The sequence below is a fragment of the Pseudomonas sp. PMCC200344 genome (genome assembly GCF_030053095.1).
Taxonomy (GTDB): domain Bacteria; phylum Pseudomonadota; class Gammaproteobacteria; order Pseudomonadales; family Pseudomonadaceae; genus Aquipseudomonas; species Aquipseudomonas svalbardensis.
Genome location: NZ_CP125618.1, coordinates 3,157,230 through 3,213,963 on the forward strand (window position 1 = coordinate 3,157,230; position 56,734 = coordinate 3,213,963).

General features: G+C 59.0%; 54 protein-coding genes and 2 pseudogenes (2 of these 56 only partly in view). 32 read left to right on the plus strand and 24 right to left on the minus strand.

Features of this window, described 5'->3' with window-relative positions:
• Both gloB and QFW87_RS14230 read left to right on the plus strand, forming a co-directional pair.
• On the plus strand, positions 1–42 hold the final stretch of the coding sequence (gloB, locus tag QFW87_RS14225) for a hydroxyacylglutathione hydrolase (protein WP_283184324.1). The gene continues 726 nt to the left of window position 1, outside the view; only the last 42 of its 768 coding nucleotides appear in the window; the start codon falls outside the window, past its left edge; the stop codon is at positions 40–42.
• A gap of 99 nt (positions 43–141) precedes the next feature.
• Positions 142–1,584, plus strand: coding sequence for a transglycosylase SLT domain-containing protein (locus tag QFW87_RS14230; RefSeq protein WP_283190824.1), 1,443 nt, complete (start codon positions 142–144; stop codon positions 1,582–1,584).
• Positions 1,585–2,022: 438 nt separating this feature from the next.
• On the opposite strand, the gene QFW87_RS14235 is transcribed toward QFW87_RS14230, so the two are convergent.
• Positions 2,023–3,081: an IS110 family transposase gene (locus QFW87_RS14235; protein ID WP_283190887.1), complete on the minus strand. Its 1,059-nt coding sequence runs from the start codon at positions 3,079–3,081 to the stop codon at positions 2,023–2,025.
• Positions 3,082–3,320: 239 nt separating this feature from the next.
• On the opposite strand from QFW87_RS14235, the gene QFW87_RS14240 reads away from it, so the two are divergent.
• From QFW87_RS14240 to fabI, 6 genes are read left to right on the plus strand one after another with little or no spacing between them, the layout of a single operon-like run.
• On the plus strand, positions 3,321–5,153 hold the full coding sequence (locus QFW87_RS14240) for an extracellular solute-binding protein (protein ID WP_283190825.1): 1,833 nt from the start codon (positions 3,321–3,323) through the stop codon (positions 5,151–5,153).
• Positions 5,150–6,991 carry an extracellular solute-binding protein gene (locus tag QFW87_RS14245; protein WP_283184321.1) on the plus strand — a complete coding sequence of 614 codons (1,842 nt, stop codon included), beginning with the start codon at positions 5,150–5,152 and terminating at the stop codon, positions 6,989–6,991. Before QFW87_RS14240 ends, QFW87_RS14245 begins: the two co-directional genes overlap by 4 nt.
• A gap of 4 nt (positions 6,992–6,995) precedes the next feature.
• A complete protein-coding gene (locus tag QFW87_RS14250) occupies positions 6,996–8,069 on the plus strand; it encodes a microcin C ABC transporter permease YejB (protein ID WP_074876283.1) in 1,074 nt (357 codons plus the stop codon).
• Between the two features lies 1 nt (position 8,070).
• Entirely contained in the window at positions 8,071–9,090 is a 1,020-nt protein-coding gene (locus QFW87_RS14255; protein ID WP_123364351.1) for an ABC transporter permease, read from the plus strand.
• A 1-nt stretch (position 9,091) separates the two neighbouring features.
• The gene (locus QFW87_RS14260) at positions 9,092–10,702 is read left to right on the plus strand and encodes an ABC transporter ATP-binding protein (protein ID WP_283190826.1); all 1,611 of its coding nucleotides are present in this window, start codon (positions 9,092–9,094) and stop codon (positions 10,700–10,702) included.
• Positions 10,703–10,723: 21 nt separating this feature from the next.
• Positions 10,724–11,518 carry an enoyl-ACP reductase FabI gene (gene fabI / locus QFW87_RS14265; RefSeq protein WP_008152082.1) on the plus strand — a complete coding sequence of 265 codons (795 nt, stop codon included), beginning with the start codon at positions 10,724–10,726 and terminating at the stop codon, positions 11,516–11,518.
• A gap of 181 nt (positions 11,519–11,699) precedes the next feature.
• Here fabI and QFW87_RS14270 read toward each other — a convergent pair whose 3' ends face one another.
• Entirely contained in the window at positions 11,700–12,566 is an 867-nt protein-coding gene (locus tag QFW87_RS14270; RefSeq protein ID WP_283190827.1) for a LysR family transcriptional regulator, read from the minus strand.
• A gap of 111 nt (positions 12,567–12,677) precedes the next feature.
• On the opposite strand from QFW87_RS14270, the gene QFW87_RS14275 reads away from it, so the two are divergent.
• On the plus strand, positions 12,678–13,103 hold the full coding sequence (locus QFW87_RS14275; protein ID WP_283184318.1) for a VOC family protein: 426 nt from the start codon (positions 12,678–12,680) through the stop codon (positions 13,101–13,103).
• Complete coding sequence (locus QFW87_RS14280; RefSeq protein ID WP_283190828.1) at positions 13,100–14,377, plus strand: amidase; 1,278 nt, start codon at positions 13,100–13,102, stop codon at positions 14,375–14,377. Before QFW87_RS14275 ends, QFW87_RS14280 begins: the two co-directional genes overlap by 4 nt.
• Here the strand turns inward: QFW87_RS14280 and QFW87_RS14285 are convergent.
• The 6 genes from QFW87_RS14285 to QFW87_RS14310 form a co-directional block, all read right to left on the minus strand.
• Positions 14,324–14,923, minus strand: a complete 600-nt coding sequence (locus tag QFW87_RS14285; RefSeq protein WP_283190829.1) for a GGDEF domain-containing protein — start codon at positions 14,921–14,923, stop codon at positions 14,324–14,326. The genes QFW87_RS14280 and QFW87_RS14285 overlap by 54 nt on opposite strands.
• Positions 14,924–14,997: 74 nt before the next feature.
• Entirely contained in the window at positions 14,998–15,576 is a 579-nt protein-coding gene (locus QFW87_RS14290) for a hypothetical protein (protein WP_283190830.1), read from the minus strand.
• Position 15,577: 1 nt separating this feature from the next.
• Positions 15,578–17,746 carry a xanthine dehydrogenase family protein molybdopterin-binding subunit gene (locus QFW87_RS14295; protein ID WP_283190831.1) on the minus strand — a complete coding sequence of 723 codons (2,169 nt, stop codon included), beginning with the start codon at positions 17,744–17,746 and terminating at the stop codon, positions 15,578–15,580.
• A 25-nt stretch (positions 17,747–17,771) separates the two neighbouring features.
• A complete protein-coding gene (locus tag QFW87_RS14300) occupies positions 17,772–18,227 on the minus strand; it encodes a (2Fe-2S)-binding protein (RefSeq protein ID WP_054615082.1) in 456 nt (151 codons plus the stop codon).
• Between the two features lie 496 nt (positions 18,228–18,723).
• Positions 18,724–18,972: a transmembrane sensor/regulator PpyR gene (locus QFW87_RS14305; RefSeq protein WP_283184313.1), complete on the minus strand. Its 249-nt coding sequence runs from the start codon at positions 18,970–18,972 to the stop codon at positions 18,724–18,726.
• Positions 18,973–19,132: 160 nt separating this feature from the next.
• Positions 19,133–20,491, minus strand: coding sequence for an FG-GAP repeat protein (locus tag QFW87_RS14310; RefSeq protein ID WP_283190832.1), 1,359 nt, complete (start codon positions 20,489–20,491; stop codon positions 19,133–19,135).
• 182 nt (positions 20,492–20,673) lie between these two features.
• On the opposite strand from QFW87_RS14310, the gene QFW87_RS14315 reads away from it, so the two are divergent.
• Both QFW87_RS14315 and QFW87_RS14320 read left to right on the plus strand, forming a co-directional pair.
• Entirely contained in the window at positions 20,674–21,177 is a 504-nt protein-coding gene (locus tag QFW87_RS14315; protein ID WP_283184311.1) for a VOC family protein, read from the plus strand.
• A 33-nt stretch (positions 21,178–21,210) separates the two neighbouring features.
• Positions 21,211–22,044 carry an AraC family transcriptional regulator gene (locus tag QFW87_RS14320; protein WP_283190833.1) on the plus strand — a complete coding sequence of 278 codons (834 nt, stop codon included), beginning with the start codon at positions 21,211–21,213 and terminating at the stop codon, positions 22,042–22,044.
• On the opposite strand, the gene QFW87_RS14325 is transcribed toward QFW87_RS14320, so the two are convergent.
• Positions 22,041–22,625 carry a LysE family translocator gene (locus tag QFW87_RS14325; RefSeq protein ID WP_283190834.1) on the minus strand — a complete coding sequence of 195 codons (585 nt, stop codon included), beginning with the start codon at positions 22,623–22,625 and terminating at the stop codon, positions 22,041–22,043. The two genes, QFW87_RS14320 and QFW87_RS14325, sit on opposite strands and share 4 nt — an antisense overlap.
• A 170-nt stretch (positions 22,626–22,795) precedes the next feature.
• On the opposite strand from QFW87_RS14325, the pseudogene QFW87_RS14330 reads away from it, so the two are divergent.
• Positions 22,796–23,164: pseudogene (locus tag QFW87_RS14330) on the plus strand (LysE family translocator); the annotation flags it as partial.
• 266 nt (positions 23,165–23,430) lie between these two features.
• Here the strand turns inward: QFW87_RS14330 and QFW87_RS29845 are convergent.
• A complete protein-coding gene (locus tag QFW87_RS29845; RefSeq protein ID WP_349294117.1) occupies positions 23,431–23,808 on the minus strand; it encodes a hypothetical protein in 378 nt (125 codons plus the stop codon).
• Between the two features lie 258 nt (positions 23,809–24,066).
• Between QFW87_RS29845 and QFW87_RS14340 the strand changes: the two genes are divergently transcribed.
• Positions 24,067–24,618 carry a chalcone isomerase family protein gene (locus tag QFW87_RS14340; protein ID WP_283184308.1) on the plus strand — a complete coding sequence of 184 codons (552 nt, stop codon included), beginning with the start codon at positions 24,067–24,069 and terminating at the stop codon, positions 24,616–24,618.
• Between the two features lie 19 nt (positions 24,619–24,637).
• The gene (locus tag QFW87_RS14345) at positions 24,638–25,162 is read left to right on the plus strand and encodes a DUF3833 domain-containing protein (protein ID WP_283184307.1); all 525 of its coding nucleotides are present in this window, start codon (positions 24,638–24,640) and stop codon (positions 25,160–25,162) included.
• Between the two features lie 94 nt (positions 25,163–25,256).
• Here QFW87_RS14345 and QFW87_RS14350 read toward each other — a convergent pair whose 3' ends face one another.
• On the minus strand, positions 25,257–26,183 hold the full coding sequence (locus tag QFW87_RS14350; protein ID WP_283184306.1) for a LysR family transcriptional regulator: 927 nt from the start codon (positions 26,181–26,183) through the stop codon (positions 25,257–25,259).
• 155 nt (positions 26,184–26,338) lie between these two features.
• On the opposite strand from QFW87_RS14350, the gene QFW87_RS14355 reads away from it, so the two are divergent.
• The 5 genes and pseudogenes from QFW87_RS14355 (at position 26,339) to QFW87_RS14375 (ending at position 30,467) form a co-directional block, all read left to right on the plus strand.
• Positions 26,339–27,544 carry an MFS transporter gene (locus QFW87_RS14355; protein WP_283190835.1) on the plus strand — a complete coding sequence of 402 codons (1,206 nt, stop codon included), beginning with the start codon at positions 26,339–26,341 and terminating at the stop codon, positions 27,542–27,544.
• Between the two features lie 107 nt (positions 27,545–27,651).
• Positions 27,652–27,777 (plus strand): annotated as a pseudogene (locus QFW87_RS14360) (LysE family translocator); the annotation flags it as partial.
• A gap of 106 nt (positions 27,778–27,883) precedes the next feature.
• Entirely contained in the window at positions 27,884–28,966 is a 1,083-nt protein-coding gene (locus QFW87_RS14365; protein WP_283190836.1) for a trifunctional transcriptional activator/DNA repair protein Ada/methylated-DNA--[protein]-cysteine S-methyltransferase, read from the plus strand.
• Between the two features lie 42 nt (positions 28,967–29,008).
• Entirely contained in the window at positions 29,009–29,812 is an 804-nt protein-coding gene (locus tag QFW87_RS14370) for an isocitrate lyase/phosphoenolpyruvate mutase family protein (RefSeq protein ID WP_283190837.1), read from the plus strand.
• A gap of 4 nt (positions 29,813–29,816) precedes the next feature.
• Entirely contained in the window at positions 29,817–30,467 is a 651-nt protein-coding gene (locus tag QFW87_RS14375) for a DNA-3-methyladenine glycosylase (RefSeq protein ID WP_283190838.1), read from the plus strand.
• Here the strand turns inward: QFW87_RS14375 and QFW87_RS14380 are convergent.
• The 3 genes from QFW87_RS14380 to QFW87_RS14390 all read right to left on the minus strand — a co-directional run bounded on the left by QFW87_RS14380 (position 30,442) and on the right by QFW87_RS14390 (position 33,651).
• Positions 30,442–31,539 carry an extracellular solute-binding protein gene (locus QFW87_RS14380; RefSeq protein ID WP_283190839.1) on the minus strand — a complete coding sequence of 366 codons (1,098 nt, stop codon included), beginning with the start codon at positions 31,537–31,539 and terminating at the stop codon, positions 30,442–30,444. The genes QFW87_RS14375 and QFW87_RS14380 overlap by 26 nt on opposite strands.
• Before the next feature lie 2 nt (positions 31,540–31,541).
• A complete protein-coding gene (gene aguA / locus QFW87_RS14385) occupies positions 31,542–32,666 on the minus strand; it encodes an agmatine deiminase (RefSeq protein ID WP_283190840.1) in 1,125 nt (374 codons plus the stop codon).
• Between the two features lie 100 nt (positions 32,667–32,766).
• Positions 32,767–33,651: a LysR substrate-binding domain-containing protein gene (locus tag QFW87_RS14390; RefSeq protein ID WP_033054579.1), complete on the minus strand. Its 885-nt coding sequence runs from the start codon at positions 33,649–33,651 to the stop codon at positions 32,767–32,769.
• Positions 33,652–33,838: 187 nt separating this feature from the next.
• Between QFW87_RS14390 and QFW87_RS14395 the strand changes: the two genes are divergently transcribed.
• Complete coding sequence (locus QFW87_RS14395; RefSeq protein ID WP_283190841.1) at positions 33,839–34,243, plus strand: PaaI family thioesterase; 405 nt, start codon at positions 33,839–33,841, stop codon at positions 34,241–34,243.
• A 46-nt stretch (positions 34,244–34,289) separates the two neighbouring features.
• Positions 34,290–34,778, plus strand: a complete 489-nt coding sequence (locus tag QFW87_RS14400) for a GFA family protein (protein WP_283184300.1) — start codon at positions 34,290–34,292, stop codon at positions 34,776–34,778.
• A 143-nt stretch (positions 34,779–34,921) separates the two neighbouring features.
• On the opposite strand, the gene miaE is transcribed toward QFW87_RS14400, so the two are convergent.
• Entirely contained in the window at positions 34,922–35,530 is a 609-nt protein-coding gene (miaE, locus tag QFW87_RS14405) for a tRNA isopentenyl-2-thiomethyl-A-37 hydroxylase MiaE (protein WP_046032069.1), read from the minus strand.
• A gap of 204 nt (positions 35,531–35,734) precedes the next feature.
• Between miaE and QFW87_RS14410 the strand changes: the two genes are divergently transcribed.
• Entirely contained in the window at positions 35,735–36,598 is an 864-nt protein-coding gene (locus QFW87_RS14410; RefSeq protein WP_056741759.1) for a universal stress protein, read from the plus strand.
• A gap of 120 nt (positions 36,599–36,718) precedes the next feature.
• On the opposite strand, the gene QFW87_RS14415 is transcribed toward QFW87_RS14410, so the two are convergent.
• Entirely contained in the window at positions 36,719–37,189 is a 471-nt protein-coding gene (locus QFW87_RS14415) for a DUF1289 domain-containing protein (RefSeq protein ID WP_033054572.1), read from the minus strand.
• Between the two features lie 408 nt (positions 37,190–37,597).
• On the opposite strand from QFW87_RS14415, the gene acnB reads away from it, so the two are divergent.
• A complete protein-coding gene (acnB, locus tag QFW87_RS14420; RefSeq protein ID WP_283184564.1) occupies positions 37,598–40,207 on the plus strand; it encodes a bifunctional aconitate hydratase 2/2-methylisocitrate dehydratase in 2,610 nt (869 codons plus the stop codon).
• 187 nt (positions 40,208–40,394) lie between these two features.
• On the opposite strand, the gene QFW87_RS14425 is transcribed toward acnB, so the two are convergent.
• On the minus strand, positions 40,395–41,675 hold the full coding sequence (locus QFW87_RS14425; RefSeq protein ID WP_283184298.1) for a serine/threonine transporter: 1,281 nt from the start codon (positions 41,673–41,675) through the stop codon (positions 40,395–40,397).
• Between the two features lie 269 nt (positions 41,676–41,944).
• Here QFW87_RS14425 and QFW87_RS14430 point away from each other — a divergent pair, with 269 nt between their 5' ends.
• The 6 genes from QFW87_RS14430 (at position 41,945) to QFW87_RS14455 (ending at position 46,792) form a co-directional block, all read left to right on the plus strand.
• The gene (locus tag QFW87_RS14430; RefSeq protein ID WP_008149859.1) at positions 41,945–42,328 is read left to right on the plus strand and encodes a tautomerase family protein; all 384 of its coding nucleotides are present in this window, start codon (positions 41,945–41,947) and stop codon (positions 42,326–42,328) included.
• Between the two features lie 31 nt (positions 42,329–42,359).
• On the plus strand, positions 42,360–42,977 hold the full coding sequence (locus tag QFW87_RS14435; protein WP_283190842.1) for a TetR/AcrR family transcriptional regulator: 618 nt from the start codon (positions 42,360–42,362) through the stop codon (positions 42,975–42,977).
• A gap of 188 nt (positions 42,978–43,165) precedes the next feature.
• A complete protein-coding gene (locus tag QFW87_RS14440; RefSeq protein WP_283190843.1) occupies positions 43,166–43,684 on the plus strand; it encodes a cysteine hydrolase family protein in 519 nt (172 codons plus the stop codon).
• A 134-nt stretch (positions 43,685–43,818) separates the two neighbouring features.
• Positions 43,819–44,778, plus strand: coding sequence for a 2-hydroxyacid dehydrogenase (locus QFW87_RS14445; protein ID WP_283190844.1), 960 nt, complete (start codon positions 43,819–43,821; stop codon positions 44,776–44,778).
• A gap of 144 nt (positions 44,779–44,922) precedes the next feature.
• Positions 44,923–45,990 carry a phosphotransferase family protein gene (locus QFW87_RS14450; protein ID WP_283184295.1) on the plus strand — a complete coding sequence of 356 codons (1,068 nt, stop codon included), beginning with the start codon at positions 44,923–44,925 and terminating at the stop codon, positions 45,988–45,990.
• Positions 45,991–46,024: 34 nt separating this feature from the next.
• Positions 46,025–46,792 (plus strand): SDR family oxidoreductase, encoded by a 768-nt coding sequence (locus tag QFW87_RS14455; RefSeq protein WP_150630518.1) that lies wholly within the window; start codon positions 46,025–46,027, stop codon positions 46,790–46,792.
• A gap of 387 nt (positions 46,793–47,179) precedes the next feature.
• Here the strand turns inward: QFW87_RS14455 and QFW87_RS14460 are convergent, their stop codons facing one another.
• The gene (locus tag QFW87_RS14460; protein WP_283184294.1) at positions 47,180–47,527 is read right to left on the minus strand and encodes a hypothetical protein; all 348 of its coding nucleotides are present in this window, start codon (positions 47,525–47,527) and stop codon (positions 47,180–47,182) included.
• A 118-nt stretch (positions 47,528–47,645) separates the two neighbouring features.
• Here QFW87_RS14460 and QFW87_RS14465 point away from each other — a divergent pair, with 118 nt between their 5' ends.
• Entirely contained in the window at positions 47,646–48,761 is a 1,116-nt protein-coding gene (locus QFW87_RS14465) for a Gfo/Idh/MocA family oxidoreductase (protein ID WP_283190845.1), read from the plus strand.
• A gap of 415 nt (positions 48,762–49,176) precedes the next feature.
• On the opposite strand, the gene QFW87_RS14470 is transcribed toward QFW87_RS14465, so the two are convergent.
• From QFW87_RS14470 to QFW87_RS14495, 6 genes are all read right to left on the minus strand, one after another.
• Entirely contained in the window at positions 49,177–49,425 is a 249-nt protein-coding gene (locus QFW87_RS14470; RefSeq protein ID WP_283184292.1) for a DUF1652 domain-containing protein, read from the minus strand.
• A 129-nt stretch (positions 49,426–49,554) separates the two neighbouring features.
• The gene (locus QFW87_RS14475) at positions 49,555–51,051 is read right to left on the minus strand and encodes a helix-turn-helix transcriptional regulator (RefSeq protein ID WP_283190846.1); all 1,497 of its coding nucleotides are present in this window, start codon (positions 51,049–51,051) and stop codon (positions 49,555–49,557) included.
• An 83-nt stretch (positions 51,052–51,134) separates the two neighbouring features.
• A complete protein-coding gene (gene sigJ, locus QFW87_RS14480) occupies positions 51,135–52,028 on the minus strand; it encodes an RNA polymerase sigma factor SigJ (protein ID WP_283190847.1) in 894 nt (297 codons plus the stop codon).
• A gap of 3 nt (positions 52,029–52,031) precedes the next feature.
• Positions 52,032–52,466, minus strand: a complete 435-nt coding sequence (locus QFW87_RS14485) for a carboxymuconolactone decarboxylase family protein (RefSeq protein WP_283190848.1) — start codon at positions 52,464–52,466, stop codon at positions 52,032–52,034.
• Between the two features lie 95 nt (positions 52,467–52,561).
• Entirely contained in the window at positions 52,562–53,845 is a 1,284-nt protein-coding gene (locus tag QFW87_RS14490; RefSeq protein ID WP_283190849.1) for a Zn-dependent hydrolase, read from the minus strand.
• A 156-nt stretch (positions 53,846–54,001) separates the two neighbouring features.
• Positions 54,002–55,486, minus strand: coding sequence for an NCS1 family nucleobase:cation symporter-1 (locus tag QFW87_RS14495; RefSeq protein ID WP_283190850.1), 1,485 nt, complete (start codon positions 55,484–55,486; stop codon positions 54,002–54,004).
• 551 nt (positions 55,487–56,037) lie between these two features.
• Here QFW87_RS14495 and hydA point away from each other — a divergent pair.
• A protein-coding gene (gene hydA / locus QFW87_RS14500; RefSeq protein ID WP_283190851.1) for a dihydropyrimidinase crosses the window boundary here: on the plus strand, positions 56,038–56,734 show its 5' portion. 743 nt of this gene lie beyond the right edge of the window; 697 of the gene's 1,440 nt are visible here — the first part of the coding sequence; it begins with the start codon at positions 56,038–56,040; the stop codon falls past the right edge of the window.

Here is a 56,734-nt window from a genome sequence, read left to right on the forward strand (position 1 = left end):
GCGGTTTTTGCTGCTCTGCGTGCTTGGAAAGATAAGTTCTAAGTAGCTTGCCTGATGGTACAAAAATTCTGAATGGTTGACCGCAGGGGGTACGCTTTCTAGAATCGCCCGACATTTTTGCCCGGAACTTACTTCCAGCCAATGTCGTCATCTATTCGTAAAGCCATCAATTCAGACGCATTGACCCGCCTGGCTCAAGCCATTGCGGTGGCTGTGTCCGCCACATTGGCGGGCTGCTCAAGCCATGTGCCGCAGACCGAAGCGACACACACTCCGAATATCGCCGCCCGAGCCAAGCAGAAGCCTATCTGGCTCAGCGAAAAACCGACTCCACAAGTTCCACAAGATGTCTGGGAGCGCATGCGCCAGGGCTTCCAGTTGCAGGACAGCCTGGGCGTCAACCCGCGCATCGAGCAACAGCGCCTGTGGTTCGCCAGCAACCCGTCCTTCCTCGAAAACGCCGGCGAACGCGGCAGCCTCTACATTCATTACATCGTCGAACGCCTTGAAGAGCGCAACATGCCGCTGGAACTGGCGCTGTTGCCGGTGATTGAAAGCGCCTACAACCCGATGGCCTATTCCCGGGCCAACGCGGTTGGCTTGTGGCAATTCATCCCTTCCACCGGGCGTTACTTCAACCTGCGTCAAACCCGTTTCTATGATGGCCGGCGCGATATCACCGCCTCGACCACCGCGGCCATGGATTACCTGACCCGCCTGCACGACATGTTCAACGGCGACTGGCTGCTGGCCCTGGCGGCGTACAACGCCGGCGAAGGCACGGTCAGCCGGGCCATCGAGCGCAACGAAAAGCTCGGCTTGCCGACCGATTACTGGAACCTGCCGCTGCCGGCCGAAACCCAGGCCTACGTGCCAAAGCTGCTGGCCCTGTCGCAAGTGGTGCTGGCACCTGAAGCCTACGGCGTAAACCTGAACCCGATCGCCAACGAACCGTACTTCCAGGTCGTCGAAATCAACCAGCGCATGGACCTGTCCAAGGTCGCCGCGGTGGCTAACATCGACGAAGACGAACTGTTCCAGCTCAACCCGGCCTTCAAGCAGCGCACCACCATCGATGGCCCCCAGCATTTGCTGGTGCCAACGTCCAAGGCGCAACTGCTGACCGCCAGCCTGTCGACCATGCGTCCTGAAGAGTTGATCAGCAAGAAGCCGCTCAAGCCGGTGTTCGAAGGCTCAGACGACTCCGAACTCGCCAGTCTCAAACGCGCTTACCGCGTTAAACGCGGCGACAACCTCGGTACCATCGCCAAGGCCAACAAGGTCGACATCAAGGACCTGCAGCGCTGGAACAAGCTGACCGGCAAAAACCTCAAGGTTGGCCAGACACTGGTCATGCAGGACACCACCAAGCGCTCTTCCGGACGCGTCAACACTGTCGTAGCCGCGAACAGCAAAGCTGACAAACAGAAGCCGCAGACCCAATACAAGGTCAAGCAAGGCGATTCGCTGTACATGGTAGCCAAGCGTTTCAACGTTGAAATGCAGCACCTCAAGCGCTGGAACCCACGTGTTGGCCAGGCGCTGAAGCCTGGCCAGATGCTGACGGTGGCTTCCCCACGCTAAAATGAGCCCCTGATTTCAGGGGCTTTTTTTTGGCCAAGGGTTTACCCAACCCCTTGTAGCAGCTGGCGAAGCCTGCGTTCGGCTGCGAAGCAGTCGTTAAATCAGACGGTGCGGTGTTTCAGGAAGAATGCGAGCGCAGGTTTTGCGACTGCTTCGCAGTCGAACGCAGGCTTCGCCAGCTGCTATGTATGGACTCGCCCCCACTGTCTACCCGCTTTTGAAAAACCGCCGCCCCGTTGCATCTATGTATTAGGCCTATTCGAGGAAGCCGTCTTCGGCTTCTGGCCAAAATTGGAAGAGCTCGTGGTATGCCGATTACAGTCAGGCCTCGAAGGCCAGTAGCAGCTAAGGCATCAATCCACGCCGGTCTTACCTGGGGTCAATTTTTTTTCAGCAAAGGGCCGGACAGTTAGTACCTCGGTGGCAGAACTCTGTCGCTCAGTGGCTCATCGTCGCTTGCCGGCCATCACCAGCCTGGCGACGATAAGTCTGGTCATTCTGTAGAAGCACCCAGACGATTCGCAGGTTGCGGTTGGCTAACCTGACCGCAGCCTCCTTACGGCCCAGTCGGCTCATCCAGCGCAACAAGCGGCGGTCATCGGGTTGCTGGGAATCAGGTCGTAGTTGTTGCAGTACCGCATGGGCTCCCTGGATCATCAGGCTGCGTAAATAAACATCGCCTCGCTTGGTCATGTCCCCCAGCCGGACCGTCTGCCCGCTGCTGTGCTGGTCAGGCACCATGCCAAAGTACGCGGCAAACTTGCGGGCATTGGGAAATCGCTCAGGCTTGGTTTCCTTGGCCACCAGTGCCGTGGCAGTGACTGGGCCGATGCCGCGCACAGTCATCAGTCGCTTCGCCGTCATGTCGGCGTTGGCGGCCACTTCGAGGCGCCCCGTCAGCACGCTGATGCGTTCGCCCAAATGGCGCCACTCGGCCAACAGTTCGTCGATCAGTTCACGCAGCAGACCCGGCACCGGCTGGGTGGCATCTTCCAGTACCCGCGGAATTTTCTGGCTGATCGCAACATCGCCCTGCGCCAAGGCCACGCCATGCTCGAGCAGCAGGCCGCGCATCTGATTACTCACGGCGGTGCGGCGACGCACGTAACCTTGACGAGCGCGATGCAGTGCCTGCATGGCCAGCGCCGCAACGCTTTTGACCGGCACTGCGCAGATCTTTTCATCGCGACCAGCCCGCAGGATCGCCAGCGCATCGTTGCGATCATTTTTAGGCCCGCTGCGATGTGTGGCCACCAAGCCGGCTGGAAGAATCCGCGCCAGATTGCCTTGGTCTTGCAGCTGCCGGGCCCAGGCTTGAGCACCCGGGCCGGTCTCCATCAGAACCACGACATGAGGCGGCAACTGGCGTAGAAACTCATAAAACGCCTCGCGCGACTTGATCCGTTGCTCGTAGTGCACCTGGCCGAGGACGTCTTCACCGGCGACCTGAAAGACCTGCTTGGCCAGATCGACCGCCACGGTTGTGCAGGCCGACAAATCGGAAGAAGACAGGAATTGATCAATCGAAGTATGCTTTTTCATGGACTCGCCCTCGCTGTCGTTGGCTGTTTAGACTGCCACCGTGGCGCATTGACGCCTCGGCTTGGGCGAGTCCATCCAATTACAGGGGTGTGCTTGCGCAATTAACGCCGCATTAAGCCCCGTCTTTTTCCTGTCGATACAAGCTGTTACTGTACGGGCCACAAAGCCCAAGCCGCCTGGATCGGATCCCTGACTTGAAGCGTCCCCTCCTCCTGCTCCTGATCAGCCTGGCCTTGAGCTCTCCCGCAAGCGCGACGATCAGCGAAAGCCATGGTTATGCGCAGTTCGGCACGCTCAAGTACCCGGCCAGATTTACCCATTTCGACTGGGTCAACCCGCAAGCGCCCAAGGGCGGTACGTTGCGGGTGATGGCGTTTGGCACCTTCGATACGCTCAACCCCTACACATTCAAGGGTTCAAGTCCGGTTTCCACGCCGAATTTCCTGCAATACGGCATCAACGAGCTCAATGAACCGCTGATGGTCGGCACCGGCCAGTACGCGCCGTCCGGCGATGAGCCAACCTCCAGCTATGGCCTGATCGCACAATCGGTGGAATACAGCGAAGACCGCAGCTGGGTGGTGTTCAATCTGCGCCCCGAAGCGCGTTTCCACGATGGCACACCGATTACCGCCTATGACGTGGCGTTCTCCTACCGCTTACTGCTCAAGGAAGGCCACCCGCAATACCGCACCAACCTTCAGGAAGTGTCGCGGGTCGACATCCTCAATCCGCAGCGCATTCGTTTCGTCTTCAAGCGCGCCGGCAATCCGTTGCTGATCCTGCGCCTGGGCGAGTTGCCGGTGCTGCCCCAGCATTACTGGAAAGGTCGTGACTTCAAGGCCACCACCTTCGAACCGCCACTGGGCAGCGGACCGTATCGCATCACGTCGGTAGAGCCTGGGCGGCAGATCGTTTTCGAACGGGTCAAGGATTACTGGGGCAAAGACCTGCCGGTCAATCGCGGCAAATACAACTTCGACCGCATGGAAGTCGAGTTCTACCGCGACAGCGACGTCGCGTTCGAAGCCTTCAAGGCCGGCGAATTCGACATCTATATCGAGCATCAGGCGAAGAACTGGGAAAACGGCTACAGCTTCCCGGCAGTGCGACGCGGCGACGTCATCAAGGCGCAAATCCCGCATCAGATCCCGACCCAGAGCCAGGGTCTGTTCATGAACTCCCGACGCCCGACCTTCTCCGAGACCAAGGTCCGTGAAGCGCTGGGACTGATGTTCGACTTCGAGTGGACCAACCGCACGCTGTTCAGCGGCGCCTATAAACGCGCCATGAGCTACTACCCCAACAGCGAGTTCTCCGCGACGGGCCTTCCGGTCGGCCACGAATGGCTGATGCTCACGCCGTATCGCGAGCACTTGCCCGCCAAGCTCTTCACCGAGCCGTTCAGCCTGCCGCAGACCCAAGGGCGCGGCATCCCCCGGGAAACCATGCGCAAGGCCCTGGGCCTGCTTGCCGAGGCCGGCTGGAAGCTCAACGGTCAACGGCTACAGAACACCATCGGCCAACCGTTGCGTTTGGAGATCCTGCTGGTCAACCCGAACCTGGAACGCATCCTTCAGCCTTACGTCGAGAACCTCGCCAGCATCGGCATCGATGCGCGGCTGCGCACAGTCGATCGCGCCCAGTACAAGCAACGCCTCGATCAGTTCGATTTCGACATGATCCTGATGACCCTCAACCAGACGCTCAGTCCGGGGCTGGAACAATGGCAGTACTTCCATTCCAGCCAGGTCGGGGTCAAGGGCAGCAAAAACTACGCCGGCATCGCCAATCCGGTGGTCGACCATTTACTCGAACAATTGCTCGCCGCCCAAACCCGCGATGAACAGGTCGCCGCCGGCAAGGCCCTGGACCGGGTGCTGCTGTGGCAGCACTACATCATTCCCAACTGGTATCTCAATTATCACCGCCTGGCCTACCGCAACCGGTTCGCCTTCGTCACCACGCCGCCCTACACCCTGGGTCTGAGCGCGTGGTGGCTGAAATCTTCGGAGAAAGATCGATGAAACCTGTACGTGCCCTGCTCTTGCAGGCCAGCGGTCTGTTGTTCGCCGGGCTGGCCTATGCCGCCCCGCAACATGCCCTGACCCTGTACAACGAGCCGCCGAAATACCCGGCCGATTTCAAACATTTCGATTACGTGAACCCCGACGCGCCCAAGGGCGGGATCTTCCGCCAGGCCGGGTTCGGTGGCTTTGACAGCCTCAACCCCTTCATCAACAAGGGTGTCGCGGCCGACGACATCAGCATGATCTACGACACCCTGGCCAAACAGGGCCTGGATGAACCGTTCACCGAGTACGGCCTGGTCGCCGGCAAGATCGAAAAAGCCCCGGACAACAGTTGGGTGCGTTTCTACCTGCGCCCCGAAGCGCGCTTCCACGACGGGCATCCGATGCGCGCCGAGGACGTGGTGTTCAGCTTCCAGACCCTGATCAAGGACGGCGCGCCGCTGTTCCGCGGTTACTACAGCGATGTCGAGGAAGTGGTCGCTGAAGGTCCGCTGACGGTGCTGTTCAAGTTCAAACACAACAACAACCGTGAACTGCCACTGATCCTCGGCCAGTTGCCGGTGTTGCCCAAGCATTGGTGGGCGACTCGCGATTTCAACAAGGGCAACCTGGAAATACCGTTGGGCAGCGGTCCGTACAAGGTCAGCGAAGTCAAGGCCGGGCGCTCGGTGCGTTATGAGCGGGTCAAGGATTACTGGGCCAAGGACCTGCCGGCCAACCGCGGGTTCTACAACTTCGACGTGATGACCACCGACTACTACCGCGACAACACCGTGGCCTTGGAAGCACTCAAGGCCGGGCAGTTCGATTACTGGCTCGAAATGGCAGCCAAGAACTGGGCCAACGCCTACAACATTCCGGCCGTCACCGAGGGCCGGTTGATCAAGGAGCAGATCCCGAACGGCAACCCCACTGGCATGCAAGGCTTTGTATTCAACCTGCGCCGCCCGGTGTTCCAGGATGTGCGCGTGCGCCAGGCCTTGACCCTGTTGCTGGATTTCGAATGGACCAACAAGCAACTGTTCAACGGCGCCTACGTGCGCACCCGCAGTTACTTCGAGAACTCGGAAATGGCTGCCAGCGGCCTGCCGGACGCCGATCAACTGGCGATCCTCGACCCGTTCCGCGGCAAGATTCCCGAGCAGGTGTTCAGCGAGGCGTTCCAGAACCCGGTGACCGACGCCAGCGGGATGATCCGCACCCAGCAGCGCAAAGCCTATCAACTGCTGCAAGAGGCGGGCTGGCGGATCGTCGATGACAAGATGGTCGACGCCAATGGCAAACCGGTGACCATCGAGTTTCTATTGGCCCAGACCGAATTCGAGCGGGTGCTGCTGCCGTTCAAGCGCAACATGAGCGACTTGGGGATTGACCTGGTGATCCGCCGGGTCGACGTCTCGCAGTACATCAACCGCGTGCGTTCACGGGACTTCGACATGATTGTCGGCAGCTTCCCGCAGTCCAATTCACCGGGCAATGAACAGCGTGAGTTCTGGATGTCTGACGCCGCCGACAAACCCGGCAGCCGCAATTCCATGGGCCTGAAAGACCCGGTGGTGGATCAATTGGTCGAGCAACTGATCAACGCCGATTCACGCAAAAGCCTGGTGGCCCATGCACGCGCGCTGGACCGCGTGCTGCAATGGGGTTATTACGTGATCCCCAACTGGCACATCAAAACCTGGCGCGTGGCGTACTGGAACCACATCGGTCATCCGAAAATCTCCCCCAAGTACGACATCGGCATTAACACCTGGTGGGTCAAGCCCGATGCCAAACCTGCGGTAGAAGTCGAAACCAAACTGCAAGCCGACCCTGCGGGCACGGAGTAATTAGATGCTGGCGTATATTTTTCGGCGACTGCTGCTGATCATCCCGACCTTGCTCGGCATTTTGCTGATCAACTTTGTGATCATCCAGGCCGCCCCCGGCGGGCCGGTGGAGCAGATGATCGCCAAGCTCGAAGGCTTCGAAGGCGCCACCAGCCGCATCGCCGGCGGCGGTGCCGAAGTCTCGGTGGCGGGTTCCGCTTATCGCGGCGCCCAGGGCCTGGACCCGGCGCTGGTCAAGGAAATCGAGCACATGTACGGCTTCGACAAATCGGCGCCGGAACGTTTGTGGATCATGATCAAGAACTACGCCACCCTGGATTTCGGCGACAGCTTCTTCCGCGACGCCAAGGTCATCGACCTGATCAAGGAAAAGTTGCCGGTGTCGATCTCCCTCGGGCTGTGGAGCACGCTGATCATGTACCTGGTGTCGATCCCGCTGGGGATCGCCAAGGCCACGCGACACGGCAGCCACTTCGACGTCTGGACCAGTTCGGCAATCATCGTCGGCTATGCGATCCCGGCGTTCCTGTTCGCCATCCTGCTGATCGTGGTGTTCGCCGGCGGCAGCTATTTCGACTGGTTCCCGCTCAGAGGACTGACCTCCAACAACTTCGACGAGTTGAGCATGGGCGGCAAAGTTCTCGATTACTTCTGGCACCTGGCATTGCCGGTTACGGCGCTGGTGATCGGCAACTTCGCGACCATGACCCTGCTGACCAAAAACAGCTTCCTCGACGAAATCAACAAGCAGTACGTGGTCACCGCCAAAGCCAAGGGCCTGACCAATCACCGCGTGCTCTACGGCCATGTATTCCGCAACGCCATGCTGCTGGTGATCGCCGGGTTCCCGTCAGCATTTATCGGGATCTTCTTCACCGGTTCGTTGCTGGTGGAAGTGATCTTCTCCCTCGACGGCCTCGGGCTGATGAGTTTTGAGGCGGCGATCAACCGCGATTACCCGGTGGTCTTTGGCACGCTGTTTATCTTCACCCTGCTGGGATTGGTGGTGAAACTCATCGGCGACCTCACGTATACCTTTGTCGATCCGCGTATCGACTTCGAAAGCCGGGAGCATTGAGATGAACCTGTCCCCTCTCAATCGCCGACGTTTCGAACTGTTCAAGGCCAACAAGCGTGGCTGGTGGTCGCTGTGGCTGTTTCTGCTGCTGTTTGGGCTGAGCCTCGGCGCGGAGCTGATTGCCAACGACAAACCCTTGGTGGTGCACTACGACAACGGCTGGTACTTCCCTGCGCTCAAGCGTTACCCGGAAACCACCTTCGGCGGCGAATTTCCGCTGGAAGCCAACTACAAGAGCCCGTACATCCGCGAATTGCTCAAGGCCAAAGACGCCTGGGTGCTGTGGGCGCCGATTCCCTACAGTTACCAAAGCATTAACTACGACCTGAAAGTCCCGGCTCCGGCGCCGCCCTCCACCGACAACCTGCTAGGCACTGATGATCAGGGCCGCGATGTGTTGGCCCGGGTGATTTACGGCTTCCGGATTTCGGTGCTGTTCGCCCTGACGCTGACCATTCTCAGCTCGATCATCGGCGTGATTGCCGGGGCCTTGCAGGGTTTCTACGGCGGCTGGGTGGATTTGGCCGGGCAGCGCTTTCTGGAGATCTGGTCCGGGCTGCCGGTGCTGTACCTGCTGATCATTCTCGCCAGTTTCGTCCAGCCGAACTTCTGGTGGCTGCTGGGGATCATGCTGCTGTTCTCGTGGATGAGCCTGGTGGACGTGGTCCGCGCCGAATTCCTGCGAGGGCGTAATCTGGAATACGTGCGCGCCGCGCGGGCGTTGGGGATGCAAAACGGTGCGATCATGTTCCGACACATCCTGCCCAACGCCATGGTCTCGACGATGACCTTCATGCCGTTCATCCTGACCGGCGCCATCGGCACCCTGACCGCGCTGGATTTCCTCGGCTTCGGTTTGCCGCCGGGCGCGCCGTCCCTCGGTGAACTGGTGGCCCAGGGCAAATCCAACCTGCAAGCGCCGTGGCTCGGCATGAGCGCGTTTGCCGTGCTGGCGTTGATGTTGAGTTTGCTGGTGTTCATCGGCGAGTCCGCTCGCGATGCCTTCGACCCGAGGAAGTGAAATGAATCAGGACAATCTGATCGAAGTGCGCGACCTGGCCGTCGAATTTGTCGTCGGCGAGCGCGTTCAACGGGTGGTCGAAGGCGTGAGCTTCGATATCAAGCGCGGCGAAACCCTGGCGCTGGTGGGCGAAAGTGGCTCCGGCAAATCGGTGACCGCCCACTCGATCCTGCGGCTGCTGCCCTACCCGCTCGCCCGGCATCCGTCCGGGACCATCGAGTACTCCGGGCAGGACTTGCTGAGCCTGAAAGAGAAAACCATTCGCCACATCCGCGGCAACCGGATAGCGATGATCTTCCAGGAGCCGATGACCTCGCTCAATCCGCTGCACTCGATCGAGAAGCAGATCAACGAGGTGTTGAGCACCCACAAGGGCCTGATCGGTAAAGTGGCGACCAAGCGCACGCTGGAGCTGCTGGAAATGGTCGGCATCCCGGAGCCCGAGAAGCGCCTCAAGGCCCTGCCCCACGAATTGTCTGGCGGCCAACGGCAGCGGGTGATGATTGCCATGGCCCTGGCCAACGAGCCGGAACTGCTGATCGCCGACGAGCCGACCACCGCGCTGGACGTGACCGTTCAGCTGAAAATCCTCGAATTGCTCAAGGAATTACAGGCCCGGTTGGGCATGTCGCTGCTACTGATCAGTCACGATTTGAATCTTGTACGAAGAATTGCGCATCGCGTATGTGTCATGCAGCGCGGTTGCATCGTCGAACAGGCATCGTGCGAAGAGTTGTTCCGCGCACCGCAGCATCCGTACACTCGGGAACTGCTGGCAGCGGAGCCCAGCGGCAAGCCGGCAACTAACGTTATCGGCCCGCCATTGCTGCAAGTCGAGGACCTGAAAGTCTGGTTCCCGATCAAGAAAGGCTTTCTGAAAAAGACTGTCGGCCACATCAAAGCGGTGGACGGAATCAATTTCAGCCTGCCTCAGGGCCAGACCCTGGGGATTGTGGGAGAAAGCGGTTCCGGCAAGTCGACACTGGGTTTGGCGATTTTGCGGCTGATCGGTAGCAAAGGCTCGATCCGTTTTGAAGGCAAGCAGCTAGACTGCCTGACGCAGCAACAGGTTCGGCCGCTGCGTCGGGAGATGCAGGTGGTGTTTCAAGACCCGTTCGGCAGCCTGAGCCCACGGATGTGCGTGAGCCAGATCGTCGGCGAAGGCCTGCGAATCCACAAGATGGGCACCGAGGCGGAACAGGAACAAGCGATTATTGCGGCACTCAAGGAGGTAGGTCTGGACCCGGAAACCCGGCACCGCTACCCCCACGAATTTTCCGGTGGGCAACGGCAGAGAATCGCCATTGCCCGGGCATTAGTGCTAAAACCGGCGTTGATTCTGCTGGACGAGCCGACATCGGCCCTCGACCGGACAGTGCAGCGCCAAGTGGTGGAGCTTTTGCGTTCACTGCAAACCAAGTACAACCTGACGTATCTGTTTATCAGCCATGACCTGGCTGTCGTCAAAGCGCTGAGCCACCAGCTGATGGTGGTCAAGCAAGGCCAAGTGGTCGAACAGGGAGACGCGCAAAGTATTTTTGCGTCCCCCAAACATCCGTATACACAGCAGTTGCTGGAAGCCGCTTTCCTGGCCCCAGCCACTGCGCAATAACCTGAAAGAGAGGAGCAACACATGGGTTTTCTCGCCGGTAAGCGCGTACTGATCGTCGGTGTCGCCAGCAAGCTGTCCATCGCATCCGGCATCGCTGCCGCCATGCATCGCGAGGGCGCTGAGCTTGCCTTCACTTATCAGAACGACAAACTCAAGGGTCGTGTCGAAGAGTTCGCACAAAGCTGGGGTTCCAACCCTGACCTGTGCTTCCCGTGCGACGTGGCCAGCGATGAAGAAATCGCCAAGGTCTTCGTTGAGCTGGGCAAGAAGTGGGATGGCCTGGACTGCATCGTGCACTCCGTCGGCTTCGCCCCGGGCGACCAACTGGATGGCGACTTCACCGAAGCCACCACCCGTGAAGGTTTCCGCATCGCTCACGATATCAGCGCCTACAGCTTCGTGGCCCTGGCCAAAGCCGGTCGCGAAATGATGAAAGGCCGCAACGGCAGCCTGCTGACCCTGTCGTACCTGGGCGCCGAGCGCACCATGCCGAACTACAACGTGATGGGCATGGCCAAGGCTTCCCTGGAAGCTGGCGTTCGTTACCTGGCCGGCTCCCTGGGCCCGGACGGCACCCGCGTCAACTGCGTATCGGCTGGCCCGATCCGCACCCTCGCCGCTTCCGGCATCAAGAACTTCCGCAAGATGCTGGCCGCCAACGAAGCGCAAACCCCGCTGCGTCGTAACGTCACCATCGACGAAGTCGGCAACGCCGGCGCCTTCCTGTGCTCGGACCTGGCGTCCGGCATCAGCGGCGAAATCATGTATGTGGACGGTGGCTTCAACACCACGGCCATGGGCAGCCTCGAAGAGTAATCTTCGGCCAGCCCACTAAAAAACCCGCCTCTTCAGGCGGGTTTTTTTATGCCTGCGATTTGAGGCCTGATGCAATCCCCTGTGGGAGCGAGCCTGCTCGCGATGGCGGAGAGTCAGTCGACATCAATTTTGACGGTTAGTCCGCTATTGCGAGCAGGCTCGCTCCCACAGGGGTTGGTGTTTACTCGGTAATTTGTGTCAGACACCGGGCAAACAATTGCTGGATCGGCTGTGTGCGCTGGCTATAGCGCTGCAACAGGACGATCTCCCGGTAGAACGTCAACTCCCCCAACGGAATGATCCGAACCTTCGCCCCATGCTCAAGCCAGAGCCCCGCCTCGGGTAGCAGCGACACTCCCAACCCGCATTCAACCATCTTCACGATGGCTTCCAGCTCATCCAGCTCCAAAGCCACCTGCACATCAATCTGCTGCTCGCGCAAAAACCGCGTCACCAATCTTCCACCGAACGAATTGCGGTCGTAACGCACGTGCGGATGGCTCGCGAGGATCTGCAACGGCTCATCGCCTTCAAGGTCCGCTGGCACGATCAATACAAACGGCTCCTTGCGGATGACCTGCGCTGACAGTTCCTTGGGCAACTCGAACGGCGGCTTGATCAGGATCGCCAGATCCACCTCACCGGTGTCCACCTGGCTCAACAGGTTCAGCGACACGCCGGGCACCAGTTTTGGCTCCAGCAACGGCGCCTGTTGCCTCAGTCGCAGCAATGCCTGGGGCAGCAGTCCGGTCTGGGCCGTGGCCACCGCGCCAATTTTCAACTCGCCGCGATACTCGCTGACATCATCGCTGACCGCCATGCGGCTGAAGGTCTCCAGCATTTCCCTGGCCATCGGCAATGCGCGCTGGCCCGCCGCATTGAGCAGCGCCTGACGTCCGGTGCGGTCGAACAAACGAATACCCAGGGCCTGTTCCAGATTGCGAATCTGCGCGCTGACGGCCGACTGGGTCAAGCCGATGTGCATACCGGCCGCGGCAAAAGTGCCGTAGCGCGTCACCGCAATGAAGGTTTTCAGTTCTCGCAGCATGGCCTTCTCGATTGATTGAAATAATTTGAGCTCGACGCAAAAATTATCGTCTTTTAATCAAAAAGCACAGGACTAAACTCAGTCTGAATCCAGACAGCCGAGGCACATCCAATGCAACTCTCCCCTTTTCACTTGGCCATCCCGGTCTACGACCTGACTGCTGCACGGAATTTTTATGGTGAAGTGTTCGGCCTGGAGGAAGGTCGCTCAAGCGATCATTGGGTCGATTTCAACTTCTTCGGCCATCAGTTGGTCATTCACCTGGCGCCGAAAAACGCCTCTCAAGAAGCGGCGCACACCAATGCTGTCGACGGTCATGACGTGCCGGTGCCGCATTTTGGTGTGGTGTTGGGGATGAGCGAATGGGAGGCTCTGGCCGAGCGGTTGAAAGCCCTCGACACCCGATTCGTGATCGAACCGGGCATTCGCTTTCAGGGCTTGGTAGGTGAGCAAGCGACGATGTTTCTCTTTGATCCATGCGGCAATGCGCTTGAGTTCAAGGCATTCAAGGACATCACTCAGTTGTTCGCCAAATGATCCGCCCCGCCCCGGATGCCACGACCCTCAGTCAGTCCGTGATCAAGGGTGAGACGACCGCCGCCGTCATCGCCGAAACGGTCCTGGAACGCATTCAGGCGCTGGAGCCGGACATCCGGGCCTTCGTCTCGTTCGATGCCCGAAAAGTACGCACCGATGCTGCGTTGCACAACAGTCGTGGCTTGCTGGCCGGAGTCCCGGTGGGGGTGAAGGATGTCTTCGACAGTGCCGACCATCCGACGCAATTTAACTCGCCCATCTATGCCGGTCATCAACCTGCCCGGGATGCCCATGTGGTGACCCTGCTCCGTCAGGCCGGCGCGCTGATCATGGGCAAGACCCACACCACTGAATTTGCGTACATGCACACCGGCCCGACCCGCAACCCGCATGACCCGGACCGCACGCCGGGCAGCTCCAGCGCCGGTTCAGCGGCCGGGATGGCAGCGGATTTCTTTGCTGTGGCGCTGGGCACCCAGACTGCCGGTTCACTGCTGAAACCGGCGTCCTATTGCGGTCTGTTCGCGTTCAAACCGTCGTTTGGACTGGTATCGCTGGAAGGCGTAAAGCCGCTGGCGCCGAGCTTCGACACCGTAGGCTGGTACGGTCGCTCGGTGCGGGATCTGCATTTGGTGGCGCGGGTGTTGATTCCAGGTTTTGCAGTGCCTGAGGTTGAACCACGTCCTCTGCAATTGGGCTTCTATCGCACAGCGCGCTGGGATCAGGTCGACCCCGAGGTGGCCAACGCCCTGAAACAGGCCGTGGACCACTTGCGCAGCGCCGGCCATCAAGTCAACGACGTGCAACTGCCAGATGAATTTGCCGGGGTATTCGACGATCACCTGTTAATCAACGATTGCGAAGGCGCCCGTTCTCTGGCGAAGGAGTTTCAGGAACACCGCGCACTGTTAAGCCCTTCGACGTTGGCAATGTTCGACCGAGCGGCGACGACAACCTGGGAACAGGAGTCCGCTGCCAAGGCCCGGTTGGCGGCGCTTGCACCGCGCCTGAATGAACGATGTCAACCCTACGACGCAATGCTCGGCCCCTGCTGCGGGATGGTCGCGCCCGTGGGTCTGGAAAGCACCGGGCCATCGGATTTCATCAAGTTCTGGGGCGCGTTCGGCTGGCCGCAGGTGAATATCCCGCTGGTTCGCGCTGAAGGATCAATGCCTATCGGTTTACAGATGATCGGCCGCTTCAGAAATGACGGTTCGTTGCTACGGGCGGCCGAACGGGTCGCTTCCGATTTGCTCACTGATCGCGGCCAATAAGCCCTCGGCCGTCTGGTGGAGCGCAGGATGAAACTCGATCTGATCGATACTGAAGCGGATGTCATAACCGCGGTGCACCGTGGCATTGCGCTCTTCGAGTATTTCTTCGAGTCGCGCCCTGATCGCGGGTATTTCCACAACGCTTGAGCCGGTCAGTAACGCGACGAATTTGTCGCTGCCCAACCGGCCGATCACATCGCTCTCGCGAAAGGCAATTCGCAGCACATCAGCGAAGGTTTTCAGGGCGTTGTCGCCCTCGGCGCGACCATAGAGATAGTTGATGTGTTTGAAGTCATCAATATTGAAAAGCAGCAGCGTTGCTGGCTTTTTCAGCTGTTGGCAGACATCCAGCCCTTGTTGGGCCAGCGCTGTAAAACCGTGTCGATTGGAAAGCAGCGTCAACTCGTCCATGCTCGCCATCTGCACACCCATCAGCTCCTCCTCGGCCTTGCGGGCCAGGTCACGCAGCAGCTCGCGCTCCTGCAGTGGCGTGCGCAACGGGTTGGCGTACGTGCCTGGTTTTACCGGTTTGCCTGGGATCAGCATTACTCACTCCATTGACGGGTATATTTCTTAGAGTCGTCCATACCCGGTTTGACTCCCTGTTAACGGACCGCCGGTCAACTACCCACGACCGGACATGGCCCTCCCGCGTCTGCCCAGCGTTTGAACTGGGTGACGAAAATGTCGTGCGGCACCGGGACCGGCGCCCTTCCCTGACCCGGATTCCAGCCCCAAAGCACCAATTTGTCGTCGCTGACATGCTTGATCAGCGCGGCGAAATCGCGGTCACCGTTGCTGGAACGGTCCTTGATCATTGCGCACAACTGGTCGGCCGGCAGACCGATCCAGGCCATTTTGTGCGCGGCTGCCGGCAAGCTCCAGTGCGGCGCCCCTGGCGGTGCGTGAGCGCCGTAACTGGCCGGCGGATTACGCTCGGCGTGGCAGGTTGCGCAGGGCAAACCCGCCGCCCCCTTGCCGTCCATGCCCCGCACGACGTTCATTGCGTGAGGAATCCCAGCGTCGAATTGCAACGGCGAATCGCCGGGGATATGGCAGTTCTGGCAGCGCGGGCTCTGAAAGACTTTTTGCACGGTATCGAACGCCTTGATGGCTTCTTTATCGTCAGCAAACAGGTCCTCGGCATAGCCGATCAGGCCGACCAATACCACCGCGCCAAGAATCAGATGTCGTCTCATCTCACACCCCCGACAGTTGCAGCGGCAGTTCCCGCAAGCGCTGGCCGGTCAGGGCGAACACCGCGTTGGCCACTGCCGGCGCCGTGGGCGGCACACCGGCCTCGCCGATGCCGCCGGGTTTGTCGCTACTGGGCACGATATGCACTTCCACCACCGGCATTTCGTTGAGCCGCAGCACTTGATAGTCGTGGTAATTGGACTGCACCACTTGCCCGTTCTTGAAGGTCAGTTTGCTGTGCAAGGTAAATCCGAGGCCGAAGGTGATGGCCGATTCCATTTGCGCTGCGATGCTCATCGGGTTGACCGCAATGCCGCAATCCACCGCACACACCACCCGGTGTACGCGGATCGCGAGGTTGTCCTGGGACACCTCGGCCACCTGGGCAACATAACTACCGAAAGACTCATGCACCGCGACACCCAACGCATGGCCGTCCGGCAGTGGCGCCTTCCAGTTGGCTTTCTCGACGGCCAGGTTCAGCACGCCAAGATGCCGTGGATGGTCCTTGAGCAAGGTTCGTCGGTACTCGACCGGATCCTTGCCGGCCGCCTCTGCCAGTTCGTCGATCAGCGACTCCATCACGAACGCGGTGTGGGTGTGCCCCACCGAACGCAGCCAGAGCACACGAATGCCGGTTTGCGGCGAATGCAGATCAACCTGGTGATTCGCCAACCCCTTAAGGTACGGACTGTCGGCGACCCCTTCGACAGACGTCTTGTCGATGCCATTCTTGACCATGGTCGCCTCGAATGACGTGCCTGCCATGATCGACTGCCCGACCATGACATGCTTCCAGGCGATCGGCAGGCCGCCGGCATCGAGGCCGATGCGCGCCTGATGGAGGAACGCGGAGCGGTAGTAACCACCGCGAATGTCGTCCTCCCGGGACCAGACGGTTTTCACCGGTGCGCCCGCTGCCTTGGCGACTTCCACGGCTTCAGCGACAAAGTCCGAGGTCGGATTGGCCCGGCGACCGAAACCACCGCCCAGAAACTCGGTGTGAATCTCCACCTGCTCGGGTTTGAGCCCGGTGATTTTCCCGGCGACCATTTGATCCAGCGTCTGGAACTGGGTGCCGGTCCAGATTTCGCACTTGTCCTGGGTGATTTTCACCGTGCAGTTGAGCGGTTCCATCGGCGCGTGGGCCAGGTACGGCACGCTGTACTCGACATCGATGGTCTTCAACGCTTTACCCAGACCTGCCGCGACATCACCGGCCTGACTGGCCGAAGCGCCAGGGGTGGCGGCGAGTTTGCGGAAGCTTTCCAGCAGCTTCTGACTGTCGAGCCCGGTGTTCGGCCCCAGATCCCAATCGACCTTCAACGCATCGCGCCCCAGCTTCGCCGCCCAGTAATGATCGGCAATCACCGCCACCCCGGAGGGCACCTGCACCACTTTGTGCACGCCCGGAATCTCCAGCGCTTCGGCGCCTTCGAAGGATTTGACGCTGCCCCCGAACACCGGCGAGCGCGCGACCATGGCGGTCATCAGGCCGTCGAACTGCACGTCCATACCGAACTTGGCGCGGCCGGTGATTTTCTCCGGAGTGTCCAGGCGCTTGGTCGGTTTGCCGATGATTTTCCAATCCTTGGACTCCTTGAGCTTGATCGACGCTGGGTCCGGCACCGGCAGCTTGCCGGCGTCATCCGCCAGTTCGCCGTAGGTGGCGCGTTGGTCGCCGGCAATCACCACACCCGATTCGGTGCGAATTTCGGAGGGAGCAACGTTGAAGCGCTTCGCCGCCGCGTCGATCAACATCAAACGCGCCGCTGCACCGGCCTGCCGGTAGCGGTCGAACTCCATCCAGGTCGAAGTCGAACCACCGGTAATTTGCATCCCGCCAAACCCGGCCAGGCCATACTCGGCGGCCGAAGCCGGTGCATGTTCGACACGGATCTTCGACCAGTCGGCGTCCAGTTCTTCGGCGATCAACATGGTCAGGCCGGTCCAGATGCCCTGGCCCATTTCCGAATGGCCGAGCAGTATGGTGACGCTGTTGTCATTGCCGATCCGTAAAAACGCATTGGGCGCGAAAACATTGCCTTGATTCTCGGCGCCCATGGCAAAGCGATGGGCACCGGGGATGACAAACGCCACCACCAGACCACCGCCCAGCACCGCGCTGCCCTTGAGGAAACCGCGGCGTGACAGAGGATTGAGGCTGTTCATTATTCGGACTCCCGTCAACGTGGCATCAACCGATCTCGGCGGCGCGTTTGACCGCTGCGCGGATCCTTGGGTAGGTGCCGCAGCGGCAGATGTTGCCGGACAGCGCCTGATCGATGTCGCTGTCGGTGGGTTTGGGGATTTTCGCCAGCAACGCGGCGGCCGACATGATCTGCCCGGACTGACAGTAACCGCACTGCACCACGTCAAGTTCGGCCCAGGCTTGCTGCACCGGGTGCGAACCGTCGGTGGACAGGCCTTCGATGGTGAGGATTTTTTGCCCGTGGGCCACGGCTGTGGCGGGGGTGATGCAGGAACGCAGTGGCGCGCCGTCGACGTGCACGGTACAGGCACCGCACTGGGCCATGCCGCAACCGAATTTGGTGCCGGTCAGGTGCGCGACATCGCGCAGGACCCATAGGAGCGGCATGTCTGCGGGGACATCCAGCGCCTGGTCCTTGCCATTGATGTTGAGGGTCAGCATAGCGAATGTCCTCAGACTCACGGTGTTCTGAAGGGGCTCTCGTTAGGCCCTTGTAGGAGCCGAGCTTGCTCGCGATGAACGATAACGCGGTGTGCCAGACCTGACGCCATCGCGAGCAAGCTCGGCTCCTACAGGGTGGACGGGCTCTCGGGAACCTCGGGTTATCCCTACAGCTAAGCGCAAATTGCCGGGCGAGACAGGTTCATCGACCACCGGTCACACAAAAAAGACTGAAGTAACCCGCTCCGTGTAGCAGCTGCCGAGCCTGCGAGGCTGCGTTCGGCGACGCAGTCGTCGTAATCCTTGCGCATGCAGTTTTCCTGGCGCTCCGCAGTGCCTGACTTCACGACGACTTCGTCGCCGAACGCAGCCTCGCAGGCTCGGCAGCTGCTACCCAGAGCGGTGGGGGCTTAGAAGTCGGTGGTTGCGCACCTCGGGCCTTTATTGATTTGGCCACCCGGTGGATCGCTGAAAAGGGAAGCCTGGGCCGTCGCCTTCAGGCCACGGCGCCGACCAGACCTTTGCCCAGCCGATGCTGCGCCAGAAGACGCATCACGTAGCCGATTTTGAGCAAGGTCGGCCCGATGATGGTCATAGCATGCATCGACACCAGCACCACGATCGACAAATGACCGTCGTAGAGGTAAGCGCCGTAGATACCCGCCACCAGCAGCGCGAGACCGGCACCGAGGACCCGGCTCGACAGGTGCAGAACGTTCTGAGGATTGCTGAAGAACTCGAACATTTTTCCGTACTCCTGAATCAGAATCAGTTGTACGTTGGGTGTATCAAGTCTCGTGCCAGATTAAAAATCTATAAAAATCAAATATTTGAAGCTATACAAGTCGATATGACTACTTTCGAAAGTAGTCATATCGACCCTATAAAAAGTCATTACGACTACATCAGGGTTGTTTCACGTAAGCCGCGCTGTACTTCTGATACTCACCAAAACCGGTCACTTCTGCGGCGCCGTTGAGCAACTGCAGGCGAAACAGCGGATCTCCCTGGGAGTCCAGTGCGATGACAAGGTTACCGGCGAGCAATGGATACTGATGATGGACTTCAACAGGCGGATCCTTGAGCTGAAAAATGCTCAGGTTGATGTCCGCCATCTCGGGGCCGTTGTCGATTCCCGGTAATACTTTGACGGTCAACTCGCCGATACGCCGGTCCTGGACATTGCTCACGAGGTAGCGCCCTTCTCGCTGACTGTCAGTAACCCGCTCAAGCTTTTGCGCGGCGACTTTGAACGCGGTCGGCCTCACATTGATGCTTAATTGACGAGAGCCGTTGATCCACGTGCCGGTCTGGCTGCCCTGTTCGTTCGGCGTGCCTTCGACGAACCAGTTGCCGATCATCTGACCGTCGTCGTCCAATTCACGCAAAACGATACCGCCATCTTCGTAGGTATTGCCCACCAGCCGGATCGGTTGACCGCTGCCGGTCTTGCTGTAGCGAACTTCCCCGACGTAGACATCACCCTGACGTTGCCACCACAGCTCAACGGGGATCTTGTCATCGAGGGTGCCGCGCAACATGACGGGCACTTCACCAACAGGACCTTCGAGACGACGACGCTCCGTCCACTGGCCGGACTTCAGTTCACGATCGGTCACGTCCACATAGCCATAAGGCATAAACGGGTTGGCTTCCGACGGTTTTTGCACCACCTCTGTTTTCTCGGCCACCTTCACAGGACGGTTGTCCTGTATTTGCCATGTCGCGCTCTGGCGCCAACAGCAACCGCTTTTGGACTGGGTATGCAGGCGCTTGGTGACCGGATCGATGTCGAACATGCCCAGATTCGCGTCACGGGTCAGAGCGGAAAAGGACGTGCTCGACACGAGCGTCGGACTCTCGGGATCGAACAGATAGATGTCGTAGGAAGGACCGCCATAGCCCGCTTCATTGCCATTGCGTACGGCAAGATCTTGTTGCCCGTCGAAATTGAAATCGCCGAACAACATCAGACTTTGATCGGCATACGCCAGGTTGCGGTCGAACTCCGAAGCTTTGTGGCCTGGCTTGAACAGGGCGAACGCTTCGGCTGACTCGATGCGCTGCAGCACCTGCCCGCCAGCCCTTTCGCGCAACGTAATCAGCGCAGGGGCGCCGTCGAAAGTCTGGGTGGGCGGCTGTGCAAACAGCACGTCGATGACGTATTTCTGCGCAGGATCCGTGAGGTGATACGTCAACGGCTCGGCGCTTACAGCAGCGGCAACCAGCAGACAGGAAACAGCCAATAAACGAGGGGCAACCATGATGCAGAGCGTCCTTGCGGCAAACCAGATCGGCAAGTCTAGCGGCTATCGGGTCGGGCCGACATTGTTGATGCCATCGACAAAGGAAACTCTTTCAACTTGTCGATCTACGGTACGGCCCGACGAGCCGAGGCTGACTACGCTGAAAGTCCAGCCTGAGTAATCCGTAGAGGAGCTACACCATGCACCGCGTTCAAAAACTCACGCCCTGTCTGTGGTTCGACAATCAGGCCGAGGAAGCCGCGAAGTTCTATTGTGCGATCTTCGATCATTCGAAAATCAGCGCCACCACCCACTACGGCAAGGCCGGTCAGGATATCCACGCCAGGCCCGAAGGTTCGGTGATGACGGTCAGTTTCGAACTGGACGGACAGAGTTTTACCGGCCTCAACGGCGGTCCCCTACTCAAGTTCAATGAAGCGGTTTCATTTCAGGTCAATTGCCATACTCAGGAAGAAGTTGACCACTTCTGGGGGCGCCTGTCCGCGGGCGGTCCCGTTGAGGCCCAGCAATGCGGCTGGCTCAAGGACAAATTCGGCGTGTCCTGGCAGATCGTGCCGGTGGCCCTGATGGACATGATTAAAGATCCCGACACAGCAAAATCCCAACGCGCCATGACGGCGATGTTGCAGATGAAAAAACTCGATATCGCAGCGCTGCAACGAGCCTTTGACGGCGAGAGCTAATACACTTCGACGCTGACCTGCCGAGGACTGACCATGAAGCCCGCCGTTGCCAAAAACGCTGACAAAGCCCCGCGCTTCTGGCGCGACGACGCCCTGCCGTTCATCGAAGCCCGCTCCATCGCCGACGGCCGCGAGGTCTGCTACACCCGGCATTCTCACGAGCACTTTTCCATCGGTGCGATCACGGCCGGGCGCAGTACCTACCTCCACGAGCAATCGGAGTTTCAGGTCAGTGCCGGCACCGTGGTACTGATGAATCCCGGCGATGTCCACGCCTGCAATCCCATCGATGACCAGCCGTGGTCGTACCTGATGCTGTACGTCGAGACACCTTGGCTGACCGATTTGCAACATCAGCTCGGCTTCAGCCAGGACTTGGCGTTTCGCCGGTTTTCCATCACCCACACTCACGACAGCGACCTGTTTGCCGGCCTGAAAGGTTTGTACGACGTGCTGGTCGATGCGCAGCAAGACGTGTTGCGCAAGCAAAGCGCTGCCGTGGAGTTTTTCACCGACGTACAACAGCGGCTCAATCCGATCGATCAACCGCTGCGCGAGCCCAATTTCAAACTGGAACGGGCGGCCGATTACATCCGCGACAACTGCACGCACATGCTCAAACTCGAAGACATTTGCGAGGCGGCCCAGCTATCGCCGTCCTACCTGATCCGTGCGTTCAAGCAGCATTACGGCATGACGCCCCACGCCTTTCTGGTCAACCGGCGTATCCAGTTCGCCCGCGATCAGCTGCGCAGCGGCAAGCTGATCGCCGATGTGGCGCTCGAAGCCGGGTTTGCCGATCAGGCGCATTTTCAGCGAGCGTTCAAACAACATCTGGCGGCGACGCCGGGGCAGTACCGCGGTTAAAACAACAGGTACACCGCGCTCGCCGCCAGCAGCAACGCCATGCTCCGATTGAACAGGCGCATGCCCGCCGAGTTACTCAGATAGCCGCGTAAAAACGTCCCGGCATAGGCCCAGCAGCCGACGGACAGGTAGCAAATCACCAGATACACCGCCGCAAACTGCCAGACCAGTCGCGCCTCGCCATCCGCCACAAACGCGCCCATGCCGGCCACGCAAGCCAGCCAGGCTTTCGGGTTGAGCCATTGCATGACGGCGCCGTACAGCATCGACGGCGCACGGCCTGACTCTTTCGCATCCAGATGTCCCTTGTCGGTAGCCAACTTGAAGGCCATGTACAACAGGAACGCCACACCCGCCCATTGCACCACCTGCGTCAGCGCTGGCCATCGCTGCAACACTTCATGCAGCCCTAATCCCATCAATACCAACAACACGACAAAACCCAACGTCGCCCCGGCTACATGCCGTTGACTGGCGCGAAAACCAAACTGCGCGCCGGAACTCAACGCCACGATATTCACCGGCCCTGGCGTTATCGAGGCCACCAATGCAAATGCCGCCATCGAGATAATCAGACTCATCACAGACCTTCTTCAATTGAGTTGAACGAGGCCTCAAGGTAAAGAGCGACCTGATGGCTGTATTGAACAAAACACCCCTCAGCTGTACCGCGACCGCCGTCCACCACTGTATGAGTCAAGCCACCCCAGGCCTGTGATAAAAATACCGTTCCTGCTTTTGGAGCCCCGCCATGGACCTCGCCACCCTCACCCTGTTTCTACCGGCCTGCTTCGCCCTGAACATGGCGCCCGGGCCGAACAACCTGTTGTCGGTCAGCAACTCGACCCGCTAAGGCTACCGCATCGCCTGTGTCGCCGGGATCGGTCGGCTGCTTGCGTTCGCCGGCATGATCGCCCTCGCGTCTGCGGGGTTGGCGGTGGTGCTGCAAACGTCAGGGTTGTTGTTTTACGGAATCAAGATTCTGGGGGCGGCGTATCTGCTCGACCTCGCCTGGCAATTGTGGCGCGCGGATCCCGGGGCGGAAAACAGGGTGGAAGGTGCTCCGGCGGGGATGCTGGCGTTGGCATGGCAAGAGTTCCTGGTGGCGGCCGGCAACCCTGACGATGGCCAATCGAAAGTTCGCTGATAGTCCGTATCGGCCAGAAGCGGACATTCGAGTCTACGTCCGCTGCGGATCGTCATAATTCGGCAACTCGATCGCATCAGCCTTCAGAGAAAGGATTTTTCCGAATAAGGTCTTTAACCCCGGTGCGGTGGCCATCCTCAACACCGCGTGACCGAGCGCGATACCAAATCGCGAATGCGGCGATGCCAGTCTAGGCGCGGACTTGGGTACGCTTAGCGCCTGAGCGACGTAACGGCGCATCAGTTTTCGAAGGCCGCAAACGCGCGGGCGTGGTCGGCGTGGCGGCTCAGTTCGCCAGCCAACACATAAGCGCCGCACAGTCCCAGACTTGTGCCCATGCCGCTGATAGGCGATGCCCAATAGGCTGCGTCACCAACTAGCGCGATGCGCCCTTTGTTCCAACAGGGCATCTTGACCTGACCTACCGCGTCCAGATAAAGGTCGGTCGCCTCCTCCAGCGCAGCGAGCACGCGAGGTGTCTCCCAACCGGCGTCGGCAAACATTTGCTTGAGCAGCGATTTCTGCTCGGCCAGCTTGAACTCATCGGTCGCGCGACTCATGTCACGTAGTCTCAGGCTATCCAATTTCAGGATGCGCTTGAGGTGGGCAAACAACATTTCGACCTTTTTACGTTCGTGGCTAGAGCGCACGTACACAGGTGTCGCTGCGATTCGAAGACTACAAGGAGCAGCGTCTGCACAACGCTTTCAATTGTCGCTTGCCGAGGGAGTTCAGGCGCTTGGCAATAGCATTATTTGAACAAGGCGTTGGCGTCCGTTTTTGTGGGGGCAAGCCCAGTTTGAGACGTTAGCTGTACAAAATAATAATTTGGTATAACTTTTAAAGGCGCCCATTGAGTTTTACTGAGGTCTTGCATGACTATGCAGACGGATCGCTTAATCCGCCGCGTTATCTGTCTTGTTCTGATGCTCCAGAGTGCAGAACTATTTGCTGATTGGCGTGAGGCTTTACCCGATGCTCGTCTGTTGGGTAGCGGGGATATGCGAGTATTTGGTTTCTCCATCTACAGCGCGCATTTCTGGAGCCCACGCCTGATTGCCGGTGAACCGCTGGGTGCAGATGTGCCTTTTGCGCTGGAGCTGACCTACAGTCGCGCTATTAGTCGCGATGATCTGGTCGAGGCCAGCATCAAGGAAATCCGTCGCCTGTCACCCAACTCCCTGAATTCAGAGCTGATGGCTCGCTGGGAGTGGGAAATGCAGCAAGCGTTTGTCGATGTGGGCGCAGGTGACCGCATCACCGGAGTCTATATGCCTGGAGAGGGCGCACGTTTTTACGTCGGCGAGAACCTACAGCATGTGGTGAGGGATGATGCGTTCGCCAAAGCCTTTTTTGCGATCTGGCTTGACCCCCGAACACGTAACCCGGAGCTGCGCGCCCAATTGCTGGGCGCAGCTAAACCCTGAGGTCGTTGAGCAAATGCACATGTTGAAGATATGGATAATGCTGCTATGCATTGGCCTTGCGAGTTGCAGCCGGGTAGATGTGCATACCTACAGCCAGGAGACGCCCAAGCTTGAGTTGCGCGAATTCTTCGAGGGCCGGGTCGAAGCTTGGGGTATGTTTCAAAAGCGTTCAGGCGAGGTCACCAAGCGCTTCCACGTGGAGATCAATGGCCACTCCGAAGGTAGCAGACTGATACTCGACGAATCATTTACTTACAGCGATGGTACTAAGCAAAAACGAGTGTGGACGCTAACCCCTGTTGGCCCTAGCCAATGGCGCGGAACCGCTGGCGACGTGGTGGGCGAGGCGCGTGGTGAGGTGGCAGGCAATGCACTGCGCTGGAGATATGTGCTGAGCCTTCCGGTGGATGGCAAGGAGTATCAGGTTCAGTTAGACGACTGGATGTACCTTATGGACAAGAACACCATGATCAATCGCTCGTTCATGACCAAATTCGGGGTGGAGGTAGGTCAGATCACCTTGTTCTTCCGCAAGCAGCCTTGAGTCAACGGGCATGCTGTCCGGCCATCCAGTGCAACGCCGACATCAATATCGCCCAAAGAAAAGGGGCTTGCAATGAGGGGGAGTCCATATACGGTCATTGGATTTTGCTAGTAGACGGCACCAAATTAGCGGCAAGCTCCTCCAGTAACGCACTGACTTTGGGAAGTGCCTGTCGACTTTTGATCCAAACCAGATTGATCGCTAGGCCATCGGTTGCCAAGTGGGGAAGCACTTCAACCAATGTCCCCTCTTCAAGCTGACGCTTGATCAACCACGAAGGTAACTGCGCGATCCCGCATCCCGCCGATACCGCGATCACCAGACCTTCGCCATCTCCCACAACGAACTTTGCGGCTATCGCCCTGCGTTCAATTTCGCCCGGGTGCTTTCCTGAAAAACTCCAAGGGTTAACCGTTCCATCCGCCCAGCCGTAAGCGATGCACTGATGCTGTTCCAAATCACGATCGGTCACAGGCGTGCCATGTTTGCTCAAGTACGCGGGCGACGCACAGAAGATATGCCACTCACTGCCCAGATAGCGATGCCCCAGCGCAGCGGGCCAAATGTCCGAACCACCGATGCGTACAACGATATCGACACTTTCCTCGATAGGGTCGATGAAACGGTCAGAAAACGAAATGTGTGGGAGCAACAGCGCATGTTCCTGAGCAAACCGGAGAATGACCGGAAGCGCCTGCAAGCGGCCGAAGGCACCTGGAAGGTCAATGCGAATCCTGCCACGAGGCTCAGTGTTTTCGGCATGCAGAGACAGCTCAGCCTCTTCCAGGTCAGCCAGGACGCCTGTACACGTGCGATAGAACGCAACCCCCGCATCCGTCAGTGACAAGCGTCGTGTCGTGCGATGGAACAACCGAACCCCAAGCCTACTTTCCAATCGAGCGATGCCTTTGCTGACTGCCGACCCCGTCAGACTCATCCGCTCGGCAGCGGTTTTGAAACTGCCGCAGTCCGCGACGCAGACAAATACATCAATGCCCTTTAATCGTTCGGAGGAAAACATGGATGCTCCGTATTAATGAACTAAGTTCCGCAAACTTGATAATAAACATCATAAATCAGAACAGGATTCCCCAGTAAGATTGATTCCGACGCATCAATCAACAAGATGCGACTGGCGAATTCCATAAAAACAACCTGCTGAACGATGATGCAAGGATGCTGACCACATTAAAAAACTATCCGACGACGGTAAATTTGCTGCTCTCAGCGTCCCTGATATTGACCTTGGCGCGAGCTATCACCCTGCCTTATCTGGTCATCTACCTTTCCGGCAGTTTCGGCTTGAACGTCGCCGATATCGGCCTGGTCATTGGCAGCACACTGATTATCGGGTCGTTATTGAGCCTTCACGGTGGCTTTCTGGTTGATAAAATGTCCAGTTACCGGCTGATCCTGGGACTCAGCGGTGTGTTTACGCTGGGTTTTCTCGGGACGTTTCTTGCTCGCGATCTCTGGCTGTTCTACAGCTGCCTGCTATTGATCAACCTGGCTTATGCGGTCATTGATATCGCGGTCAAATCAGGATTTGGCAGTCTGCTTCCCGTCACTGATCGCAGCGAAGTTTTCTCGATCAAATACACGCTGACCAATATCGGGTATGCCGTCGGCCCGTTTCTTGGCGCTGGGATGGCCAAGCTGGATATCAGCTTGCCATTCCTGTTATCCGCCGGGCTTGGGGCAGGATTCTTCTTCATCTATTTCGTTTGGGGCGATAGAGACCTGAACGCCACCGATGAAGCTCAGAAACCCGCGCCGTTTCTCGCCGTGGGAAAACTACTGCTCCAGGATTATCGGTTGGTGTGTTTCACCCTTGGCGGGCTCTTCAGCGCGGTGGTCTTTGGCCAGTTCACCGCTTATCTCTCGCAGTATCTGGTGGTCACTACTACGCCAGAATCTACCTACCAGATCATCAGTACCGTTGTGGCTACCAACGCACTCATGGTTATCGGGTTGCAATATTCCATAGGCAGAAAGATCTCCCACAGACACCTGAATTTGTGGCTTGCGGCGGGGCTGAGCATGTTCATGATGGGGTTGGCGGGTTTTGCCCTGTCGACCTCTATTCTGCTCTGGGTCATTTCCATGGCCATCTTCACGGTCGGCGAGATCATCGTATTCCCCGCCGAGTACATGTTCATCGACAAAATCGCTCCAGACAACCTGCGCGGCATGTATTACGGAGCGCAAAACCTGTCCAACCTCGGTGCAGCACTGGGCCCGGTTCTTTGCGGAGTCGTATTGGCGACCCAGCGTCCTCACTACATCTTCTACATGCTCGCGCTCTTCATTGTTGCGGGTGGATTGTTTTACCTCCTGGGAGGTTCCAATTTGAGCGCTACAACGGGTAAGGATCCTGATTGATGGGCAGCAATGAGGAAGCCGGTGAGGAATCAAAAAATCACCTTGTAAATGTCCGTTTTGGGTCGAAAGCGGGCACCCAGCAGCTGAGATTCAAGCTGGGCACCAGCAATCCGAAAGCGATCCTGATCTTCACCGCGTTCCTGCCCCAATTTGTCGACTCGACCCAAGCCGTATCGCCGCAATTCGCCGTGTTGGGCGCGTTGTTCCTGGCTCTGGAATGGATCGCCATCGGCGGCCTCGGTGTTGCTGATGGCGCGACGGGCCTGATTGGCGGGATCTGTGGAATTCTCTGTCGATTTTTCGGTGGAGGCGTTGGGCGACGCGTCTTATGCTCACTGCATGAACCTACAAAACGCTTTGCTTCCGCCCCACGCCGAGATGGTTCGCGCCATGCTCGAACGAGACACCGCCTACGAGGGGGTGTTCTTTACCGCGGTCAAAACCACCGGCATCTTCTGTCGCCCCAGTTGCACGGCGCGCAAACCGAAACCGGAGAATGTCGAGTTCTTCGCTCATGCCGATGAGTGCATGTCCGCGGGCTACCGCGCTTGCCTGCGCTGCAAACCACTGGACGCGGCGGCCATCGCGCCGGACTGGGTGCAGCGGCTGCTCAAATCGGTGGATGCCGACCCCGAGCAGCGCTGGACCGATGCCCAGCTGCTGGCCGAGGGCATCGAACCGCTGAAACTGCGCCGCTGGTTCAAGCAGCATTTCGGCATGACCTTTCACGCCTGGCTGCGCACCCGACGCCTCGGCATGGCGTTGGGCGGGATCAAACAGGGCGACTCCATCGACAACGCCGCATTCGATTCGGGCTACGAGTCCCTGAGCGGGTTTCGCGATGCGTTTCAAAAGTCCTTCAACATCACGCCCGGCCGCGCCGCCAACAGCGAGCCACTGCTGTTCACTCGCCTGACCACACCGCTGGGGCCGATGATCGCCATGGCCGAACGACGTGGGCTGGTGCTGCTGGAGTTCCTTGATCGGCCAGCGCTGACCAAGGAAGTCGAAGAATTGCAGAATCGATACGGCTATGCGGTCGCGCCAGGACATAACGCGCATTTGCAGCAGATTGAAGCCGAGCTGACGCAGTACTTCGCCGGCAAACTCACTGACTTCAACGTTCCACTACACTTGCCTGGCAGCGATTTCGCCCGACAGGTCTGGGCCGAACTGGCGAAGATCCCGTACGGCCAGACCATTACCTACGGCGCCATTGCGGCGTTATTGGGCAAGCCCGGCGCCAGTCGCGCCGTGGGCCTGGCCAACGGGCATAACCGTCTTTCGATTGTTGTGCCCTGTCACCGGGTGATCGGCGCAGACGGTTCGCTGACCGGCTATGGTGGAGGGCAACCGCGCAAGGCGTTCTTGCTAAGGCTGGAAAAATCGGCGGTGCAGATCACGCAACAACTCGCATTCTGATCATTTACGGGTTTCTCAAAAAGTCATAAGGAAGGACATTCGATGGACAACCTATTTCACCAGTTGCACCACGACGGCTTGCTGATCCTCACCAACGTCGCCGATGCCGCCGGGGCGCGCATAGTGGAACAGCTGGGCTGTAAAGCCGTCGCCACCAGCAGCGCGGCAGTCGCCTGGGCTCACGGTTATCCGGATGGCAATGCCCTGCCCCTTGAGCGCCTGATTTCAACGGTCGAGTACATCGCCCGGGTGATCTCGGTGCCGTTGACCGTGGACATCGAGGCCGGTTATTCCGATGACCTGACGCGGGTGGCCGACCTCATCGATGCGGTGATTGCCGCCGGGGCCGTCGGGATCAACATCGAGGACGGTGCGTCCCCGCCCGAGCTGCTGGTGCGCAAGATCGAAATCGCTCGGCAGGTTGCCAGTCGCCGAAATGTGAAGCTGTTCATCAACGCCCGCACCGATGTGTACCTCAAAAGCCTGGTGCCCGCCGAAGATCGCGTGGCCGAGACGCTCAAGCGCGCCGCGTTGTATCAGGTGGCCGGTGCCGATGGGTTGTTTGCTGCCGGGGTCACCGCGGAGTACGAGATCGCTGCGCTCTGCCAGGGCACCACGCTGCCGGTGAACGTGCTCGGGCTCCCCGGATTGCCATCGCCCGAAGAGCTGAAAGCGCTCGGCGTACGCCGTTTGAGCGCAGGCTCGCGCATCGCCGAGTTTCTTTATGGCGCCATGAGCGCACTGGCCAAGAGCTTTCTGGAAACAGGGACACTCGACAGCCGTGATCTTAAGGCCTTCACCTATGGCGAAGTGAACGCGCTGTTGGCGCCGTCCGGGAAAGCTTGACTCCATGCCCGACGCCTATTTGCCCGCCACCGAATTTCTATCGTCCATCGATGAGGACTGGCGCCGCCACATCGCCGCCATCGGTCCTTGCCTGCATCAGCCCCATGCGGCTCGCGATCCTTATGAGTCGCTGGTGCGGGCGATTGCCTACCAGCAACTGCACGCAAAGGCTGGGGATGCGATTGTCGGTCGGTTGATCGCGTTGTTTGGGACGGGCGCGTTCCCGAAGCCTGAACAGATTCTGGCGACAGGCTTTGATCAACTGCGCGGTTGCGGGTTTTCCGCTGGCAAGATCGCGACCATTCAGGGCATTGCCCAAGCGGCGCTGGACAGTGTGGTGCCGGATTACGCCACGGCACTGGCCATGGAGGATGAAGCCTTGATCGAGCGCCTGATTACCCTGCGCGGAGTTGGGCGTTGGACGGTTGAGATGTTGCTGATTTACAGCCTGGAACGGCCGGATATTTTGCCGGCCGATGATTTTGGGGTGCGTGAGGGGTATCGGCGGATTAAGGGGTTGGAGGTGCAGCCCAATCGTAAGCAGATGATTGAGATCGGGCTGGGGTGGCGTCCGTATCGGACGGTGGCGGCGTGGTATTTGTGGCGTGTTCCAAAGCCGCCTGTTCCAGTCATAACCCCGACTTCAACCGACTGAACGCCCGAATCAACGCCCGGTTAAACGCCTTGCCATTGTCATTCTTGCTATACAACGAAGCCCTCACCTCCGCCGACGGATACGTCCCCGGGTCATTGCGAATCGCCGGATCAATCAAGCCGTCCGCCGCCGTAATCGCATTGGCGTAATGGATGGTGTCAGTGATTGGCGCGATCACCTCCGGCGTCATCAGATAATCCATCAACGCCAGCCCCGCCTGAGGATGAGGCGCATCCTTGGGAATGACCATCGCGTCGAACCAGATTAACGTGCCCTCCTTCGGTATCCGATAACTCAGCGTGAACGGCTTGTTCGCAGCCTCGGCCTGCCCGGCGGCGATGGCCACATTGCCGTTCCACGACATCGCGACGCAGGTGTTGCCATTGGCGAGGTCGCTGATATTCAGGTCATTGTCGAAGTAGCGGATGTAGGGCCGGATCTCGGCCAACTGCTGCTCGGCCCGTTTCAGGTCATCGAGGTTCTGACGGTTGATGTCCAGCCCCATGTACTTCATGACCGCGGCGAACACTTCGTTGGGATCGTTGAGCAAACTCACCCCGCAATCGGCAAATTTTGACACCACTGCCGGGTCGAACAGCATGGCCCAACTGTCCCGTGGTGCGTCGGGCAGGCGCTTCTTGATCGCCTCCTCCTGATAGCCGACGCCAGTGGTGCCCCAGGCGTAGATCCCGGCATAGCGATTGCCCGGATCGAACACCGCCATGTGCTGGCGGAACTCGTCACCCACGCCGGCAAAATGCGGCAGCTGTTGCAGGTTCAGGGTTTGAATCGCACCGCTCTGGATCGCCCTGGACAAATGCTGGCCGGCGGTCAGCACCAGGTCATAGCCGCTGCGGCCGGTGAGCAGTTTGGTCTCTGCGGTTTCCAGGGAGTCGAAGTGGTCGGCCACCACGTGGATGCCGGTTTTCTTCTCGAAATTGGTCAGGGTGTCCGGGGCCAGATACTCGCCCCAGATGTACAGATTGACCACCGGTTTGGCGGTGTCGGCGGCCTGCACACACAGGGGTGCGAGCACCAGCAGTAATGCTTGAGTCAGTTTGTGCAGGCCCATTTTCAAACTCCCTTTTTGTTGCAGGCACTGCCTGCGTACTGCGGCATGGTGATACAGGCGACGTTACCGCCGCCAAGGAGGATTTCCCGAGAGTTTTCGATACCGACGATTTTATGTTGCGGGAACAGTTCGGCGAGGGTCGCCTGTGCGGCCTGATCGTTGCGATCGCCAAACAACGGCACCACGATTGAGGTGTTGCCGGCGTAGTAGTTGATGTACGACGCGCAGATTTTGGTCCCGGCCTGACGGGTGTGCGTGCTGTCTTGCTGATCCAGGCCTTCGGCTTCCTCGGCGGTCCATTCCAGCACATCCGGTTGCGGCAGCTTGTGCACTTTCAACTCGCGGCCACGGCTGTCGCGGGTGCTGCGCAGGATGTCGTAGGCCTCCTGGTAGATTTCCCATTGCGGGTCATCGCGATTATCGGTCCATTGCAGCACCACTTCACCGGGGCGCACGAAGCACGCGAGATCGTCGACATGGCCGTCGGTTTCGTCAAACTTGCAGCCCCGTGGCAGCCAGATGATTTGCTCGGCGCCGAGGTAATCGGTCAGTCGGCGGGTGACTTCTTCCTTGCCCAAATGCTGGTTGCGATTGCGGTTGAGCAGGCATTGCTCGGTGGTCAGAATGCTGCCCTGGCCGTCGCTCTGGATACCGCCCAGTTCAGCAATCAGCGGCGCGCGGTAGCGGTCGAACCGTTCGATTTCGAGGATTTTGCTGGCGATTTGATCGTCCTTGTCCCACGGGTAGTACAAGCCGCCATCGAGGCCGCCGTATGCGTTGAACTCGAAGTCCACGCCGCGCACCTCACCGCTGTCGTCGTTGACCACAAAGCAGGGGCCGCTGTCACGGAACCAAGTGTCGTTGCAGGTCATTTCCACCACCCGCACGTGAGGCGGCAGTTGGCGGCGAGCGGTGGCGAACTGCGCAGCGGAGGCGCACACGGTGACCGGTTCGCTGCGGGAGATGGCGGTGACGATCTGCACCCAGACTTTCTGCGCAGGCTTGGCGCCGTTGCGCCAGACATCGGTGCGCTCCGGCCAGCCGAGCCAGCAACCGGACTTGGTTTCGAACTCGCCGGGCAAACGGAAACCATCGAGTATGGGGGTGGAGTCGAGCAAACGTGCCATGGTCAAACCTCATCAGCGGGGATTGGAATGACCACAGGCTACGGTCGCCGGCGCCCTCCTCGCCAACGATGATTATTTCGGAATACTTGAATTCAACTCATCAATCGATCAACTGATCGTTGAACCATTCCAGCATCTGCGCCACTGCCGGGCGCTCCAGCCTCACTCGCTCACACACCAGCGCATATTGGCCGAGTGCAGTCATGCTTGAAGTGAACGGCCGGACCAGACGACCGCTGAGCAAATCCTCCTGCGCGGTCAAGTTATCGCCCATGGCCACACCCTGGCCTTGGGCCGCTGCTTCCAGCGCCAAACCGGCGTGGGCGAAATACAGCTGCCGTTCCGGACGCTGATCGCCGGCATGGCTGGTGAGCCAGGCGGTCCAGGTCTTGCCGTCCTGATCGTCGTGCAGCAGGCAGTGGCGTGCCAGATCCTTCGGCGTTTTCAACGTGCCCTGGTTGAACAGGCCGGGGCTGCACACCGGGAAGAACTGCAGCGCCGGCAAGGGCCGGACAAAGTACGCGCTGCTGTCCACCGGGCCGGTGCCGTAAGTGATCGCCAGGTCGATGTCTTCGCCCGGCGCCGTGGCGTCGATCGGTTGTTCGTAGAGGTGCAGGGTGATGTGCGGATAGCGCGCGTAAAAATCCGTCAGGCGACTCATCAACCACTTTTGCGCCAGCTCGGCAGTTACCGCCAGGCGCAACACCGCCAGCGATGACGGGTCACGCAGCTCATCGCAGGCATCGCCGATCAGTTCGAAGGCCTGCTGCAAGCTTTGCATCAGGCGCCCGGCGGCCATCGTCGGGCGAATCTGCCGGCCTTCACGGATGAACAACGTCACGCCCAATTGCTCTTCGAGCTGGCGAATCTGATGGCTGACGGCGCTGTCGGTGACGCACAACTCCGCCGCCGCCCGACCGAAATGGGCGTGACGGGCGGCGCATTCGAAGGTTCTGAGTGCTGCTAAAGAAGGCAGTCGTCGCATGATCAAGGTCCCGATTTCGAGGCACCATGCTGACCCGGCGGACAGTGGGCGTCCAGTGGGAGCCGAGCTTGCTAGCGATGACGGCGGCACATTCACCACAAATCCAACGCCCCATCACCCTCCCTTATCGACCATGACATCCCCCCAAACCCGGCGCATGTTGGTGCCTCAACCGGAGGGATTCGCCATGCTCAACGCACTCAAACAGATCAACTCAACCTCAGCCTTTAACCGCTGGGCCGGTTTCGAAGTCACTCGCGCCGAGAGCGGCGAAGCCGAACTCACGATGGCTTTTCGCGAGAGCGATATGGCGCAGTACGCAGGCTTCCTGCACGCCGGACTGATCGGTGCCCTACTCGATACAGCCTGCGGTTTTGCCGCAGGAACAGTCGCCGGCAACGTGCTGGCATCGCATTTTTCAGTGAACTGCCTGGCACCCGCCATCGGCGAAGTGTTCATCGCTCGGGGTCAGGTGGTGAAGACTGGCAAGAAGCAGGTGTTCGCCCGCGCCGAGTTGTTCGCGCAAACCGGCGATCAACTGAAACTGGTGGCGACCGGCGACGCGATTCTCGTACCGGTCGAGGGGCGCTGAAGGTCTAGGCTGTCTTGGGTAAGTTCCAGACCTGTCGGAGGTTCCCATGCAGCTCGAAGGTTCCTGCCATTGCGGCGCGGTGTCGTTCAGTTTGACCAGCGCCCACCCCTACCCGTACCAGCGTTGTTACTGCTCGATCTGCCGCAAGACTCAGGGCGGTGGCGGTTATGCGATCAACATCGCTGGCAATGCCGCCAGCCTCAAGGTGCGCGGTCGCAAGCACATCTCGATTTACCATGCGCGGCTCAAGGACGAAGGGGATAAACGCGCCCGCCGCAGCACCACCGAGCGGCATTTCTGTTCCCTTTGCGGCTCGGGATTATGGCTGTTCAGTCCTGAATGGCCGGATCTTGTTCACCCATTTGCCTCAGCCATCGACACGGCGTTGCCGGAGCCACCCGAGCGCACGCACGTGATGCTCGGTTCGAAAGCATCATGGGTGGAAGTCCAGACGCAGCCCGCTGATCGACAGTGCGATGTCTGGCCCGAAGAGTCCATCGCCCAATGGCATGAGCGCCTGGGTTTGAGCCGCTAAGACGGTTCACAGTCTTTGACAGTTTCCCGACAAAGCTGTCAAAGATTGCTGGCCGACAGCCGCCTAGCATAGGCGCATCCAAATTCCCTCGGGTGCTCCCATGTTTCGCTCCTGCGCAGCAGGTTGATTTTCGGTCGAAAGCGTCAGGCCGCGGCTGGCACACCGCTGTGGAAACGAAACTCCACGTCCGGCGACTCGATCAGCTCTTGCTCAGCGGCGCGAACCTTGTCGATCACCTGGGCGATGTCCTTGGCGTCACCGTACTGGTAGGCCAGTTTCAGATAACCCTGGAAATGCCGGGCCTCGCTTTTCAGCAGGCCGAAGTAGAACTTGCCCAGCTCTTCGTCCAGATGTGGCACCAGCGCTTCAAAACGCTCGCAGCTACGAGCTTCGATAAACGCACCGACCACCAGGGTGTCCACCAGTTTGACCGGCTCGTGGCTGCGCACCACTTTGCGCAGGCCCGAAGCGTAGCGCCCGGCGGACAGCTGACGCAGCTCGATCTTGCGCTTTTTCATCAGGCGCATGACCTGTTCGTGGTGCACTAGCTCTTCCCGGGCCAGACGCGACATCAGGTTGATCAGATCGACGTGGGAGTGATACTTGGCGATCAGGCTCAACGCGGTACTGGCGGCCTTGAATTCACAGTTTTTGTGATCGATCAGCAGGGTTTCCTGATCAGCCAGCGCGGCTTGAACCCAGCCATCGGGGGTGCGGCAGCCGAGGAACTCGTGAATTTCGGGAAGGATCATGAGTTCACTTCCAGCAGGACGGCGACGATTTCGGGCTTCAGTAGCATGGGGCTCACGGACAATGGACTCGGCGAAGGGCGCCGATTATACCGGCCTGCCGGCAGACCACCAGTCGCGACCGTTGATATACATCAAGTCCCGAATGGCCAGCCAGCAACTATAGTTGTCCAACGCAGTATTTCTTACTTCATGGAGATCCCGATCATGCAAGCCATTCGCAGCATTCTGGTGGTCCTCGAACCTGAACACTCGGAAAGCCTGGCGCTCAAACGGGCCAAGCTGATTGCCGGCGTGACCCAGGCTCATCTGCATCTGCTGGTCTGCGACCGCAAGCATGACCACAGCGGCATGTTGGGCGTGCTCAAGGCCGCGCTGATCGAGGACGGTTACAGCGTCACCACCGAGCAGGCCTGGAACGAAAGCCTGCACGAAACCATCGTCGATGTGCAGCAGGCTGAAGGCTGCGGACTGGTGGTCAAGCAGCATTACCCCGACAGTCCGCTGAAAAAAGCCCTGCTGACCCCGGCGGACTGGAAACTGCTGCGTTACTGCCCGACGCCGGTGCTGCTGGTCAAAACCTCGAAACCCTGGACCGGCGGCGTCATTCTGGCGGCGATCGATGTCGGCAATACCGATGGTGAACACCGCACCTTGCACTCTTGTATTGTCGATCACGGTTACGACATTGCCAGCCTGGCCAAGGCCCATTTGCACGTGGTCAGCGCCCATCCGTCGCCGATGCTGTCGGCGGCCGACCCGACGTTGCAGCTCAGCGAAACCATCGAGGCGCGCTATCGCGAACAGTGCAAATCGTTTCAGGCCGAGTTCGACATTGATGACGAGCACCTGCATATCGAGGAAGGTCCGGCGGATGTGTTGATTCCGTTCATGGTCCACAAACTGCAGGCGGCGGTGACGGTCATCGGTACCGTGGCTCGGTCCGGGTTGTCAGGGGCGTTGATCGGGAATACGGCGGAAGTGGTGCTGGATGCGGTGGAGAGTGATGTGCTGGTGCTGAAGCCGGATACGATCATGGACCATCTGGAGGAGATCGTGACGCAGCATTGAGATTTTCGGCGCCAGATAGATCGCCTTCGCGAGCAAGCCCGCACATTGGATCTGTGTCGTTCACAGATTTCATGTCCAATGGAGATCCCATGTGGGGCTTGCTCGCGACGCTTTTAAGATTTAACCGCCGAAGGCGTCGCGGAGGAAGCCCGGTGCAATGTAGCGCTGGTAATGCGCCTCGGAGAGCAAAAAGAACTCCCGATCAATAGCATCCCGCAGTTCCGGCAGGTTCCAGTCGCGAAACTCCGGCATCAGCACCATCCCGTAAGCTTCCAGGTTGTTGATGACCCGCGCCCCCCGGGCGATCAACTGATACGCCCAGCAATATTCCGACTGATGCGGCACAAAGCGGATCTTGCGCTGCTCTAGCTGCAGACGCAGGCGCTGGGGATCGAAAACCTCCAGCTTGCTGGCCATCACCTGGGACAGCAGCAGCTCAAGACGCAGCCACACCGCGCGCTTTTCTTCCTCGTTGTAACCATTCCAGTTGATCACTTCATGGTGGAAACGCTTGCAGCCACGGCACACCAAATCACCATAAACAGTGGAGCAGAGGCCGACGCAGGGGGTTTTGATGGTCTGATTGGGCATAGGTTGGGAGAACACGGGAAAGCAGAACAGGTCGGCATGTTAGCCCTTTGTCTAACATTCATCACCCCTCAATCTTGAGGGCCTAACTTACCTTTAATTTTTTTTTGCCGTAGAATCAGCCAGCCTTTTAAGGCGCCAATGTCCGTTAGAAGCTGTTTTCAAAGCGTCACGAGCACAGTCGTTCCTTCAGAGCGGTGTTGGCGATGGGTTTTTCCAGCGGGGAAAAGCCCAACGCCAACCCTCATCAGCTCCCCGTTCTGCAGGCGTAAAACTTTGAAAGCAGCTTCTGTAAGGAATTGTCGGTAATTCTGGCTAAGTGGCCCACAACGCCACGCAGCGCATGAGTACGGCAATTTCGGGATGAGCGTCCCGGACACCCATTTGGGACCACTGATGAGGGTAATAACTGTGCTTGAAGCCTACCGCAAACATATCGAAGAGCGTGCAGCACTGGGTATCGTTCCCCAGCCGCTAAACGCCGAACAAACTGCAGGCCTGGTCGAGCTGCTGAAGAATCCCCCGGCTGGCGAAGAAGCTTTCCTCGTTGACCTGATCACCAATCGCATTCCGCCAGGTGTAGACGAAGCAGCCTATGTAAAGGCCGGTTTCCTGTCTGCCCTCGCCAAAGGCGAAGCAAAATCCCCTCTGATCGACAAGAAACGCGCTGTTGAACTGCTCGGCACCATGCAGGGCGGCTACAACATCGTGACGCTGGTTAATCTGCTGGACGACGCCGAACTGGCGCCAGTCGCTGCCAAAGAACTCAAGCACACCCTGCTGATGTTCGACGCTTTCCACGACGTCGCTGAAAAAGCCAAGAACGGCAACGTTCTCGCTAAAGGCGTGCTGCAATCCTGGGCTGACGGCGAGTGGTTCAAAAACCGTCCTGTGCTTGCCGACAAGATCAGCCTGCGCGTCTTCAAGGTCACCGGCGAAACCAACACCGACGACCTGTCCCCTGCTCCGGACGCCTGGTCCCGCCCGGACATCCCGCTGCACGCCCTCGCCATGCTGAAAATGGCCCGTGAAGGCATCGCGCCTGACGCCCAGGGCGTCACCGGTCCGATGAAGCAGATCGAAGAAATGCGCGGCCAAGGCTTCCCGATCGCCTACGTCGGTGACGTGGTCGGTACCGGTTCTTCGCGTAAATCCGCCACCAACTCGGTGCTGTGGTTCTTCGGCGACGACGTTCCTTTCGTGCCGAACAAGCGTGCCGGCGGTTTCTGCTTCGGCAGCAAAATCGCTCCCATCTTCTACAACACCATGGAAGATGCGGGCGCACTGCCAATCGAATTCGACGTCACCAACATGCACATGGGCGACGTGATCGACCTGTACCCGCATGCTGGCAAAGTCTGCAAACACGGCACTGACGAAGTCCTGACCACCTTCGAAATGAAGACTCCGGTGCTGTTGGACGAAGTCCGTGCCGGCGGCCGTATCCCGCTGATCATCGGCCGTGGCCTGACCGACAAGGCCCGTGCCGAATTGGGCCTGGGCCCTACCGACCTGTTCAAACTGCCTGAAGCACCTGTCGACACCGGCAAGGGCTTCACCCTGGCGCAGAAAATGGTCGGCAAGGCATGTGGTCTGCCAGAAGGCAAAGGCGTTCGTCCAGGTACTTATTGCGAACCGAAAATGACCACCGTCGGCTCTCAGGACACCACCGGTCCTATGACCCGTGACGAACTGAAAGACCTGGCGTGCCTGGGCTTCTCGACCGATCTGGTAATGCAGTCTTTCTGCCACACCGCGGCTTACCCTAAGCCGATCGACGTGACCACCCACCACACCCTGCCAGACTTCATCATGACCCGCGGCGGCGTTTCCCTGCGTCCGGGCGACGGCATCATCCACAGCTGGCTGAACCGCATGCTGCTGCCGGACACCGTCGGTACCGGTGGTGACTCGCACACCCGTTTCCCGATGGGCATTTCGTTCCCGGCCGGTTCCGGTCTGGTTGCGTTCGCTGCAGCCACCGGCGTTATGCCGCTGGACATGCCGGAATCGATCCTGGTGCGCTTCAAAGGCAAAATGCAACCAGGCGTCACCCTGCGTGACCTGGTTCACGCCATTCCTTACTTCGCGATTCAGGCTGGCCTGCTGACCGTCGAGAAGAAAGGCAAGAAGAACGCCTTCTCCGGCCGCATTCTGGAAATCGAAGGCCTGGACAACCTGAGCATCGAGCAAGCTTTCGAGCTGTCCGATGCCTCGGCCGAACGTTCGGCTGCCGGTTGCACCATCAAGCTGTCGAAAGAGTCGATCACCGAGTACCTGAGCTCCAACGTCACCCTGCTGCGCTGGATGATCGGCGAAGGCTACGGCGATGCACGTACCCTGGAACGTCGTGCTCAAGCGATGGAAGCCTGGATCGCCAACCCTGAGTTGATGGTTGCCGATGCTGACGCCGAATACGCTGAAATCATCGAAATCGACCTGGCCGACATCAAAGAGCCTGTGCTCTGCGCGCCAAACGATCCGGACGACGCCCGTCTGCTGTCCAGCGTTGCTGGCGAGAAGATCGACGAAGTGTTCATCGGTTCGTGCATGACCAACATCGGCCACTTCCGCGCTGCCGGTAAGTTGCTGGAACAGGTCAAAGGTCAGCTTCCAACCCGTCTGTGGCTGTCGCCGCCGACCAAAATGGACGCTCACCAGCTGACCGAAGAAGGCTACTACGGCATCTACGGCAAGGCCGGCGCTCGCATGGAAATGCCGGGTTGCTCGCTGTGCATGGGTAACCAAGCACGTGTAGAGCCGAACTCGACTGTTGTGTCCACTTCGACCCGTAACTTCCCGAACCGTCTGGGTGACGGCGCGAACGTCTACCTGGCTTCGGCCGAGCTGGCGTCTGTTGCTTCCATCCTGGGTCGCCTGCCGACCGTCGAGGAGTACATGGAATACGCTGGCAAGATCGACAGCATGGCGGCCGATGTTTACCGCTACCTGTCCTTCGACCAGATCGCCGAGTTCCGTGAAGCTGCTGCGAACGCCAACATCCCGGTCGTTCAAGCCTAACGCTGCAACGCAATAAAAAACGCCGCCCATCGTGAGATGAGCGGCGTTTTTTTATGCCTCAAGAATGCTTATTTCCAAGAAGACCGAGGCGCCTAAATCGCGAGCAGGCTCGCTCCCACAGATTTTGCGCGGTCCCTGTGGGAGCGAGCCTGCTCGCGATGGCGGACTCACAGCCCCGAAGAAATCATCAGGCAGTCAGCGAATAGATCAACGCCGAAATCGCCACCAGGCCCACCGCCGTCACGAAGACGTTGGAAGCCTGACCGCGATAACGCGCCATGGCCGGAACCTTGCGAATCGCGTACATCGGCATCAGGAACAGGATCGCGGCGATGATCGGGCCACCGAGGGTTTCGATCATCCCGAGAATGCTCGGGTTCAGCGTGGCAACGATCCAGCAGACCACCAGCATGAAGGCGGCAGTCATGCGATCCAGGGTCTTGGGTGCCGGGCGTTTGCCACTCTTCACAATCAGACCTTTAAGACCTTCGCTGGCGCCGATGTAGTGGCCCAGGAACGACTTGGAAATGGCCACGAACGCAATCAACGGTGCCGCGAAGGCGATGGTCGGGTTGCTGAAGTGGTTGGCCAGGTACGACAGGATCGACAGGTTCTGCGCCTTGGCTTCCGCCAGTTGTGCGGGCGACAGGGTCAGCACGCAACTGAACACGAAGAACAGCACCATCACCACCATCAAGGCGTGGGCGCGGGACAGGATCTGCGAACTACGCTCTTCGGCGTGATCGCCGTAACGACGCTTCTGGTCCACCGCGAACGCCGAGATGATCGGCGAATGGTTGAACGAAAACACCATTACCGGAATCGCCAACCACAGCGTGTGCAGCAATGCCGACGGTTCTGGCAGCGTCGACGCGGTGGCGAGAATGCCGCCGTTCCAGTGAGGAATCAGGAACACCGCGAGGAACAGCAGCGCAACAATGAACGGATAAACCATCAGGCTCATGGCCTTGACGATCACCTGCTCGCCGCAACGTACCACCGCCAACAGGCCGAGGATCAGTACGAGCGACAGCACAGCGCGTGGCGGCGGCATGATGTGCAGTTGATGCTCTAGGAAACTGCCCACGGTGTTGGTCAGGGCCACGCTATAGATCAACAGGATCGGGAAGATCGCGAAGAAGTACAGCAAGGTGATCAGCGCGCCAGCCTTGATCCCGAAGTGCTCTTCCACGACTTCAGTGATGTCCGCGCCTTCGCGTCCGGACAACACAAAACGTGTGAGGCCACGGTGTGCGTAAAACGTCATAGGGAACGCCAACACCGCCAGGACCAACAACGGCCAGAAGCCGCCCAGACCCGCGTTGATCGGCAAAAACAGCGTGCCAGCCCCGATGGCCGTGCCAAACAGGCCCAGCATCCAGGTGGTGTCATGGCGATTCCAGCTCTCAAGCGTCGCTGGTGTCGCCGATACATAGCGTTCGTCGACGCTATTGGCCTGATCATTCATCCGGTGGGATCTCCGCATTCCGGTCAGTTGCTACCCGGTCAGGACGAGTCGGAAAAATCCGACAGGCAGCGCCCTGGCCGAAACAGGGGCGCGATTGTCCGGGATTAATGAGCAGAAGCAAAGACTTAGCTGAGGAGTGGTTGTGCGGATCAGATCCTCTGGCACCCTTTATTGAATAGATGTTTTAAAAAATCTATTCAATAAAGGATTGCCGTCATGTAATTTCGATCCCGACTGCTGACCGGCAACCCTCATTTCGGAGCCCTCTCATGCCACTCGTTCGCGTCGACATCAAGAAGCATCAAGACCCGACTTACGCCAAACGTGTCGGGCAATTGATCTACGCCGCCATGCACAGCGCCATTGGCGTGCCGGAGAACGATAACTTCCAGATTCTTGCCGAGCACGATGAACAGCATTTCATCTTTGATCCCGGCTACCTGGGCATCAATCGCACCGACAATCTGGTGGTGATTCAGATCACCCTGAGTGAAGGCCGCACCATCGAGCAGAAAAAACTTCTCTACAAAACCATTGCCGAGAGCCTTAACGCGGAACTGGCGGTGCGCCTGGAAGATGTTTTCATCAATCTGGTGGAGGTAAAGAAAGAGAACTGGTCGTTTGGCAACGGCATAGCCCAGTACGCCAGCTGATTTCTGCCTTTTATATACCTGTGAGCCGCCAATGCCCCGAGTCTCCCGCAAACAAGCCGAACTCAACCGCGAGATCATCGTCGAGGCCGCCACACGTCTGTTTCGCGAACGCGGCCTGCACGGGATCAGTGTCGTTGATGTGATGGGCGCCGCCGGCCTCACCCATGGCGGGTTCTATGGTCACTTCGAATCCAGGGAAGCGCTGGCGCAAGAGGCGTGCAGCCGGGCGTTCACCCAATCGATGGAACGCTGGAAGCAGAAAATAGAGGATAACGACGACAGTCTCTCGGCTCGCGAGAGCATCATCGCGCCCTACCTGTCCGCGGCCAATCGCGATAATCCAGGCGAAAGCTGCCCGGTGACCGCGTTTGCCGGCGACATGTGCCATGAAACCGTTGAAAGCGGATTGCACCAGACCTACACCCAAGGGCTGGAGGCATTGTTGCAGATGCTGGCACCGCTGATGGGCGCGGATCAGCCCGAAACCAATCGGCAAAAAGCGTTGGTGGACTATTCGCTGATGGTCGGCGCCCTGACCCTGGCCCGTGCAACCCGAGGTGACGCCTTGTCCGATGAAATTCTCGACGCAGCCCGGACGTTTCTCACCACGGACAAGGCCGTTGACACACCCACGACGCCTACAGCATGATCGGCCTCATGAATATTCCTGCGCTGAACCTCACCCACACCACCACGACCGCTTCCGGCGGGTCGTGCGGTGGCTGGCTGAGATAAACACAGCGCAGTGAACCCAAGGCCCCGCCAGCAATGGACGGGGCCTTGTCGTTTCTCCTGTCCGTTCGGCACTTTTCGTACGACACCCAAGGAGAAACACCCATGTCATCAGCGTTGTTGATCATCGATATGCAGGTCGGTCTGTTCCACGGCCCGGAAAAACCCTACGACGGTGAACGGGTACTGGCGAACATCCAGCAACTCATTCGTCAGGCCAGAGAGCGCAACGTGCCGATCTTCGCGGTGCGCCATACCGGCCCTCAAGGTTCGCCCATCGAAGTCGGTAGCCCCTTCTGGCAGCTATTGCCCGCACTGGACCTGGATGCCAGCACCGACATCCTGTTCGACAAAACCCGACCCAATGCCTTTTACTCCACCGTGCTGGCGGAGCGACTGCGAGCTAGCGGGATCAATGAGGTGTTCATCGCCGGCATGAAAACCCAATATTGCATCGACAGCACTTGCCGTGCAGCGGCCGAGCTGGGATTCAAACCCCTACTCGTGGCCGATGCACATACCTGCATGGACACACCGGCGCTGCCGGCCCGATCGATCATCGAACACCATAACGCGACGTTGAACGGTGCCTTCGTAAAGGTGTTGAACACCGTGGATATGTAAGCGCTACGGAACGCTCCTACACTGAGGTCGCAGGCCACAAGCCTGCTATCTTTGGTAAATGCCAGACCGTTGCGCAATCAGCAATCCGAGCGACGTTCGAGCCCCCGACTTTCCGATGCCCACAGGAGCCCAGCATGCCCGCGACCGTTCTGGTACTGGTTGAAACCATCAATGATTACCTGCCGATTCTCGAACATCAGGGTTTTCACCTGATTCTGGCTCCCACACCTGCCGAGCGCGCCGATGCCATCACACGGCATGGCGCGCAGATCGATGCGGTGCTGACCCGCGGCCCATTGGGCCTGTATGCCGACGAAATCGCCGCCCTGCCCAATCTCAAGATCATCTGCGTGATCGGCGCCGGCTACGAACACGTCGACCTGCAAGCCGCCGCCAACCGGGGCATTACGGTCACCAATGGCGCCGGAGTCAATGCCTCTTCAGTCGCCGACCATGCCATGGCGATGCTGCTCTCTCTGGTACGTGATATTCCCCGTTGCGACGCCGCCGTGCGCCGGGGTGAGTGGCCGAAAATCATGCGCCCGTCCCTGGCGGGCAAGCACTTGGGAATCCTGGGGCTCGGTGCGGTCGGAATGGCCATCGCCAAACGCGCCGCCCACGGCTTCGACATGACGGTCAGTTACCACAACCGCCAGCATCGCAGCGATGTGCCGTACAGCTTCCGCTCGACGCCCACCGAGTTGGCGCGGGAATCAGACTTTTTGGTCGTCGCCACCCCCGGCGGCCTGGGCACCAAACACCTGATCAACCGACAAGTACTCGACGCCTTGGGCCCCCAGGGGTTCATCGTCAACATCGCCCGAGCCAGTGTGATCGTCACCGCAGACCTGATCAGCTCGCTTGAGCAGCGCAGGATTGCCGGCGCTGCGCTGGATGTCTTCGACACAGAACCCCAAGTACCCAATGCCTTCAAGACGTTAGCCAATGTGATCCTCACCCCGCATGTCGCCGGTTTGTCCCCGGAAGCCACTCAAGGCACCGTGGAACTGGTAGGTCGCAATCTGGTGGCGTTCTTCTCAGGTAATCCGGTATTGACCCCGATTGCCCTGCCATCATCGATGAGCATGATCTGACTACCATTCAAACAGGTGTATCAAACACAATGATTGCCCGGCAACACGCTCACCTATAAGGGCGTTTCGTGGTTGTGGGTGTCGGGTGTGCGCATTAGATTAGCCAGTAGTCTCAGGCCTCCAAAATAAGCAGAAGGGATAAGCATGGCGCTTACTGACCAGTCCACCCGTATCCGCACCGGCGAAGAACTCGATGCCAGCCTGATCGATCCGTACCTCAAGGCCCACATTCCGGGCCTGAGTGGTTTGCCGCAGATCAGCCAGTTTCCGGGCGGTGCGTCGAACCTCACTTACTTGCTGGAATACCCCAAACAGGAGTTCGTCCTGCGTCGCCCACCCTTTGGCCACAAGGCCAAGTCCGCTCACGACATGGGCCGTGAATTTCGCATCCTCAATCAGCTTCGTGATGGTTTCCCGTACTGCCCGAAAACCTACGTGCACTGCACCGATGAATCGGTGATCGGCGCCGAGTTCTATGTGATGGAGCGGGTCAAGGGGATCATCCTGCGCTCCGAACTGCCGCCGGAACTGGGTCTGGATTCGGCGAAAACCGAAACGCTGTGCAAGAGCTTCATCGACAAGTTCGTTGAACTGCACCGGGTCGACTACAAAGCCTATGGCCTGGGCGACCTCGGCAAACCCGAAGGTTATGTCGCGCGGCAAATAAAAGGCTGGAGCGATCGCTACGAGAAAGCACTGACGCCGGACGCGCCGAAGTGGGAAGCGGTCAAAGCCTGGCTCAACGACAAGATGCCGACCGATCACCCGACCTCCAGCATCGTCCACAACGACTACCGCTTCGACAACGTGATCCTCGACCCGAACAACCCGATGGACATCATCGGCGTGCTCGATTGGGAACTGACCACCCTCGGCGACCCGCTGATGGACCTGGGCAACACCCTCGCCTACTGGATCGAAGCCGACGACCCGGCACCGGTGCAATTGATGCGCCGCCAGCCGAGCCACGCACCGGGCATGCTGACCCGCCGCGAGTTCGTCGATTACTACGCCGAGCGTTCAGGCATCCAGATCGACAACTTCGACTTCTACTACACCTACGGCCTGTTCCGCCTGGCCGGCATCGTGCAGCAGATCTACTACCGTTTCTTCCATGGTCAGACCCAGGACAAACGCTTCGCGCAGTTCATTCACATGAACAAACTGCTGGAGCAGATGAGCCTGCAAGTCATTTCGAAATCCAGCCTCTGATCGCCCGCCCTGGCCCCAATAACAAGGAAAAACCATGTCCAAGACTCAGTTGTTCGACCTCGACGGCAAAATCGCATTCGTATCCGGCGCCAGCCGCGGCATCGGTGAAGCCATCGCCAAATTGCTGGCCCAGCAAGGCGCCCATGTCATCGTCTCGAGCCGCAAACTCGACGGTTGCCAGCACGTGGCTGACGCGATCATCGCCGCCGGCGGCAAAGCCACTGCCGTGGCTTGCCACATCGGCGAAATGGAACAGATCAGCCAGGTCTTCGCCGGCATCCGCGAACAGTTCGGGCGCCTGGACATTCTGGTCAACAACGCCGCGACCAACCCGCAGTTCTGCAACGTACTGGACACCGACCTCAGCGCTTTCCAGAAAACCGTCGACGTGAACATCCGCGGCTACTTCTTCATGTCGGTGGAAGCCGGCAAGCTGATGCGCGATAACGGCGGCGGCAGCATCATCAACGTCGCCTCGATCAACGGCATCTCGCCGGGGATCTTCCAGGGCATCTACTCCGTGACCAAAGCGGCGGTCATCAACATGACCAAAGTGTTCGCCAAGGAATGCGCGCAGTTCGGCATTCGCTGCAATGCGCTGCTGCCGGGTCTGACCGACACCAAGTTTGCTTCGGCATTGGTGAAAAACGAGGCTATTTTGAACACCGCATTGCAACAGATTCCGCTCAAGCGTGTGGCGGATCCGAGTGAGATGGCGGGAGCGGTGTTGTATCTGGCCAGTGATGCGTCGAGTTACACCACTGGGGTTTCGTTGAATGTGGATGGTGGGTTCTTGTCCTGATCCGATTTACCGGATGAACACAAGGCAGCCTTCGGGCTAATGCCAGTCAGTTAAGCCAAAACGCGATCCGTAGCAGCTGGCGAAGCCTGCGTTCGGCTGCGCAGCAGTCGTAAAACCTGAGTTTGCGGTCTTCCTGAAACACCGCATCGTCTGATTTCACGACTGCTGCGCAGCCGAACGCAGGCTTCGCCAGCTGCTACGGATTTTGTCGTTCCTTAACTGATCGGCATTAGCCGGCGCTAATCACAAAGGAATTTTTGATAGAACTCCGCTTTTGCGCATTCGTCGCAAAGCTCAGAGCCCGCTGCGGATTGTTTTCCCAAAAAATAGGCGCCGCGACCAAGCCAATCAGGAAACCAAGAACAAAAGAAGGAGAAATGCAATACATCAGCGAGCCTTGGCTTCCCCATTCACACGCTCGAAAAACGCTCGAACCTTGTTCGGATCCTTGAGCATTTCAGCAGCGTATTCATCGATACGCACCGAAGCGCATGTGGCAGCTGATAACTTGGTGCCGTTAGAACCGACCATGATCCAGCCGTTCTCAGCCGCTGTTTTGTGTCCTTCACTATCCATATCGATCCTCACTTCTGATCCACTTTTTGCAATCGCAGCTGCGATAAATCCGTAGGCCTTCTCGGAATTTGTTTTGACAGTACTGGCACGTCCGCTGACGATTTTTCCATTCGCCAGGCGGATGATGCCGCCGTGCTGGAATCCGGCAGAATCACGCACAACCTTGGCTTCCTGACATTGCACAACAAAGGAATATTTATTCCACAATGTTGCGCATTGAGAATTTTTATTCCATTAATAGCCCCTCCTGAAAATAAAATCCAAAAGGACCCCGGCTATGCGCGAACTCGGTATCGGTCTCATCGGCACAGGTTTCATGGGCCGCGCCCATGCCTTGGCGTTTCGCAACGTCAGTGCGGTTTTCGAACTGCCCCTCAAGCTCAAACTGGCCGCCCTGGCCGACGCCGATCCGCAGCGTGCCCGCCACTGCGCCGATGCCTGGGGTTTCGTCACTGCTCATAGCGACTGGCAGCAACTGATCGATGACCCCAAGGTCAATCTGATCGCCATCACCACGCCCAATCACCTGCATTACCCCATTGCCATGGCCGCACTCGCCGCCGGCAAACCGGTGTATTGCGAAAAGCCGTTGGCGGTGAATCTGGAACAGGCCGACGCCATGCGACTGTCGGCCAAAGCGGCGGGCGTGGTGACGCGGGTGGGTTTCAACTATCAGCACAACCCGATGATCGGGCTGGCCCGGGAGCTGATTGAAAACGGCGACTTGGGTCAGATCATCAGTTTCCAGGGTGAATTCAGCGAAGACTTCATGGCCGATCCCGCGTCACCCTGGTCGTGGCGTTGCGATGCCGATCATGCCGGTGGCGCACTGGCCGATCTGGGCAGCCACGTGTTGGCCATGGCCCGCTATCTGGTGGGCGATGTCGAGGCAGTGAGCGCCGACACTCATACCGTGCACCGGCAACGCCCCGCCACGGCTGGCAGCCTGGAACAACGCAGTATCGCGGTCGACGATCAGGTCCACGCCTTGTTGCGGTTTGCGAATGGCGCCCGGGGCACGTTTAGTAGCAGCTGGCTCAAGCACGGCTACAAGAATCACCTGAGTTTTGAAATCAGCGGTACCCGAGGGACTTTGGTGTTCGATCAGGAACGCCTGAATGAACTGCGTCTGTTTCGTGCCGGTCAGGACGGTTTCCAGCACTTGCTGGCAGGGCCGAATCTGCCGGGTTATGCGGCGTTTAGCCCGGCGGCAGGGCATCAGCTCGGCTACAACGAACTCAAGACGCTGGAAGTCCATGATCTGGTGATGGCGTTGGCAGGCTTATCTCAGGGCGGAACGGATTTCGAAGAGGCGTGGGAAGTCGAACGCCTGGCTACGGCGATTCGGGTGGCCGCGCGGGAGTCGCGTTGGGTCAGGATCGAGGAAGTCTGAGCGACGCGCGCGGATACCCGCCAGCAGCACAGCGCTGCTGGCGGTTCAACGTGAGCCGATGGACGCTTACTGAGTGACGCAACGAGTGAGCGTCGTTTCCCGGGTCACCTGCCCCTCAGCTCTCATATCGCCTTGCACATCAGTGTTTTCAGTGGTTTGGCAGGTTCGCACAGGGGGCGGAGGCGGCGCAGCGGGAGGTGGCGGTGGAGGACTGGCACAACCACCCAGAATCGCTATCCAGAGTGCGAACGACGGTGTTGCAAAAATGCGTTTCCCAAGACTTTTCATAGGTTGACCCGCGGTAAGTGATCGACATATTTCCGCGACCCAACTGTTTCACCGCGAAGCCGCGGACCGGTCACAGAAAAAATACTCTCGTATTCTTTGTACGACCGCCGGCAAAACCCGACAGTTCCTAGGACGTCTCGCGACAATGCAACGTGTTGCTCTCAAGTTCATAACGCAGCTCTTCGATCAAAGCTGCCACCGCCTCCGGCGTTCTGAGGTTGGCCACGCTCAACCCACTGATCACCAGATCCACCTGCCCCGACACCGGATGATAGAGCTTCACCGTCAGTGAATGATCACCCGTAACATTGCACTCACAGGCCAACGGTGAAAAGCTCCGCTCCAGTTGCATACGCAATTGCGCCACGTAAATCATCCTGCGGTTCCTGTCGCTGTTTTGAAAGGGACGCGATACCCGAAGACCTGTATCGCACCCTTACAGCCTAAGAACCGCCGCCCCGGCCCAGAACATCAATTTGCACCCCTTCGAGTAGTGCATTTGCACCTAACGCTGGGCCTTGGGCCGCCACTCGCTGGAGAACAAACCGCGCTCGCGAGCCCAGACAATCGCCTCGCTACGGCTGTGAACGTCGAGCTTGGAATACACCGTCGAGACATGGTTGCGCACCGTGTTCGGGGCGAGTTTGAGCCGCGCGGCGATTTCCTTGTCGGCCAGGCCTTCGCAGATCAGGCCGAGCACATCGCGCTCGCGGGCGGTCAGGTCGGTGAAAGACACGCTAGGCAACTGCGGCGAGTTGACGTTTTTGACGTTAGCGAGTTTCTCGATGAGCGTGCGGCTGAACCAGGAGGCGTCTTTCATCACCTCTTCGATCGCCGACACCAACTCCAGCTCGGTGCGTTTACGTTCAGTGATGTCCATAAACACCAGCAGGTAGCAGGGACTGTCCTGAATGTTCACGGTGTCGGCCGAGACCGCGCAATCGATCAGCCCGGTGTCTTTCTTGCGGAGGCTGACATCGATGCGATCCAGGCTTCCGATTTTCTCCAGGGTTGCGAACAGCCGTGTACGTGCGCCCTTGTCATGGATGAAGTCGATCTCTGCGATGGTCTTGCCGAGCACCTCTTCACTGGGATACGCGAGCGTATCGAGGAAGGCTTCGTTGACGTCCATCACCATCTGATCGCCGGCGTTACACACCAGAATGGGCACCGGGGTCAGTCGAAAAGCCTTGGCGAAACGTTCCTCGCTTTGGCGCAGGGCGACCTCGGCCTTATGCCGAGGCTCGATGTCTACAAAGGAAAAGAGCATGCAGGCTTCGTCGTTCAGCTCAAGGGGCTGGCCGGCGACGATCACCTGTTTGCTGCCACCTTCGGATAACTGCAGCTGAGCCTGCATTTGCGGAATGGTTGCCCCTTCGCGCAAACGCTGCTTGGCCAGATCCTTGTTTTCGGCCCCTTCCAGCACATCCAGTTCATAGGTAGAACGGCCGATCACCTGATCACGCGCATAGCCGGTCATCTCCAGGAAGCCAGGGTTGACTTTGATGTAGCGCAAATCGCTTAGACGACAGATCACCGCCGGGGCTGGGTTGGCGTTGAAGGTTTTTTCGAAACGCTGTTCGGCGCTGGCCCACTCCGTGACATCGCTCATGATCAGCACCAGCGACTCCGGCTCGCCAGCGCTGTCGGCCAATACCATGCTGCGCACGCTGTGGACCCAGGTGCGCTCTTCGTCGTCCGCCGGCGTCACCTCAACCAACACATCACTGAAGGTCTCACCTCGGGCAACGCGGCTGATCGGATAATTGTCGGCCTGAACCGGGTGATTATTGCGATAACGCAAGGCGAAGCGCTTGGCGTACTCCTTGGCATTCGCCCCCAATTCGCTGAGTTGCCCGACGCCGTGCATGGCCAACGCGGCGTCATTGGCCCAGAGAAGGGTCTGGTCGAGCTCCAGCAGAATCACCCCATCGGACAGGCCGGCGATAATCTGCTGCAACTGACGGCGATTGGTTTCGGTGGTCAGGACGTCCTGGCTCATTGGATCTCCACGCGTGCGGCGGTGCATTCACGCGCCGCCCTGTGAAGATTACGACCGCGAGGGGTTGGGATAGTGCAGAGGACTCAGTGCACATCCAACAAATCCTGCAACCCCGCCAACTTCTGCGGATTGCGCATAATAAAAATCCCGCTCACCTGCCCCGCTTCGTCGAACCCAAACGTCATCGATGCAGTGATGACCTCGTCCGCCTTGATGATCACGCCTTGGGCACCATTGATTTCGGCTGGCAGCCATTCGCAAGTCTGCCAATAGACGTGCAACGACTGGCCAATGAAATCCAGCACATTGGAAATGCCAGACAACGTTTCGCGGATGGCCGAGGCCTTGCCGCCGCTGTCGGCGCAGAGTTCGACGTCTTCGCTCAGCATCGCGGTCAAGGAAGCGGTCGAGCCGCTGGCGATGGCGCTACGGAAAGCGCTGAGCAATTGCTCCTGGCGTGCCGGTTCCGGCTGAAAGCGCGTTTGTCCGCTGCCCAGGCTGGCCTTGGCCCGGGACACCAGTTTGCGGCACGCAGCCTCTTGAACCCCGACCGCATCCGCGACGTGCGTGTAATCCATGTCGAAAATTTCGTAGAGCAGGTACGCCGCACGCTCCTTGGGGGTTAACCGTTCCAGTAACAACAGGAACGCGGTGGACAGCGACGAGGCCAGTTCATGCCTGTGTTCGGGTGAGTCCTGATGGGTGGTGTGAATCGGTTCCGGCAGCCAGGTGCCGATGTAATCAACCCGCGACTTGTGCGCCGAGCGCAGCAGATCGATGCAGTGCCGGGTGCAAGCCGTGGTCAGCCAGGCGGCCGGCGTGGCAATGATGGCGCGGTCGGTCTCCAGCCATTTGATGAACAGCTCTTGCACAACATCCTCGGCTTCGGCGCGGGAGCCGAGGATGCGATAAGCAAGACCGAGCAAAAATGGCCGGCGCTGCTCGAACACAGCGGCGGTGTTTTCAGCGGAGTTCATCAATCAGTGCCTCGACACCTGCAAACGGTTCCACAGGTTGATCATGCCGATCTCGGCCGTCAAGGCACCGATTTGTGCGTCGCTGAAGTGCTCGCGCAAGTCACCGCGCAGGCTGGCGTAGTCGGTCTTTTCATCGAGTACGGTGAGGGCTTCGGTCCAGGCCAGGGCCGCACGTTCAGCGGCAGTGAAATCGCTGACGTGACGCCAGACGATCAGGCGGTCCAGCCGCTCGTTGGTTTCATTGGCTTCACGGGCCTCGCGGGTGTGCATCTTCACGCAAAAACCGCATTGGTTGATCTGCGAGGCACGCAAGTGCAGCAAGTGTTTGAGGGTCGGGTCCAGGTCGTGGCTGTCGAGGGTGACGTGGACCTGGGTCAGGCTTTCGAACACCTGAGGAATCGATTGCAGCAGGTTAACCGGCTGGGTGTTGGACGACATCGTGTTGCTCCACTGTTTGGGGGATTCAACAGGATGACGATTGAGGATTCGGGTTTGTGACGTGCGCTGTTTTTTTTCAGCGCACGTCATGCATTTCAAGCCGCCAATTCACCACTGGCAATCGCCGCCGAAGCCGCCAGCATCGCCCGCAACAACACCGCACACCCGGCCGCCAGATCATCCGGCGCGGCGTTTTCGATTTCGTTGTGGCTGATGCCGCCTTCGCACGGTACGAAGATCATCCCGGCCGGGCCGAGTTCGGCGAGAAAGATTGCGTCGTGCCCTGCTCCGCTGACGATATCCATGTGCGACAGGCCCAAGCCTTGGGCGGCGCCGCGTACCGCTTCGACGCAGCCTTTGTCGAAGTACAGCGGCGGGAAATCCGCAGTGGGTGTGAGTTCGAAGGTCAGGCCGTGTTCCTCGCAGGTGGTTGCGATGACTTCACGGACTTCGGCGATCATTGAGTCCAGACGCGCCGGTTCCAGATGACGGAAGTCCAGGGTCATGCGCACTTCGCCGGGGATGACGTTGCGTGAGCCGGGATAGGCTTGCAGGCAACCGACGGTGCCGCAGGCGTGGGGTTGATGGCCGAGGGCAGCGCGGTTGACCGCACCGACGATCACCGAGGCGCCGACCAGAGCGTCCTTGCGCAGGTGCATCGGCGTCGGGCCGGCGTGGGCTTCGACGCCGCGCAGTTTCAGGTCGAACCATTTCTGCCCGAGGGCGCCCATCACCACGCCGATGGTTTTGCGTTCGTCTTCAAGGATCGGGCCTTGTTCGATATGGGCCTCGAAATAGGCGCCGACGGCATGGCCGCTGACCTTGCGCTCGCCAGCATAGCCAATGGCGTTCAAGGCTTCACCCACGGTAACGCCTTCGGCATCGACCTTGGCCAGGGTTTCTTCGAGGGTGAACTTTTCCGCGAATACGCCGGAGCCCATCATGCAGGGGGCGAAGCGTGAGCCTTCCTCGTTGGTCCAGACCACGACTTCCAGCGGCGCTTCGGTTTCCACGCCCAGGTCATTGAGGGTGCGCAGCACTTCGACGCCGGCCAGTACGCCGAAGCAGCCGTCGAACTTGCCGCCGGTGGGTTGGGTGTCGATGTGGCTGCCGGTCATCACCGGTGGCAGGTTCGGATTGCGGCCCGGACGACGGGCGAAGATGTTGCCGACGGCATCGATGCTGACGGTGCAACCGGCCTCCTCGCACCAGTTGACGAAAATGTCCCGGGCCTGGCGGTCGAGGTCGGTCAGGGCCAGGCGACAAACACCGCCCTTGACCGTGGCGCCGAGCTTGGCCAGGTCCATGAGCGACTGCCACAAGCGGTCGCGGTTGATGTGCTGATGGGTGGACTGCAGAACGTCAATGGCAGCGTTCATGATGATCTCCTCAGGCAGTTCTTATGGATTTCTTCAGGCATTTCTTGGGTGTCTTGGCGGCCGTCTTCGTCGGAACGCCGCCCGGAGCCGGCTCGCTCCCACAGGGGTAATGCATTCCAAATGTGGGAGCGAGCCTGCTCGCGAAGGGGCCGTCCCTCACACCGCAGATTTCGCAACAGACGGGCTGGGGCGCATCGAGCACAACCCGTAATAAATCAGTCCGCCCAGTGCCGATCCGGTGAACCAGCCATAGTCGTAGAACCAGCTGAATGCATCGCTGCCGAGCGACAGCAGCGTCAGCGCCACCGGCACACCAAACGCAATAAATCCGAACCAGTTCCACGCTGGATAAACGTCGTCGCGGTAAAGTCCGGCCAGATCCAGTTGCTGTTTCTTGATCAGGAAATAGTCCACCACCATGATCCCGGCAATCGGACCCAGCAGGCTCGAATAGCCCAGCAGCCAGTTGGAATACACCGTCTCCAGGCTTAAATCCGAGACGATCAAACCGAGCTTCTTCAACAGCTCATGGGCCATCAGCGCCAAACCGACCAGGCCAGTGAGCATCACCGCTTTGGTGCGGTTGATGAACTTAGGGGCGACGTTCTGGAAGTCGTTGGTAGGCGAAACGATATTGGCCGCTGTGTTGGTCGACAGCGTGGCGATGATGATCAGCGCCATGGCCAGTGCGACCCAGACCGGGCTCTGGATATGACCGATCAGCGTGACCGGATCGGAGACGGTGACGCCCACCAGTTTTACCGAGGCGGCCGTCATCACTACGCCGAGGGAGGCGAACAGAAACATGGTCAGGGGCAAGCCGATAATCTGCCCGACGATCTGATCCTTCTGGCTTTTCGCATAGCGGCTGAAATCCGGAATGTTCAGGGACAAGGTGGCCCAGAACCCGACCATGGCGGTCAGCCCGGCGGCAAAGTAACTGACCACGCTCGCGCCTTCCGGACGTTTGGCCGGAATCGCCAGCAACTCGGTCATCGACACGTTCGGCATCGCCCATACCAGCAGCCCCGCGCCCACCAGCACCAACAACGGTGCAGAGAGGGTTTCGAGCCATTTGATCGAGTCCGCGCCGCGAATCACCACCCACAGATTCAAGGCCCAGAACACCATGAACCCGATTACTTCACCGGTACCGCCGAGGGATTTCCAACCGTCGAACACCGACCCCAGAAACAGGTGAATGGCCAGCCCGCCGAACATCGTCTGAATGCCGAACCAGCCACACGCCACCAGCGCCCGGATCAGGCACGGAATGTTGGAGCCGAGGATGCCAAAGGACGAACGCAACAACACGGGAAACGGAATGCCGTACTTGGTGCCGGGAAAGGCGTTCAGGGTCAACGGGATCAGTACGATGATGTTGGCGAACAGAATCGCCAGCAACGCTTCACCGACGCTCAGGCCGAAATGCGCGGTGAGCACGCCACCGAGGGTGTAGGTCGGCACGCAAATCGCCATGCCTATCCACAATGCGGTGATGTGCCATTTGTTCCAGGTTCGTTCGCGCACCTTGGTCGGTGCCATATCGTGGTTGTAACGGGGACTGTCGAGGACGTCACTGCCGGCTTCGAGCTCAAACAAGCCGTCGCGCTCGGTCACTTGCGATCTGTTCTGTTGCATGGCCGCTCCACTGTTCTTTTGATTATTGTTGCTCATCAGGGGCTGGCGGCATCAATTAACGTGCCGGTTACCCCGTTTGCGCATCGGGCAGTTCCATAAAAACTTTGTAACCAACTGATGTTTATCAGTTTTATTTATATCACCGATGAGTCACCGGTTACTTGCTCGTTCAATCAGGCCAGATGCCAGGCAAGTTGTCCGAACCGTCAGGACTCAATCTGGTGCATACCACTTTTTTTCAACGTCGCGCATCAACCATAGACCATCCTCAAGCGGCTGATTTCACATAAGAAATCTCGTCTATTTTTGGAACCTGTCAAGTGCGTCAAAATGGTGAGAGGCCTCACCATTTTGGTGATTTGAAGTTTTAAATGTTAATTATCAATAACTTAAAACAAATATAAGCATATAAAAAATATTCTTGCTCAATCCTCAAACTCAGACTAGCGTTTATTCCTGACAGCGCTGACAGGAATACACCTGTTTGCGTCAGCTTCATATAAAACATTTAGAACCGGCACAAGTCGGTCATTGCCTGCGAGGAACTCGGAATGTCTCTGTTGATCCGTGGCGCCACCGTTATTACCCATGATGAAAGTTATCGCGCCGACGTCTATTGCGCCGACGGCGTGATCAAAGCCATCGGCGAAAATCTTGATGTTCCGGCGGGTGCCGAAGTGCTCGACGGCAGCGGCCAATACCTGATGCCCGGCGGCATCGATCCGCACACGCACATGCAACTGCCCTTCATGGGCACGGTGGCCAGTGAAGACTTCTTCAGCGGTACTGCGGCGGGACTTGCCGGTGGCACGACGTCGATCATCGACTTTGTGATCCCCAATCCGCAGCAATCCTTGATGGAAGCCTTTCATCAGTGGCGCGGCTGGGCCGAGAAGTCGGCGTCGGATTACGGTTTCCATGTCGCGATCACCTGGTGGAGCGAACAGGTCCGCGAGGAAATGGCCGATCTGGTCAGCCACCACGGGGTCAACAGCTTCAAGCACTTCATGGCCTACAAGAACGCAATCATGGCCGCCGACGATACGCTGGTGGCGAGTTTCGAGCGCTGCCTGGAGCTGGGCGCAGTGCCGACCGTGCATGCGGAAAACGGTGAGCTGGTCTATCACCTGCAACGCAAGCTGATGGCGCAGGGCATGACCGGCCCGGAAGCGCATCCGCTGTCGCGCCCTTCGCAGGTGGAAGGTGAAGCGGCCAGTCGGGCGATCCGCATCGCCGAAACCCTGGGCA

Coding starts and splice junctions, on each gene's coding strand:
- QFW87_RS14230 (WP_283190824.1), top strand. CDS start 142: ATGTCGTCATCTATTCGTAAAGCCATCAATTCAGACGCATTGACCCGC.
- QFW87_RS14245 (WP_283184321.1), top strand. CDS start 5,150: ATGAAACCTGTACGTGCCCTGCTCTTGCAGGCCAGCGGTCTGTTGTTC.
- QFW87_RS14250 (WP_074876283.1), top strand. CDS start 6,996: ATGCTGGCGTATATTTTTCGGCGACTGCTGCTGATCATCCCGACCTTG.
- QFW87_RS14255 (WP_123364351.1), top strand. CDS start 8,071: ATGAACCTGTCCCCTCTCAATCGCCGACGTTTCGAACTGTTCAAGGCC.
- QFW87_RS14260 (WP_283190826.1), top strand. CDS start 9,092: ATGAATCAGGACAATCTGATCGAAGTGCGCGACCTGGCCGTCGAATTT.
- fabI (WP_008152082.1), top strand. CDS start 10,724: ATGGGTTTTCTCGCCGGTAAGCGCGTACTGATCGTCGGTGTCGCCAGC.
- QFW87_RS14270 (WP_283190827.1), bottom strand. CDS start 12,566: ATGCTGCGAGAACTGAAAACCTTCATTGCGGTGACGCGCTACGGCACT.
- QFW87_RS14275 (WP_283184318.1), top strand. CDS start 12,678: ATGCAACTCTCCCCTTTTCACTTGGCCATCCCGGTCTACGACCTGACT.
- QFW87_RS14280 (WP_283190828.1), top strand. CDS start 13,100: ATGATCCGCCCCGCCCCGGATGCCACGACCCTCAGTCAGTCCGTGATC.
- QFW87_RS14285 (WP_283190829.1), bottom strand. CDS start 14,923: ATGCTGATCCCAGGCAAACCGGTAAAACCAGGCACGTACGCCAACCCG.
- QFW87_RS14290 (WP_283190830.1), bottom strand. CDS start 15,576: ATGAGACGACATCTGATTCTTGGCGCGGTGGTATTGGTCGGCCTGATC.
- QFW87_RS14295 (WP_283190831.1), bottom strand. CDS start 17,746: ATGAACAGCCTCAATCCTCTGTCACGCCGCGGTTTCCTCAAGGGCAGC.
- QFW87_RS14300 (WP_054615082.1), bottom strand. CDS start 18,227: ATGCTGACCCTCAACATCAATGGCAAGGACCAGGCGCTGGATGTCCCC.
- QFW87_RS14305 (WP_283184313.1), bottom strand. CDS start 18,972: ATGTTCGAGTTCTTCAGCAATCCTCAGAACGTTCTGCACCTGTCGAGC.
- QFW87_RS14310 (WP_283190832.1), bottom strand. CDS start 20,491: ATGGTTGCCCCTCGTTTATTGGCTGTTTCCTGTCTGCTGGTTGCCGCT.
- QFW87_RS14315 (WP_283184311.1), top strand. CDS start 20,674: ATGCACCGCGTTCAAAAACTCACGCCCTGTCTGTGGTTCGACAATCAG.
- QFW87_RS14320 (WP_283190833.1), top strand. CDS start 21,211: ATGAAGCCCGCCGTTGCCAAAAACGCTGACAAAGCCCCGCGCTTCTGG.
- QFW87_RS14325 (WP_283190834.1), bottom strand. CDS start 22,625: ATGAGTCTGATTATCTCGATGGCGGCATTTGCATTGGTGGCCTCGATA.
- QFW87_RS29845 (WP_349294117.1), bottom strand. CDS start 23,808: ATGTTGTTTGCCCACCTCAAGCGCATCCTGAAATTGGATAGCCTGAGA.
- QFW87_RS14340 (WP_283184308.1), top strand. CDS start 24,067: ATGACTATGCAGACGGATCGCTTAATCCGCCGCGTTATCTGTCTTGTT.
- QFW87_RS14345 (WP_283184307.1), top strand. CDS start 24,638: ATGTTGAAGATATGGATAATGCTGCTATGCATTGGCCTTGCGAGTTGC.
- QFW87_RS14350 (WP_283184306.1), bottom strand. CDS start 26,183: ATGTTTTCCTCCGAACGATTAAAGGGCATTGATGTATTTGTCTGCGTC.
- QFW87_RS14355 (WP_283190835.1), top strand. CDS start 26,339: ATGCTGACCACATTAAAAAACTATCCGACGACGGTAAATTTGCTGCTC.
- QFW87_RS14365 (WP_283190836.1), top strand. CDS start 27,884: ATGAACCTACAAAACGCTTTGCTTCCGCCCCACGCCGAGATGGTTCGC.
- QFW87_RS14370 (WP_283190837.1), top strand. CDS start 29,009: ATGGACAACCTATTTCACCAGTTGCACCACGACGGCTTGCTGATCCTC.
- QFW87_RS14375 (WP_283190838.1), top strand. CDS start 29,817: ATGCCCGACGCCTATTTGCCCGCCACCGAATTTCTATCGTCCATCGAT.
- QFW87_RS14380 (WP_283190839.1), bottom strand. CDS start 31,539: ATGGGCCTGCACAAACTGACTCAAGCATTACTGCTGGTGCTCGCACCC.
- aguA (WP_283190840.1), bottom strand. CDS start 32,666: ATGGCACGTTTGCTCGACTCCACCCCCATACTCGATGGTTTCCGTTTG.
- QFW87_RS14390 (WP_033054579.1), bottom strand. CDS start 33,651: ATGCGACGACTGCCTTCTTTAGCAGCACTCAGAACCTTCGAATGCGCC.
- QFW87_RS14395 (WP_283190841.1), top strand. CDS start 33,839: ATGCTCAACGCACTCAAACAGATCAACTCAACCTCAGCCTTTAACCGC.
- QFW87_RS14400 (WP_283184300.1), top strand. CDS start 34,290: ATGCAGCTCGAAGGTTCCTGCCATTGCGGCGCGGTGTCGTTCAGTTTG.
- miaE (WP_046032069.1), bottom strand. CDS start 35,530: ATGATCCTTCCCGAAATTCACGAGTTCCTCGGCTGCCGCACCCCCGAT.
- QFW87_RS14410 (WP_056741759.1), top strand. CDS start 35,735: ATGCAAGCCATTCGCAGCATTCTGGTGGTCCTCGAACCTGAACACTCG.
- QFW87_RS14415 (WP_033054572.1), bottom strand. CDS start 37,189: ATGCCCAATCAGACCATCAAAACCCCCTGCGTCGGCCTCTGCTCCACT.
- QFW87_RS14425 (WP_283184298.1), bottom strand. CDS start 41,675: ATGAATGATCAGGCCAATAGCGTCGACGAACGCTATGTATCGGCGACA.
- QFW87_RS14430 (WP_008149859.1), top strand. CDS start 41,945: ATGCCACTCGTTCGCGTCGACATCAAGAAGCATCAAGACCCGACTTAC.
- QFW87_RS14435 (WP_283190842.1), top strand. CDS start 42,360: ATGCCCCGAGTCTCCCGCAAACAAGCCGAACTCAACCGCGAGATCATC.
- QFW87_RS14440 (WP_283190843.1), top strand. CDS start 43,166: ATGTCATCAGCGTTGTTGATCATCGATATGCAGGTCGGTCTGTTCCAC.
- QFW87_RS14445 (WP_283190844.1), top strand. CDS start 43,819: ATGCCCGCGACCGTTCTGGTACTGGTTGAAACCATCAATGATTACCTG.
- QFW87_RS14450 (WP_283184295.1), top strand. CDS start 44,923: ATGGCGCTTACTGACCAGTCCACCCGTATCCGCACCGGCGAAGAACTC.
- QFW87_RS14455 (WP_150630518.1), top strand. CDS start 46,025: ATGTCCAAGACTCAGTTGTTCGACCTCGACGGCAAAATCGCATTCGTA.
- QFW87_RS14465 (WP_283190845.1), top strand. CDS start 47,646: ATGCGCGAACTCGGTATCGGTCTCATCGGCACAGGTTTCATGGGCCGC.
- QFW87_RS14470 (WP_283184292.1), bottom strand. CDS start 49,425: ATGATTTACGTGGCGCAATTGCGTATGCAACTGGAGCGGAGCTTTTCA.
- QFW87_RS14475 (WP_283190846.1), bottom strand. CDS start 51,051: ATGAGCCAGGACGTCCTGACCACCGAAACCAATCGCCGTCAGTTGCAG.
- sigJ (WP_283190847.1), bottom strand. CDS start 52,028: ATGAACTCCGCTGAAAACACCGCCGCTGTGTTCGAGCAGCGCCGGCCA.
- QFW87_RS14485 (WP_283190848.1), bottom strand. CDS start 52,466: ATGTCGTCCAACACCCAGCCGGTTAACCTGCTGCAATCGATTCCTCAG.
- QFW87_RS14490 (WP_283190849.1), bottom strand. CDS start 53,845: ATGAACGCTGCCATTGACGTTCTGCAGTCCACCCATCAGCACATCAAC.
- QFW87_RS14495 (WP_283190850.1), bottom strand. CDS start 55,486: ATGCAACAGAACAGATCGCAAGTGACCGAGCGCGACGGCTTGTTTGAG.